Annotated in this window: 44 protein-coding genes and 2 tRNA genes (1 of these 46 running past the window's edge); 30 read left to right on the plus strand and 16 right to left on the minus strand. The window is 72.1% G+C overall.

All coding sequences use genetic code 11. The features are described 5' to 3' along the window. A partial coding sequence (locus ACIQ6R_RS03335) for a DEAD/DEAH box helicase (RefSeq protein ID WP_404218388.1) occupies positions 1–2,185 on the minus strand: 2,185 nt, incomplete at its 3' end. 503 nt (positions 2,186–2,688) lie between these two features. Here ACIQ6R_RS03335 and ACIQ6R_RS03340 point away from each other — a divergent pair. Continuing rightward, on the plus strand, positions 2,689–3,489 hold the full coding sequence (locus ACIQ6R_RS03340; RefSeq protein ID WP_404218390.1) for a ferritin-like domain-containing protein: 801 nt from the start codon (positions 2,689–2,691) through the stop codon (positions 3,487–3,489). A 41-nt stretch (positions 3,490–3,530) separates the two neighbouring features. On the opposite strand, the gene ACIQ6R_RS03345 is transcribed toward ACIQ6R_RS03340, so the two are convergent. From ACIQ6R_RS03345 to ACIQ6R_RS03360, 4 genes are all read right to left on the minus strand, one after another. Then, a complete protein-coding gene (locus tag ACIQ6R_RS03345) occupies positions 3,531–3,800 on the minus strand; it encodes a hypothetical protein (RefSeq protein WP_404170006.1) in 270 nt (89 codons plus the stop codon). 245 nt (positions 3,801–4,045) lie between these two features. Further along, a complete protein-coding gene (locus tag ACIQ6R_RS03350; protein WP_121749090.1) occupies positions 4,046–4,273 on the minus strand; it encodes a DUF3107 domain-containing protein in 228 nt (75 codons plus the stop codon). 167 nt (positions 4,274–4,440) lie between these two features. Continuing rightward, positions 4,441–5,082, minus strand: a complete 642-nt coding sequence (locus ACIQ6R_RS03355) for a TetR/AcrR family transcriptional regulator (protein WP_375923510.1) — start codon at positions 5,080–5,082, stop codon at positions 4,441–4,443. A gap of 228 nt (positions 5,083–5,310) precedes the next feature. After that, entirely contained in the window at positions 5,311–5,532 is a 222-nt protein-coding gene (locus tag ACIQ6R_RS03360) for a hypothetical protein (protein WP_404218392.1), read from the minus strand. Between the two features lie 220 nt (positions 5,533–5,752). On the opposite strand from ACIQ6R_RS03360, the gene ACIQ6R_RS03365 reads away from it, so the two are divergent. The 7 genes from ACIQ6R_RS03365 to moeZ all read left to right on the plus strand — a co-directional run bounded on the left by ACIQ6R_RS03365 (position 5,753) and on the right by moeZ (position 15,356). Then, on the plus strand, positions 5,753–6,775 hold the full coding sequence (locus ACIQ6R_RS03365; RefSeq protein WP_404218394.1) for an alpha/beta fold hydrolase: 1,023 nt from the start codon (positions 5,753–5,755) through the stop codon (positions 6,773–6,775). Positions 6,776–6,783: 8 nt separating this feature from the next. Continuing rightward, positions 6,784–8,610 carry a DUF3152 domain-containing protein gene (locus tag ACIQ6R_RS03370; protein WP_404218397.1) on the plus strand — a complete coding sequence of 609 codons (1,827 nt, stop codon included), beginning with the start codon at positions 6,784–6,786 and terminating at the stop codon, positions 8,608–8,610. Positions 8,611–8,824: 214 nt separating this feature from the next. Then, positions 8,825–10,582 (plus strand): DUF3492 domain-containing protein, encoded by a 1,758-nt coding sequence (locus ACIQ6R_RS03375; protein WP_404218399.1) that lies wholly within the window; start codon positions 8,825–8,827, stop codon positions 10,580–10,582. Positions 10,583–10,803: 221 nt separating this feature from the next. Next, the gene (locus tag ACIQ6R_RS03380) at positions 10,804–12,216 is read left to right on the plus strand and encodes a hypothetical protein (RefSeq protein ID WP_404218672.1); all 1,413 of its coding nucleotides are present in this window, start codon (positions 10,804–10,806) and stop codon (positions 12,214–12,216) included. Positions 12,217–12,318: 102 nt separating this feature from the next. Next, complete coding sequence (locus tag ACIQ6R_RS03385) at positions 12,319–13,377, plus strand: NAD-dependent epimerase/dehydratase family protein (protein WP_404218401.1); 1,059 nt, start codon at positions 12,319–12,321, stop codon at positions 13,375–13,377. Next, the gene (locus ACIQ6R_RS03390) at positions 13,365–14,114 is read left to right on the plus strand and encodes a spherulation-specific family 4 protein (RefSeq protein ID WP_404218403.1); all 750 of its coding nucleotides are present in this window, start codon (positions 13,365–13,367) and stop codon (positions 14,112–14,114) included. The genes ACIQ6R_RS03385 and ACIQ6R_RS03390 overlap by 13 nt, the downstream gene beginning before the upstream one ends. A gap of 63 nt (positions 14,115–14,177) precedes the next feature. Beyond that, positions 14,178–15,356, plus strand: a complete 1,179-nt coding sequence (moeZ, locus tag ACIQ6R_RS03395; protein ID WP_404218405.1) for an adenylyltransferase/sulfurtransferase MoeZ — start codon at positions 14,178–14,180, stop codon at positions 15,354–15,356. Between the two features lie 71 nt (positions 15,357–15,427). Here moeZ and ACIQ6R_RS03400 read toward each other — a convergent pair whose 3' ends face one another. The 3 genes from ACIQ6R_RS03400 to ACIQ6R_RS03410 form a co-directional block, all read right to left on the minus strand. Beyond that, entirely contained in the window at positions 15,428–16,969 is a 1,542-nt protein-coding gene (locus ACIQ6R_RS03400; protein WP_404218407.1) for an alpha/beta hydrolase, read from the minus strand. A gap of 237 nt (positions 16,970–17,206) precedes the next feature. After that, the gene (locus ACIQ6R_RS03405) at positions 17,207–18,769 is read right to left on the minus strand and encodes an alpha/beta hydrolase (RefSeq protein WP_404218409.1); all 1,563 of its coding nucleotides are present in this window, start codon (positions 18,767–18,769) and stop codon (positions 17,207–17,209) included. A 160-nt stretch (positions 18,770–18,929) separates the two neighbouring features. Beyond that, the gene (locus ACIQ6R_RS03410; RefSeq protein WP_404218411.1) at positions 18,930–21,698 is read right to left on the minus strand and encodes a lysylphosphatidylglycerol synthase domain-containing protein; all 2,769 of its coding nucleotides are present in this window, start codon (positions 21,696–21,698) and stop codon (positions 18,930–18,932) included. 184 nt (positions 21,699–21,882) lie between these two features. On the opposite strand from ACIQ6R_RS03410, the gene ACIQ6R_RS03415 reads away from it, so the two are divergent. The 5 genes from ACIQ6R_RS03415 (at position 21,883) to nudC (ending at position 32,573) form a co-directional block, all read left to right on the plus strand. Further along, the gene (locus ACIQ6R_RS03415; RefSeq protein ID WP_404170042.1) at positions 21,883–22,269 is read left to right on the plus strand and encodes an MGMT family protein; all 387 of its coding nucleotides are present in this window, start codon (positions 21,883–21,885) and stop codon (positions 22,267–22,269) included. 362 nt (positions 22,270–22,631) lie between these two features. Beyond that, positions 22,632–26,390 carry an ATP-dependent helicase gene (locus ACIQ6R_RS03420; RefSeq protein WP_404218413.1) on the plus strand — a complete coding sequence of 1,253 codons (3,759 nt, stop codon included), beginning with the start codon at positions 22,632–22,634 and terminating at the stop codon, positions 26,388–26,390. Between the two features lie 122 nt (positions 26,391–26,512). Beyond that, complete coding sequence (locus tag ACIQ6R_RS03425; RefSeq protein ID WP_404218415.1) at positions 26,513–30,055, plus strand: UvrD-helicase domain-containing protein; 3,543 nt, start codon at positions 26,513–26,515, stop codon at positions 30,053–30,055. 10 nt (positions 30,056–30,065) lie between these two features. Continuing rightward, a complete protein-coding gene (locus tag ACIQ6R_RS03430; RefSeq protein WP_404218417.1) occupies positions 30,066–31,469 on the plus strand; it encodes a dipeptidase in 1,404 nt (467 codons plus the stop codon). A 159-nt stretch (positions 31,470–31,628) separates the two neighbouring features. Next, positions 31,629–32,573 carry an NAD(+) diphosphatase gene (gene nudC / locus ACIQ6R_RS03435; protein WP_404218419.1) on the plus strand — a complete coding sequence of 315 codons (945 nt, stop codon included), beginning with the start codon at positions 31,629–31,631 and terminating at the stop codon, positions 32,571–32,573. A gap of 79 nt (positions 32,574–32,652) precedes the next feature. Here the strand turns inward: nudC and ACIQ6R_RS03440 are convergent, their stop codons facing one another. Beyond that, positions 32,653–32,895, minus strand: a complete 243-nt coding sequence (locus ACIQ6R_RS03440) for a mycoredoxin (RefSeq protein ID WP_004983675.1) — start codon at positions 32,893–32,895, stop codon at positions 32,653–32,655. Positions 32,896–33,126: 231 nt separating this feature from the next. Between ACIQ6R_RS03440 and ACIQ6R_RS03445 the strand changes: the two genes are divergently transcribed. From ACIQ6R_RS03445 to ACIQ6R_RS03460, 4 genes are all read left to right on the plus strand, one after another. Then, positions 33,127–35,328 carry an ATP-dependent DNA helicase UvrD2 gene (locus tag ACIQ6R_RS03445; protein WP_404218421.1) on the plus strand — a complete coding sequence of 734 codons (2,202 nt, stop codon included), beginning with the start codon at positions 33,127–33,129 and terminating at the stop codon, positions 35,326–35,328. A gap of 164 nt (positions 35,329–35,492) precedes the next feature. Further along, on the plus strand, positions 35,493–35,825 hold the full coding sequence (locus ACIQ6R_RS03450; RefSeq protein ID WP_375924808.1) for a hypothetical protein: 333 nt from the start codon (positions 35,493–35,495) through the stop codon (positions 35,823–35,825). A gap of 174 nt (positions 35,826–35,999) precedes the next feature. Then, positions 36,000–36,368 carry a WhiB family transcriptional regulator gene (locus ACIQ6R_RS03455; RefSeq protein ID WP_404218424.1) on the plus strand — a complete coding sequence of 123 codons (369 nt, stop codon included), beginning with the start codon at positions 36,000–36,002 and terminating at the stop codon, positions 36,366–36,368. Continuing rightward, complete coding sequence (locus ACIQ6R_RS03460; protein ID WP_404170060.1) at positions 36,365–36,688, plus strand: hypothetical protein; 324 nt, start codon at positions 36,365–36,367, stop codon at positions 36,686–36,688. Before ACIQ6R_RS03455 ends, ACIQ6R_RS03460 begins: the two co-directional genes overlap by 4 nt. Positions 36,689–36,796: 108 nt before the next feature. Here ACIQ6R_RS03460 and ACIQ6R_RS03465 read toward each other — a convergent pair whose 3' ends face one another. Both ACIQ6R_RS03465 and ACIQ6R_RS03470 read right to left on the minus strand, forming a co-directional pair. Continuing rightward, positions 36,797–38,191 carry an ABC1 kinase family protein gene (locus ACIQ6R_RS03465; protein ID WP_404218426.1) on the minus strand — a complete coding sequence of 465 codons (1,395 nt, stop codon included), beginning with the start codon at positions 38,189–38,191 and terminating at the stop codon, positions 36,797–36,799. Then, positions 38,184–39,395 carry a TOMM precursor leader peptide-binding protein gene (locus ACIQ6R_RS03470; RefSeq protein ID WP_404218428.1) on the minus strand — a complete coding sequence of 404 codons (1,212 nt, stop codon included), beginning with the start codon at positions 39,393–39,395 and terminating at the stop codon, positions 38,184–38,186. Before ACIQ6R_RS03470 ends, ACIQ6R_RS03465 begins: the two co-directional genes overlap by 8 nt. Positions 39,396–39,658: 263 nt before the next feature. Between ACIQ6R_RS03470 and ACIQ6R_RS03475 the strand changes: the two genes are divergently transcribed. From ACIQ6R_RS03475 to ACIQ6R_RS03490, 4 genes are all read left to right on the plus strand, one after another. Next, complete coding sequence (locus ACIQ6R_RS03475) at positions 39,659–40,255, plus strand: M48 family metallopeptidase (RefSeq protein WP_404170068.1); 597 nt, start codon at positions 39,659–39,661, stop codon at positions 40,253–40,255. Between the two features lie 148 nt (positions 40,256–40,403). Further along, the gene (locus ACIQ6R_RS03480) at positions 40,404–42,212 is read left to right on the plus strand and encodes a TerD family protein (protein WP_404218430.1); all 1,809 of its coding nucleotides are present in this window, start codon (positions 40,404–40,406) and stop codon (positions 42,210–42,212) included. Positions 42,213–42,225: 13 nt separating this feature from the next. Beyond that, complete coding sequence (locus ACIQ6R_RS03485; RefSeq protein ID WP_217246527.1) at positions 42,226–42,906, plus strand: AIM24 family protein; 681 nt, start codon at positions 42,226–42,228, stop codon at positions 42,904–42,906. 17 nt (positions 42,907–42,923) lie between these two features. Then, on the plus strand, positions 42,924–43,679 hold the full coding sequence (locus tag ACIQ6R_RS03490) for an AIM24 family protein (protein WP_404218432.1): 756 nt from the start codon (positions 42,924–42,926) through the stop codon (positions 43,677–43,679). A 65-nt stretch (positions 43,680–43,744) separates the two neighbouring features. Here ACIQ6R_RS03490 and ACIQ6R_RS03495 read toward each other — a convergent pair whose 3' ends face one another. Together ACIQ6R_RS03495 and ACIQ6R_RS03500 are read right to left on the minus strand one after the other, a co-directional pair. After that, positions 43,745–44,260: an NUDIX hydrolase gene (locus ACIQ6R_RS03495; protein WP_404170077.1), complete on the minus strand. Its 516-nt coding sequence runs from the start codon at positions 44,258–44,260 to the stop codon at positions 43,745–43,747. Next, positions 44,257–45,720: a zinc-dependent metalloprotease gene (locus ACIQ6R_RS03500; protein ID WP_404218434.1), complete on the minus strand. Its 1,464-nt coding sequence runs from the start codon at positions 45,718–45,720 to the stop codon at positions 44,257–44,259. The genes ACIQ6R_RS03495 and ACIQ6R_RS03500 overlap by 4 nt, the downstream gene beginning before the upstream one ends. Before the next feature lie 192 nt (positions 45,721–45,912). Between ACIQ6R_RS03500 and ACIQ6R_RS03505 the strand changes: the two genes are divergently transcribed. The 4 genes from ACIQ6R_RS03505 (at position 45,913) to ACIQ6R_RS03520 (ending at position 49,200) form a co-directional block, all read left to right on the plus strand. Beyond that, entirely contained in the window at positions 45,913–47,034 is a 1,122-nt protein-coding gene (locus tag ACIQ6R_RS03505) for an SDR family oxidoreductase (protein ID WP_404218436.1), read from the plus strand. Between the two features lie 253 nt (positions 47,035–47,287). Continuing rightward, complete coding sequence (locus ACIQ6R_RS03510) at positions 47,288–47,749, plus strand: molybdenum cofactor biosynthesis protein MoaE (RefSeq protein ID WP_404170086.1); 462 nt, start codon at positions 47,288–47,290, stop codon at positions 47,747–47,749. A 136-nt stretch (positions 47,750–47,885) separates the two neighbouring features. Beyond that, a complete protein-coding gene (locus tag ACIQ6R_RS03515) occupies positions 47,886–48,050 on the plus strand; it encodes a hypothetical protein (RefSeq protein ID WP_404170089.1) in 165 nt (54 codons plus the stop codon). A gap of 55 nt (positions 48,051–48,105) precedes the next feature. Continuing rightward, entirely contained in the window at positions 48,106–49,200 is a 1,095-nt protein-coding gene (locus ACIQ6R_RS03520) for a PDZ domain-containing protein (protein ID WP_404218438.1), read from the plus strand. 32 nt (positions 49,201–49,232) lie between these two features. Here ACIQ6R_RS03520 and ACIQ6R_RS03525 read toward each other — a convergent pair whose 3' ends face one another. Then, complete coding sequence (locus tag ACIQ6R_RS03525; RefSeq protein ID WP_404218441.1) at positions 49,233–49,775, minus strand: PPA1309 family protein; 543 nt, start codon at positions 49,773–49,775, stop codon at positions 49,233–49,235. A gap of 164 nt (positions 49,776–49,939) precedes the next feature. Here ACIQ6R_RS03525 and ACIQ6R_RS03530 point away from each other — a divergent pair, with 164 nt between their 5' ends. From ACIQ6R_RS03530 to ACIQ6R_RS03545, 4 genes are all read left to right on the plus strand, one after another. Then, complete coding sequence (locus ACIQ6R_RS03530) at positions 49,940–52,924, plus strand: UPF0182 family protein (RefSeq protein ID WP_404218674.1); 2,985 nt, start codon at positions 49,940–49,942, stop codon at positions 52,922–52,924. Positions 52,925–52,999: 75 nt separating this feature from the next. Beyond that, positions 53,000–53,073: transfer RNA gene (locus tag ACIQ6R_RS03535), tRNA-Met, on the plus strand. Between the two features lie 239 nt (positions 53,074–53,312). Further along, a complete protein-coding gene (locus ACIQ6R_RS03540; protein ID WP_404218443.1) occupies positions 53,313–55,127 on the plus strand; it encodes a tetratricopeptide repeat protein in 1,815 nt (604 codons plus the stop codon). A 225-nt stretch (positions 55,128–55,352) separates the two neighbouring features. After that, positions 55,353–55,426 (plus strand) — tRNA-Met (locus ACIQ6R_RS03545). 105 nt (positions 55,427–55,531) lie between these two features. Here the strand turns inward: ACIQ6R_RS03545 and ACIQ6R_RS03550 are convergent. Next, the gene (locus ACIQ6R_RS03550; RefSeq protein ID WP_310871323.1) at positions 55,532–55,948 is read right to left on the minus strand and encodes a Fur family transcriptional regulator; all 417 of its coding nucleotides are present in this window, start codon (positions 55,946–55,948) and stop codon (positions 55,532–55,534) included. A gap of 141 nt (positions 55,949–56,089) precedes the next feature. On the opposite strand from ACIQ6R_RS03550, the gene ACIQ6R_RS03555 reads away from it, so the two are divergent. Next, on the plus strand, positions 56,090–57,541 hold the full coding sequence (locus ACIQ6R_RS03555; RefSeq protein WP_404218445.1) for a catalase: 1,452 nt from the start codon (positions 56,090–56,092) through the stop codon (positions 57,539–57,541). A gap of 93 nt (positions 57,542–57,634) precedes the next feature. On the opposite strand, the gene ACIQ6R_RS03560 is transcribed toward ACIQ6R_RS03555, so the two are convergent. Then, a protein-coding gene (locus tag ACIQ6R_RS03560; protein WP_404218447.1) for a cyclic nucleotide-binding/CBS domain-containing protein crosses the window boundary here: on the minus strand, positions 57,635–57,671 show its end. 365 nt of this gene lie beyond the right edge of the window; the window shows 37 of its 402 coding nt (coding positions 366–402); its start codon lies beyond the right edge, outside the window; its stop codon occupies positions 57,635–57,637.

Below are 57,671 nucleotides of genomic sequence, written 5' to 3' on the forward strand. Positions count from 1 at the left end.
CGGCGGCCGTCTTCCGGGTGCGCCGGGGCTTGGCCTCTGCGGCTTCCGGCTCCTGTGCCGTCTGGGCCGGGATCTCGGCGGCGGTCTCGGTGGCCGTGACGGTGTCGGCGGCCTTGCGGGTGCGGCGGCGCGGCTTGGTCTCCGTGCCCTCGGCGGTGTCGACGGCGGCCTCGGCCTTGGCGGCGGCCGTCTTCCGGGTACGGCGCGGCTTGGCCTCGGCGGCCTCCAGGGCCTGCGCGGCCTCGGTGACCTCCGTGGGCTCGGCGGCCGTGGCCTTGCGGGTACGGCGGGGCTTGGCAGTCGCGGTGTCCGCAGCGTCCGTGGTGTCCGCCGTGGTCGATGCCGCGGCGGCCGACTTACGGGTGCGGCGCGGCTTCGTCTCCGTCGGTTCGGACGCGGACTCGGTCGCTCCCTCCGCCGTGTCGACCGCCGTCTCGGCGGCCGTGGCCTTACGGGTGCGGCGGCGCGGCTTCTCCACGGGCGCCTCGGCCACCGGGGCCTCGGCGACGGCGGTCTCGGTCACGGCCACCGGGGCGCCGACGACCGTCGCCTCGACCACCGGAGTGGTCTCCGGCGGAGCGGCCGGCGTCTCGGCCGACTTGCGGGTGCGGCGGCGACGCGACTTCGCCGGGGCTTCCACGGCCTCCGCGGCCTCGGGGGTCGCGAGCGCGGTGCCCTCCGCGACCTGCGCCGCAGGGGCGTCGGTCGTCGGTGCCGTCACCGGCCGGCGGGACTCTCCACCGCGCGTACGGCGCCGGCGGCGCAGCGTGCGGGGAGCGGCGTCCGTGTCCACGTCGGCGGCGCTGTCCGCACCGCCGGTCACGGCCTCGGGTGCGGTGGTCGCGGAGGCGTCCGCGTCCACCGGGGCACCGCCGCGCATCCGGCGACGGCGACGCGGCGTCGTACGGGACGAACGCTCGCGGTCGGCGGAACGGGACTCGTCCCGGCCACCTCGGCCGCCGCGACCGCCCCGGTCGCCGCGCGCGCGGCCACCCGGCTCGCCCAGGTCCTCCAGCTCCTCCGCGTCGAGCCCGGCGCGCGTGCGCTCCGAGCGCGGCAGGACACCCTTGGTGCCCTCGGCGATGCCGAGGTCGGTGTACAGGTGCGGGGAGGTGGAGTACGTCTCCGGCGGGTCGCTGAAGCCCAGGTCCAGGGCCTTGTTGATCAGCTGCCAGCGCGGGATGTCGTCCCAGTCGACCAGCGTGATCGCCGTACCCTTGGCGCCCGCGCGGCCGGTGCGGCCGATGCGGTGCAGGTACGTCTTCTCCTCTTCCGGCGACTGGTAGTTGATGACGTGCGTGACGCCTTCGACGTCGATGCCGCGAGCGGCCACGTCGGTGCAGACGAGCACGTCCACCTTGCCGTTGCGGAAGGCGCGCAGGGCCTGCTCGCGGGCGCCCTGGCCGAGGTCGCCGTGGACCGCGCCGGAGGCGAAGCCGCGCTGCTTGAGCTGGTCGGCCAGGTCGGCCGCGGTGCGCTTGGTGCGGCAGAAGACCATGACCAGTCCCCGGCCGTCGGCCTGCAGTATGCGCGCCACCATCTCGGGCTTGTCCATGTTGTGCGCGCGGTAGATGAACTGCTTCGTGTTCGCGACCGTCGCGCCCGCGTCGTCCGGGGAGGTGGCGCTGATGTGCGTGGGCTGCGACATGTAACGGCGGGCCAGTCCGATGACCGCGCCCGGCATGGTGGCCGAGAACAGCATGGTCTGACGCCTGGCCGGCAGCATGTTGATGATCTTCTCGACGTCGGGCAGGAAGCCCAGGTCGAGCATTTCGTCGGCCTCGTCGAGGACCAGGCTCTTGATGTGCTTCAGGCTCAGCTTCTTCTGGCCCGCGAGGTCCAGCAGCCGGCCCGGGGTGCCGACGATCACGTCGACGCCCTTCTTCAGGGCCTCCACCTGCGGCTCGTAGGCCCGGCCGCCGTAGATCGCGAGGACGCGCACGTTGCGCACCTTGCCCGCGGTCAGGAGGTCGTTGGTGACCTGCTGGCACAGCTCGCGCGTCGGTACGACGACGAGGGCCTGCGGGGCGTCGGTCAGGTCCTCGGGCGCGGCGCGGCCCGCCTCCACGTCGGCGGGGACGGTCACGCGCTCGAGGAGCGGAAGGCCGAAGCCCAGCGTCTTGCCGGTGCCGGTCTTGGCCTGGCCGATGACGTCCTTGCCCGAAAGGGCTACGGGGAGCGTCATCTCCTGGATGGGGAAGGGAGTGTTGATGCCGACGGCTTCGAGGGCTTCGGCGGTCTCGGGGAGGATCCCGAGGGATCGGAACGTCGTAGTCAGGGTGCTGCCTCTTCTGTGTACGTGGTGCGAGGCGAGCGCGCGGGTCGTGCCGGATCGTGTCGGGGACGTCGGCTGTCCTTGCGGATGAGCCGTAGGACACGGGACCTCTGTCGACGCTCCAGCGCTCGTACCACTGAGGGTCCCCCTCCGGATTCCGTGCGCAGTGTGGCGTACGGCAGGAGGGCTGTCGGGTCGGAGCCGATCGGGCCACCGACCGGGCATCCTCATGCGTGCGGCCCGGCGACGATGTGACGTACCCGTACGTCACATACTCGGCAGGCGCATTACCACCATACCCCGGATTCGCGCACACGCGATGGCCGATTTGGTCACGTAGTCGTCGTCACACTGATCGAACAGGGCGGACCGGGGGCCTTCCGGCAGGCCACGGGCGGGCTATTGTGCGCTGCATGACGAGCTCTGACAAGCCTGGCAACGCCGCCGACGCCCCTGCCGAAACCACCGGAGCCACCGGAGCCACCGGAGCCACCGGAGCCACCGGACCCACCGGGGCCACCGGAGTCGCCGCCCAGGACTGGGCGACGGCGGCCGCCGACCCGCAGTACCGTGCCGCGGTCGTGGATCTGCTCGGCGCGCTCGCGTACGGCGAGCTGGCGGCGTTCGAGCGGCTCGCGGAGGACGCCAAGCTCGCGCCCACGCTTGCGGACAAGGCGGAGCTGGCGAAGATGGCGTCGGCGGAGTTCCACCACTTCGAGCGGCTGCGGGACCGGCTCGCCGGGATCGGCGAGGAGCCGACGGAGGCGATGGAGCCGTTCGTGGCCGCGTACGACGCCTTCCACAAGCAGACAGCCCCGTCCGACTGGCTGGAGGGGCTCGTCAAGGCCTATGTCGGCGACTCCATCGCCAGTGACTTCTACCGCGAGGTCGCGGCCCGCCTCGACTCCGACACCCGCGAGCTGGTGCTGGCGGTGCTCGACGACACCGGGCACGCGGGTTTCGCGGTGGAGAAGGTGCGCGCGGCGATCGACGCGGACCCGCGGGTGGGCGGGCGGCTCGCGCTGTGGGCGCGGCGGCTGATGGGAGAGGCCCTCTCGCAGTCCCAGCGGGTGGTGGCCGACCGGGACGCGCTGTCGACGATGCTGGTGGGCGGTGTCGCGGACGGCTTCGACCTCGCCGAGGTCGGCAGGATGTTCTCCCGGATCACCGAGGCGCACACCAAGCGGATGGCGGCGCTGGGTCTGGCCGCCTGACCGCTGTCAGCGCGGACGCGACCCGATGCGGCGACGGCCGGTCAGGCGGTCGCCGATCGGCGGCGGAGTCTGCCCGCGGGGCGCAGCAGCAGCGACAGCGCGGCCGCCGAGAGGGTCGCCGAGCCCAGGAGAACCAGCAGGAGACCACCGGCGCCGAGCGCGGTGTGCGTGACGAACGCCCCGAAGAGGGCCCCGGCGATCCCCGTCGGCAGGACCAGGACGCGGGGCGGCAGGCGGTGGGGCAGTCGGTGGACGGCGGCCCATGCCAGGGCGAGGCCGAGGATCGCGGCGCTGAGCGCTTCCAAGAGCATGTCGGGGTCCCTCCCACGCGGCCGGCCCGCCCGAAACGGTCACAGCCGTATTACCCCTGACCTGCGGAATACAACCCTCCTCCTGTGGGTGAACTGTGCTCCGTCCGTGAACGGGACGACGGGAGACGCGGCGGGAGGCGAAGGGAGGCGGCGGGAGACGACGGGAGGGGCCCGGCGGTGTGTCACCGCCGGGCCCCTCCCGTTCTGCGTGCGTCGTTCCGCGTCCGCCGACTGCGGTCCGCCGACTACAGCGCGCCGAAGCCCACCTTGCGGGGGGCCTGCTCGCCGATCTCGACGTAGGCCAGACGGTCGGCCGGCACCAGGACCTTGCGGCCGTGTTCGTCCACGAGGCTCAGCAGCGCCGACTTGCCGGCGAGCGCCTCGGCCACCACACGCTCGACCTCCTCGGCACTCTGACCGCTCTCCAGAACGATCTCGCGAGGCGCGTGCTGCACGCCGATCTTGACCTCCACGGCTATGTCCCTCCGACGGTCAGTGAAGTGCGCGACCTTCCGCGCCGTACCCAGCACACATTAGCCCGGTGAGGGGACGTACACGCTGCGTCGGAGAACGCCAGGAGCGAACAGCCGACGGGAACAGAGTCGCCGTACGCCCGCCGCCGTACGCCACGCCTTGACGGTCAGTGCTGCTCGGTGCCGTGCAGCGGGAAGCCGGCGATGCCCCGCCAGGCCAGCGAGGTCAGCAACTGGACCGCCTGGTCGCGCGGCACACTGCGGTCGCTGTGCAGCCAGGAGCGGGCCACCACCTGGGCGAGACCGCCCAGACCGGAGGCCAGCAGCATCGACTCGGCGCGCGAGAGGCCGGTGTCCTCCGCGATGACGTCGCAGATCGCCTCCGCGCACTCGTTCGTGACCTTGTCGACGCGCTCGCGCACGGCGGGCTCGTTGGTCAGGTCCGACTCGAAGACCAGACGGAAGGCGCCGCCGTCGTCCTCGACGTACGCGAAGTACGCGTCCATCGTCGCCCGGACGCGCTGCTTGTTGTCGGTGGTCGACGCGAGCGCGCTCCGTACGGACTGGATCAGGGACTCGCAGTGCTGGTCCAGCAGGGCGAGGTAGAGGTCGAGCTTGCCCGGGAAGTGCTGGTAGAGCACCGGCTTGCTGACGCCTGCGCGTTCGGCGATGTCGTCCATCGCGGCCGCGTGGTAGCCCTGGGCCACGAACACTTCCTGTGCGGCGCCCAGCAGCTGGTTGCGTCGGGCTCGGCGGGGAAGGCGTGTGCCCCGCGGGCGTACCGCCTCTGTCTGCTCGATGGCTGTCACGCCGCCTCCCATAGTCGTCCTCGTGCGGTGTGCGCCGCGTCGCCATCGTACTTTTCGGTAACCGTGGTGTGTGCGGTGCGAGCGCAGAATTTCACGGACCGGACGGTGGCGATAGCCGCACAACAGGTTTCAAAAGCGTTCAGGCCGGGCAGAGATCGGCTCCCTCCTGCTCGGCGGGCCTCTTCCGCCGCTTCCGGCGCCGCGTCCTCGGTCATCCGCGGCCGCGTCTCAGCGGTAGTCGTCCTCGTCGTGGGAGACGACCCGGGCCTGTTCGGCCAGGTCCGCCTCGTTGGCGCGGTCCGGATCGACGCGGGTCAGCGGGTCGTCGCGCTCCGGCGCGATGTCCGTCTGCTGCTCGGCGGCGTCGGCGTCCGGTGCCTCGACGTCGAATTCCTTCGCTTCCTGCGATTCGTCGTCGAAGGTGTCGGGGTCGGTCGGGTCGACGGTCATGCTGGGCTCCCTTCCTACGAACGTCCCTGGGGTGCAGGGGCCACACGCGGGTGCCCACTCCACGAGCCTAGGAGACACCCGATCCGGACGCCATGCGTCGCCGGCGTCCGCTTCCGTTCCGTGCGCTGTCGGCACCAGTACCCGGCCGCCGCGCCGCCGCACCCGCGCTTGTGATGGCGAACACAAGAACGACTGTGTGATCATCTCGTAATATTGCCGCATGCCTTCGATCGAGCCGCCGTCCGTGCCGCCCGCCAACGTGCTGCCGAAGGTCGCAGCCGTCAAGGTCGCGGCCGGCGAGCGGCTCAGGTCGGTCCACCTGCCCGGTATGACCTTGACGGTGCGCTCGAGACCACCGGTCCGCGAGGGGCTGCCGCCCGCGCTCTACGTCCACGGTCTCGGCGGTTCCTCGCAGAACTGGTCGGCGCTGATGCCGCTGCTGGACGGCGTCGTCGACAGTGAGGCCATCGACCTGCCGGGCTTCGGCGACTCCCCGCCACCGGACGACGGTGACTACTCGATCACGGGCCACGCGCGCGCGGTCGTCCGCCACCTCGACGCCGCCGGGCGCGGCCCCGTGCACCTCTTCGGCAACTCGCTCGGCGGCGCCGTCGTCACCCGCGTCGCCGCGGTGCGGCCCGACCTGGTGCGGACGCTGACCCTCGTGTCGCCCGCGCTGCCGGAGATCCGCGTGCAGCGCAGCGCCGTGCCGACGGGGCTGCTGGCGTTGCCGGGGGTGGTGTCGCTGTTCACCCGGCTCACCCGCGAGTGGACCGCGGAGCAGCGGGTCCGCGGCGTCACGGCGCTCTGCCACGGAGACCCGGGGCGGGTGTCGCCGGAAGGTTTCCGCAACGCGGTGGAGGAGATGGAGCGGCGACTGCAACTGCCGTACTTCTGGGACGCGATGGCGCGTTCCGCCCGCGGGATCGTCAACGCGTACACGGTGGGCGGCCAGCAGGGGCTGTGGCGACAGGCCGAACGGGTTCTCGCACCGACGCTGCTGGTCTACGGTGGACGGGACAAACTCGTCGGCTACCGCATGGCCCAGCGGGCTGCCCGCGCCTTCCGTGACTCCCGGCTGCTCACCCTGCCGGACGCGGGACACGTGGCGATGATGGAATACCCGGAGACCGTGGCCACGGCGTTCCGCGAACTCCTCGCGGACGCCGGGGAGGCGGCGGCCGGTGAGAGGATCGACGGGGCCGTCGACGACGAGCCCGCCAACCAGACCACAGGAGGCTGAGGCGCGAAGTGGGACGCCACAGCCGCCGCGGACCCGCCCCCAGGGCCGACGCCGAGGGCACCGCCGCAGCACGGGAGGGCCGGCCCGGCTTGCTGGGCCGTCGGCGGGCGCCCGGGCCTCCGGCCGGGGAGCAGACGCCACCGACGAGCGGGGCAACACCCGGCGCGGCACCCAACGGGGCACCGGCATCCGCACGACCCCAGGACGGGGGCGGCCAGGGCGGCCCTGCCCCCCAGGGGTACGCACGTCCGGGCCCTAGGCTTCCGGACGGGACGCCGACCCATGGGCTTCCGCCGGGTCCGGGCGGAGCGCCGGTGCGCGGGTTTCCGGTGGGCTCGGATGGGACGCCGGCGCATGGGTTTCCTTCGGTTTCGGATGGGACGCCTGCGCGCGGGTTTCCTTCGGTTTCGGGCGGGACGCCGCCGCGTGAGTTTCGGGTGGGTTCGGACGGCACGCCGGCGCAGGGGTTCCCCAGGGTGGGGGACGGTACGCCGGCGCACGGTTTTCCGCGGGTGGCGGATGGCACGCCCGCGCGCGGTGTCCCAGGAGTCCCCGGCGGCACCCCGGCGCATGGTGTGCCACGGGTCCGTGGTGGTCATCCCGAGCAGCGCGAACCCGGTGGTGGCTGGGGCGCCGTGAACGGGCGGGCCGGTGCCGGACCCGGCACACCGGCGGGACCGCCTCCCGGTGCCCCCTCGCAGACCTCACACCCCTCGCACGCCTCGCGTCCCGGGCACTCCGGCCCGCCCGGACGGTCCGCGAGGCAGCCCGGCCCGCCCTTTCCGCGACAGCGGCAGGGGGCTCCTGGGGGACCGCGGCAGGAGTACCTGGACGCCTTCGGTGGGGACGACGACGTCTTCACACCCCGCCACCCGCGCCCTGCCCCCGCCTCCGCGCAGCCCGCCGACCCGTACGCCTCCGTCACCGACTGGAGTGCGGAGGGCGGGGGCGACGGCGACACGGGCGGGGGCGACGGCGACACGGGCGCCGACGACGCGGCGCCCACGGGTGAACCCGCGCCGGTCAAGGGCGGCAAGGGCAGGGCCTTCACCGGCATCGCCGCGGCCGCCGTCACCACCGTGCTGGCGGTCGTGGTGGCCGGCCAGGTCGCCGACGGGGCGGACGGCGACGACGTGCGCTCGCAGTCCGGCGCCGATCAGGCCCGCGACGTCCGCGACTCCGCGTCTCGTGCGGACGGACGGCCGACACCCTCCGACCCCGAGACCGCGGCACCGCTGACGTACGAGAACAAGATGGAGAAGAGGTACCCGCTCGGCGCCACGCTCGACGGTTCGGGGAAGTTCGACGCGATCCCCGGCATCGACAAGGGGCCGGGCACGGGGCAGAAGTACACCTACCGCGTGGACGTGGAACAGGGGCTCGGCCTCGACGGGAAACTCTTCGCCGAGGCCGTGCACAAGACGCTCAACGATGACCGGAGCTGGGCCCACAACGGCGCCCGCTCCTTCGAACGCATCCACTCCGGGCAGCCCGACTTCGTGATCACGCTGGCCAGTCCCGGCACCACCGCCGACTGGTGCGCCAAGTCGGGCCTGGACACCACGCAGGACAACGTGTCCTGCGACTCGGCCGCCACCGAGCGCGTGATGATCAACGCCTACCGGTGGGCGCAGGGCGCGGAGCCGTTCGGCGACGACATCCACGGGTACCGGCAGATGCTGATCAACCACGAGATCGGCCACCGCATCGGCTTCAACCACGTCACCTGCGACAAGGACGGCGAACTCGCCCCGGTCATGCAGCAGCAGACCAAGTTCGTCGACCACGACGGAATCGACTGCCGTCCCAACGCCTGGGCCTACCCCAACAGTTGATCGCGAGCGATGGCCGCCGCATCACTCATGGTGACGGTTTGATCTCTTAGCGCGACTGAACGCGCTCCGTGTGAGAAAGTCACGACCGTTCACCCCTTTTGGTGGCGCGATGGACAACCGTCCATCGCGCCACCGCCTTGTCCGCATACGTTCGTCCCGCTGCGAGCCGCCGGGCCAACGACGGCTCCCCAAACGGGAGATCGGGGGTGCGCGCGTGCGCATCGGACTGCTTACGGAGGGTGGCTATCCGTATGTGAGCGGTGAAGCGGGGCTCTGGTGCGATCGGCTCGTGCGCGGGCTCGAGCAGCACGAGTTCGGCGTCTACGCGCTCAGCCGCAGCGAGCGCCAGGAGGCCGAGGGGTGGGTTCCGCTGCCGCCGCAGGTCAGCCGGGTACGCACCGCGTCGCTGTGGGACGTCGAGGACGACGGTGTGGTCCACGGGCGGCGCGCGCGTCGGCGCTTCGCGGAGTGCTACGGCGACCTGGCCGCGGCCCTGTGCACGACCACCCCCGGTGACTTCTCCGCGTACTCCGCATACTCCGCGTACTCGGAGACGGCGTCGGAGGCGGCGTCGGCGGGGGAGTCGGCCCTTGAGGCGGACCGTTTCGCCAACGCGCTGTACGGCCTTGCCGAACTCGCCCGCGACGCGGGCGGACTGCCCGCCGCCCTCCGCTCGGAGACCGCCGTACGCGCCCTTGAACGCGCCTGTCGTGCGCCTGGCGCCCACCGCTCCGCACGCGAGGCGCGCGTCCCCGATCTGCTCGCCGTCGCCGCGCGCCTCGAACGCGCTCTGCGCCCCCTGTCGCTGGACTGGTACGAGGACGACGGCCTCGGCGCGGTGGACCTGTGCCACGCGGCCTCCGGCGGCACGGCGGCGCTTCCGGGCCTGCTCGCCCGGCACTTCTGCGACGTGCCCCTGCTGGTGACCGAATACGGGGTGCGGCTGCGGACGCACTACCTCACCGACCCCGACGCCCCGCCCGCGATACGGTCCCTGCTGGCCGCCTTCCACGGCCGGCTGGCCGCCGAGACCTACCGGTGTGCGTCCGTGATCACGCCCGGCAACACGCATGCCCGCCGCTGGCAGGAGCGCTGCGGGGCCGACCGCGCCAAGCTCCGCACGGTCCACCCGGGTATGGACGCGACTCCCTTCGCCGAGGCGGGGGAGTCGCCGTCGGCCGCCGACCCGCACACCCTCGTCTGGGTCGGCCGGGTCGAGCCCGCCAAGGACCTGGTCTCGCTGCTGCACGCCTTCGCGGAGATCCGCAAGGCGGAGCCCGGAGCGCGCCTCAGGATCGTCGGCGTCCCCACCGGCCCCGAGGGCGCGGCCTACCTCGTCCACTGCAAGGGCCTGGCCGCGCAGCTCTTCCCCGACGAGGCCGACGGCCCGCACGCCGTCGGCCGCAACCCGGTGTCCTTCGAGGAGACCGGCGGGCCGGAACTGCCGTCCCGCGCCGACGCGTACGGCGCGGGCGCCCTGGTGGTCCTCTCCAGCGTCGTCGAGGGCTTCCCGTCCGGGCTGGTCGAGGCCATGTTCTGTGGTCGCGCGACCGTGTCCACGGACGTCGGCGCGGTGGTCGAGGCGATCGGCGGTACCGGACTCGTCGTGCCGCCGCGCAATCCGCGGGCGCTCGCCGAGGCGTGCGTCGCCCTGTTGCGCGACCCCGAGCGCCGTGAGCGACTGGGTGCCGCCGCGCGCGCCCGCGCACTGGAACTGTTCACCGTCGAGCAGAACGTCGCGGCATTTCACGGCATTTACCTGGAGATCCTCTCGCGTACCCCGGTCCGCCGCGTCGTCCTCGACGACAGCGGCGAACCTCTGCCGTTCGCCGTACCCGCCGAGGCCCACATGCCCGGCCGCTGGACCGACCCCACGGCTCGTGTCGTGGCCCGGGGCGGACCCGGCTGGGCCACGGACGCCCCCGTCCGGGCCACCTCCCCGGCCTCCGCGACCAAGGGGGCAGCCCGATGAGCGGCCTCGGCGAACTCGACCGCCCCGGCACCCCGGGCAGCCCGGGCGCCTGGGACTCCCGCTCGCGGGAGTTCCTGGCCGACGGGACGCCCGACGATCCCGACACACCTGACGCGGCAGCGCGCGCCGATCGGTGGCCGTGGGCGGATGAGGACCGGCGCTCGGGCGAGCGCGGGTCTCCGGGCACGGGCGGGCGCGCGCGCGAAGGCGCCGGCGGCACCATGCCCGCCGGGGGCAGCGCGGTCGCTCACGGCGGAGCGGTCGTCGGGGGCGTCGTCGGGGGCAACGCGGTCGCCCGTGGCGTAGGAGTCGACGGGGGCAACGCGGTCGCCGGGAGCAGTGTGGTTGCCCGTGACGGAAGGGCCGCTGGGAGCAGTGTGGTTGCCCGTGACGGAAGGGCCGCCGGGAGCAGTGCGGTTGCCCGTGACGGAAGGGCCGCTGGGAGCAGTGTGGTTGCCCGTGACGGAAGGGCCGCCGGGAGCAGTGCGGTTGCCCGTGGCGGAGGAGCCGACGTCGGCGGAGCGGTAGCCGTCGGCAAGGAGTCGCCGTCCGCCGCGCGTCGCGCCGCCGCGGACCCGGTGAAGGCCCTGATGCATCGTCACCGTGTCCTGTGCGAGCGTGCCGTGGACCCGCTGGAGATCGCGGCAGGCCTGGAGGCGCACGGTGTCACCGACCGGACCGCCGCACGCTTCCGCCACCGGGACGTCTTCTCCCTCGCGGAGGAGATGTACGCACGCGTCCCGCGCGACGGCGACACGCCCCCGCGCCCCGCGGACCCGCCGGCGCCCCGGGCGCGCACCGTCTGGATCGTCCTCGCGCTGCTGCCCGGCGCGCTGTGCGGCGCCGCCGTGGCCGGTCTGCGCCTCACCGACGGCCGACCGCGCCTGATCGCGGCCGTCGTCGGCGCCCTCGCGGTCACTCTCGCCCTGCGCGCGGCACTGCGCCGGGGGCCGCTGAGGGCCGCGACGCGTACCACCGGCACCTGGACGTGCTGGCTCGTCGGCTACGCCCTCCTCGGCGACGGACTGCTCCGCGCCGCTCTCACCGGCGGCCCGGACGGCCTGCCCGACGGCACCGCCGAGGGCCCGTGGCCCGTCACCGCCGCCCCCGTACTGGCCCTCGCCCTGGCCTGCGCGCCCGCGGCCGGAAGCGCCCATCTCTTCGCCGTGGGCGCCCGCCGCAAACTGACGGCCAGCCGCGGCCTTGCCGACTTCTCCGCCTCGGTACGCCCCTTGCTGTTCGGCACGGTCGCCCTGTTCATGTGCGCCCTGGCGGCCCTGGTCGCGCTGACCGGCGCGGTCCTCGCGGAGCCCGCCGCCCACCTCCAGGCACTCACCCTGGGCGCCCTGCTCCTGCTCGCTCGCCTGCTCACCGTGCACGGCTGCACACATGCCCCCACGCTCGTCCTCACGGCTGCGGCCACCGCCGAGGCGGCGGCCCTCGCCACGCTCTTCGCCGGTCGCCTCCCCGGCTGCGGCTTCCTCGCCACCCCCGTGGAGGCCCTGGTCGCCGCCTGCGGTCCGGCCGTCGTTCCGACGACGGCCTGCGGCATCGGCGCGCTGATCCTCCTGGTGCACGCGACCCGCCGCCTGACCAGAGCCTCGGCCCACGCGTCGATGGAGCGGCCGCGGTGACCGCGCGCCCCCGGACAGCCCCCCACACGTCCGCATCACCCTCTGAAGGAGCCCCCAGATGACCACCTCCCGACCCGACGCCTCGGCACCGGGAGCAGCCCGATGAGAGTCCTGCTGATCGGAGCCAACGGCTATATCGGCCGCTTCGTCGCCGACCGTCTGCTCGCAGACCCGGCCGTCCAGCTCACCGCCCTCGGCCGCGGTGACGACGCCGACGTCCGCTTCGACCTCGCCACCGGCAGCCCCGGCGCCCTCACCCGCTTCCTCGACGCGGTCCATCCCGGCGTCGTCGTCAACTGCGCCGGCGCCACCCGGGGCGGCGCCCGCGAACTCACCCGGCACAACACCGTGGCCGTCGCCACCGTCTGCGAGGCCCTGCGCCGCAGCGGCTGCGGCGCCCGCCTGGTGCAGGTCGGCTGCAGTGCGGAGTACGGCCCCAGCCAGCCCGGCTCCTCCACCGCGGAGGACGCCGTGCCCCGCCCCGGCGGCCCCTACGGCGTCAGTAAACTCGCCGCGACCGAACTGGTCCTCGGCTCCGGCCTGGACGCCGTCGTCCTGCGCGTCTTCTCGCCCGCCGGGCCCGGCACCCCCGCCGGCTCCCCGCTGGGCCGCCTCGCCGAGGCCATGCGCCGCGCGATGCAGTCCGGCGACGGTGAACTCCGCCTCGGCGGCCTCGGCGCCCAGCGCGACTTCATCGACGTCCGCGACGTCGCCCGTGCCGTCCATGCCGCCTCCTTGTCCGCCGCCCAGGGCGTCATCAACATCGGTTCAGGCCGCGCCGTCCGCCTGCGCGACGCCGCCGCCACCCTCGCCCGCGTGGCCGGATACGGCGGCGCCCTGCACGAACTCGACGGACCGCCCGGCGCACTGCGGCCCACCATCGGCCACCCCCGCACCGAGTCCGTGGGGCACCGCGTCGACTCCCTCGGCCACCACCGCACCGACTCTCTCGGTCACCACCGCCCGGAGCCCCTCGGGATCCGCGGCGACCGTGCCGACGCCGAGCACGCGGCCCCGGTCGCCTACCCCTACCCGGACGGCTGCGGCAGCTGGCAGCAGGCCGATGTGCGCACCGCACGCGACCGGCTCGGCTGGCGGCCCCGGATCGCCCTCGAAGAGTCCCTCGCAGATATCTGGATGGAGGCGGCATGCCGTATCTGACCAGCACCAAAGCGGGCACCGCGAGCACCGGCGTCCGCACCGGTCTCGGTGTCCCGGGTCTGGCCCACCCCCTCGTCGCACCCGGCGAGTGGTCCGGCCTCACCTGCCCGGGCACGCCCCTGCACTGGGTCGTCCTCAACGTCGCCGACGGCCCCGGCGCGCACCCCGACCCACGCTGCCTGGACGCCGTCGGCCGCCTGCGCAACACCGGCGTTCGCGTCCTCGGCCACCTCGACGCCGCGTACGGGGCCCGGAGCTTCGGCGCGCTGATCTCCGACGCGCACCGACACCTCGACTGGTACCAGGTCGACGGCTTCCTCCTCGACCGCTGCCCGTCCGAACGGGCCGCGCTCCCCGAGGTCCGCCGCACGGTCACCACGCTCCGAGTGATCCGTGACGATGCCCACATCGTCCTCGGCCACGGCACCCACCCCTACCCCGGCTATGCCGAGAACGCCGACCAGCTCGTCACCTTCTCGGGCGCCTGGAGCGACTACCGCTGGTCCCAGGCGGCCGAGTGGAGCGCCGACTATCCGCCCGAGCGCTTCTGCCACTTCGTCCACGGCGTCCCCCGCGGGCATCTGGAGGAGGCGCTGCGCATCGCCCGTTGGCAGGGCGCCGCGACGATCTACTTCACCGACCGCACGGACCGGGGCGGCCGAATCGACCCCTGGGAGACGATGCCCGGCTACTGGGACGAAATCGTCTCGCGGGTCGGGACGGGTGTCTCGGAATGAAAAAGGCCGTGGCAGTGTTACGAGCAGAACAACCGTAATCACTGACCGACAGACGGAGTCCCCGTGTCGCTGCCACCCCTGGTCGAGCCGGCCGCCGAGCTCACCGTAGACGAGGTCCGCAGGTACTCCCGCCACCTGATCATCCCCGACGTGGGGATGGACGGGCAGAAGCGGCTGAAGAACGCCAAGGTGCTCGCCGTGGGCGCGGGCGGCCTCGGTTCGCCGACCCTGATGTATCTGGCGGCAGCCGGTGTCGGCACGCTCGGCATCGTGGAGTTCGACGAGGTCGACGAGTCGAACCTGCAGCGGCAGGTCATCCACAGCCAGGCCGACATCGGCCGGTCCAAGGCCGAGTCCGCCCGCGACACCATCAAGGGCATCAACCCGTACGTGGACGTGGTCCTTCACCAGGAGCGGCTCGAGGCCGACAACGTGATGGACATCTTCAGCCAGTACGACCTGATCGTCGACGGTACGGACAACTTCGCGACCCGTTACCTGGTCAACGACGCCTGCGTGCTGCTGAACAAGCCGTACGTCTGGGGCTCGATCTACCGCTTCGACGGCCAGGCCTCCGTCTTCTGGTCCGAGCACGGCCCCTGCTACCGCTGCCTCTACCCGGAGCCCCCGCCCCCCGGCATGGTCCCCTCCTGCGCCGAGGGCGGCGTCCTGGGCGTGCTGTGCGCGTCCATCGGTTCCATCCAGACCAACGAGGCCATCAAGCTCCTCGCGGGCATCGGCGAGCCGCTGGTCGGCCGCCTGATGATCTACGACGCCCTGGAGATGCAGTACCGCCAGGTCAAGGTCCGCAAGGACCCCGACTGCGCGGTCTGCGGTGAGAACCCGACCGTCACCGAGCTCATCGACTACGAGGCCTTCTGCGGCGTCGTGTCCGAGGAGGCCCAGGCGGCGGCCGCCGACTCCACGATCACTCCCAAGCAGCTCAAGGAGTGGATCGACGACGGCGAGAACATCGAGCTCATCGACGTCCGCGAGCCGAACGAGTTCGAGATCGTCTCCATCCCGGGCGCCCGGCTGATCCCCAAGAACGAGTTCCTCATGGGCTCGGCCCTGGAGAGCCTCCCGCAGGACAAGAAGATTGTCTTGAACTGCAAGACGGGCGTCCGTAGTGCGGAAGTTCTGGCGGTCCTCAAGTCGGCCGGCTTCTCCGACGCCGTGCACGTGGGCGGCGGCGTGATCGGCTGGGTCAACCAGATCGAGCCGGCGAAGCCCGTTTACTGACCGGGTCCCGATCCCGTTCTCCGGACGGCGGGGGTTTCGAGCACCGCGGGTGCCCGAAGCCCCCGCCGCCGTCATGAGCAGACCTTGCCGTCCTTCGGCACCGTCCCCTTGAGCAGGTAGCCGTCCACCGCGGAGTCGACACAGTCGCTCCCGCTCCCGTACGCCCCGTGTCCCTCGCCCTTCCACGTGAGCACCACACCGACGTCCTTGCCCAGTTCGTCCGCCATCCTGCGGGCGCCCTCGTAGGGTGTGGCGGGGTCGCCGGTGTTGCCGACCACCAGGATCGGAGCCGCGCCGGGCGCGCTCACCTCCGGGGTCTCGTGCTGACCGGCCACCGGCCAGTCGTGGCACCACCCGGCCGTGTCCCAGCCGAGGAAGGCCCCGAACACGGGCGAGACCTTCTCGAACCTCGGCAGCAGCTTCTTCGTCTCCTCGATGGTCGGCCGCTGCTTGTCGTCCAGGCACGATATGACTCGTTGGGAGTGGGTCGTCGTGCCGTAGCGCCCCGAGGGATCACGCTCGTTGTAGCCGTCGGCGAGCGCCAGCAGTTCGGAGCCGTCGCCCTCCTCGGCCGCGGCCAGCGCGCTGGTCAGGGCAGGCCAGCCGTCCTTGCTGTAGAGCGGCAGCACGATCCCCGTGAGTGCCAGCGTCTGCGTCAGCTTCCGCCCCGGTGACGACGTCGGCAGCGGCCTCGCGTCGAGCCGCTCCAATAGGTCGGCGATCTCCTGCGACCCCTGCTTCGGGTCCCGCCCGGTGGATGTCAGATAGTCGTCCAGCGCGCGCTGGAAGCCCCTGGCCTGGTTCTCGGCGTGGCCCATCGTGTCGGCGCCCGGGTCCACGACCGCGTCGAGGATCACGCGGCCCACGCGCTTGGGGAACAGGTGGGCGTAGACGCCGCCGAGTTCGGTGCCGTAGGAGATGCCGAAGTAGTGCGTCTTCTCGTCGCCCAGCACATGCCGCATCAGGTCCATGTCGCGGGCGGTGTCCGTGGTCGAGACGTGTGCCATCAGCTTGCCGGCGGCCTTCTGGCAGCCTTTGCCGAAGTCGGCGGCGTCCTTCAGATACGCCTGTTCCTCGGTCGCGGTGTCCGGTGTGGAGTCCACCGACTCGGCGTCCTCGATCGCCTCGTCGCCGCGGCAGCGGATCCCCTCGCTGGCGGCCACCCCGCGCGGGTCCCAGCTCACCAGGTCGTACCGCTCGTGCAGGGAGGAGACGGTGTCGGCGTAGGACGGCATCATGGAGACGCCGGAGCCGCCGGGGCCGCCGAAGTTGAACAGCAGGGAGCCGATGCGCTCGTCGCCGGTGGCCTTGGCCCGGATCAGCGCGAGGTCGATCGTCTCGCCGTCCGGCTCGGCCCAGTCCAGCGGCGCCTCGAGCGTGGCGCACTGCCAGTCGCCGCCCGGCGCGGGGGAGCCGGCGGTGCCTTCGCAGCGGCCCCAGTCGAGCGTCTGGGAGGCCAGCGACTCGGGCACTCCGGACGGTGCCGCCGCCGACGGCCGCCCGCTGCTCGCACCCCCGTCGTCCTGGTCGTCACCGGACGAGCCGCCGCTGCAGCCCGCTGTCAGCAGTGCGGCGGCGGCCGTCAGAGCCGTCCACCGTACGAGACGCGTCATGTGCTCTCCCCCCTCGCGAGCCGTCCGCGCCGTGCAGCGGATGGCGGTCATGTCATGGTAGGCGGAGCACGCGACGCCCGCCGTGCCCTGTGGATAACGCTCTGACCTGCGAGTTTGTTCAGTTCTCAGGTGCTGCCGCTTTGCTTCGGCTGCGGGCTGGGCTTCGGTGCCGCGGCTTCGGACGCTGCGGCTTCGGGCGCGGTGGCTTCGGGCGCGGTGGCTCGGGTGCCGAGGATGTCAGGAGCAGACAGTCCCGGCAGCCGGTACCTTCCCGTCCAGCAGATAGCCGTGCACCGCGTCCTGTACGCACTTGTTCTTGCTGTCGTAGGCACCATGTCCCTGGCCCTTGTAGGTCAGCTCCACGCCCACGCCCTTCCCCAGTGCGTCCACCATCTTCCCCGCACCCTCGTAGGGCGTCGCCGGATCACCGGTGTTGCCGATGACCAGGATCGGCGGCGCTCCCGGCGCGCTCACGTCGGGGTGGTAGGCGGCACCGGGCACCGGCCAGTCGGTGCAGCTGAGCATGGACCAGGCGAGATAGTCGCCGAACAGCGCGGAGGCCTTCCGGAACTCGGGAAGCTTGCGTTCCACGTACGCGGGGTCGTACCTCGGCTTGTCGTCGGCGCAGTTGATGGCGACGTTGGCCGCGGTGATGTTGCTGTACTGGCCGTTCTCGTTGCGCCCGTTCAACGCGTCCGACAGCACCATGAGGACCCTGCCGTCACCGTCGTACGCCTGCTCCAGGCCGTCGGTCAGGTACTCCCAGAAGTCCTTCGAGTACAGCGCCTGCGCGATGCCCCCGGTCGCGGCGGTCTGGGTGAGTTCGCGGGGGAAGATGCCGGGGATCGGTTTGCGGTCGAGGTCCTCCAGCAGCCGGGCGATACGGTCCTTGACGTCCTGGGCGCTGTTCCCGACGGGGCAGTCCTCGACCTTCGACACGCAGTCCTCGGCGAAGTTGTCGAGTGCGAGCTGGAAGCCCTTCGCCTGCGCGAGCGAGCCCTGTTCCGGGGTCTGCGTCGGGTCGACGACCGCGTCGAAGACGGCGCGGCCCACCTTCTCGGGGAACAGGTGGGCGTAGACACCGCCGAGTTCGGTGCCGTAGGAGATGCCGAAGTAGTGCAGCTTCTCGTCGCCGAGGACCTGGCGCATCAGGTCCATGTCGCGGGCCGCGTCGGTGGTGCGCACGTGCGGCAGGATCTGCTTCGAGTTCTTGTCGCAGGCCGCGTTGAAGCCCTCGGTGTTGTCCAGCAACTCGGTGCGCTCGGCCACGTCGTCGGGGGTGGCGTCCTGCTGGAAGTAGATGTCGAGCTGCTTGTCGTCCAGGCACTCCACCGGGGCGCTGCGACCGACGCCGCGCGGGTCGAAGCTGACCAGGTCGTAGCGGGTGCGCAGTTCGGCATAGTCCTGGCCGAAGGCGGGCAGCGTGGCGACGCCCGATCCGCCGGGGCCGCCGAAGTTGAAGACGAGCGATCCGATCCGGCGGCCCGCCTCACCGCTGGCCTTCGCCCGGATCAGCGCGAGGTCGATCGTGTCGCCCTTGGGGTCGTCCCAGTCGAGTGGCGCCTTCATGGTGGCGCACTGCCACTCGGCTCCGTCCGGCAGCGGGGAGGGAGCGGCACCGCCGCCCTCGGCCTCGGAGGGGGCCGGGCAGTTCTTCCAGTCGAGCTTCTGGGCCGTCAGCTCCTCGTCGCCCCCGGAGTCGCTTCCTGAGTCGTCGCTGCAGCCGGCCAGCAGAGCGGACAGGGCTGCGGCGGTGGCGGCGGTCAGGGCGGCGGCGCGCAGCCGGAAGGAGTTCGGCATGCGTCCATCGTGCGGGCGCGCGGGTCCGTGCGCTCGGGGCAGGAGCCGTACGAGGTACGGGGCGGCCGGACGTACGCGTGTGCGTGGATGCCTACGGATCACCTCGGTGTCTGAGGCCGTTCCGCGCAGTCTGAGGTCGTCCCGCAGCGTACGAGGGCTGTTACAGCGCCTCTTTCCGTGTCAGGTGGTTGAAGACCAGCCAGCCCGGCAGCACCGGCAGCCACAGCGTGAGCAGCCGGTACAGCAGCACCGCGGGTGCGGCGACCTCCTTGGGCAGGCCGACGGCGATCAGACCGACGGTCAGCGTCGCCTCGACCGCGCCCACACCGCCGGGCGTGGGCGCCGCGGACCCCAGCGCGTTGCCCGCGAGGAAGACGACCGCGACGCTCGCCAGGCTGATCGACGTCGTCTCGTCGCCGAAGGCCCGGACCGAGGCGTCCAGACACATCACGAAGCAGGCGGTGAGCAGCAGCATGCCGCCGATGCCGGTGACCAGCTTCTGCGGCCGCTGCAGGACATCCAGCATGCGCGGCACGACACCGGCGAAAAGCGACCGCACGCGCGTGACGACGAATTTCCGCAGGAACGGCACCGACGTCACCACGAGCACGAGCACCGCCACCGTCAGCAGACCCGCGATGACCGTCCGGGAGGGCGACAGGGACGGCGTCTTCTCGGTGCCGGTCAGGTAGCCGAAGGCCAGCAGCATCAGGATGTGGCAGCCGAGCCCGAACAACTGCGACGCGCCGACACTCGCCACCGCGAGCCCCGGCCGCACGCCCGCGCGCTGGAGGAAGCGGGTGTTCAGGGCGACACCGCCGACCGCCGCGGGGGCGACGATCTTCACGAACGACCCGGCGACCTGCGCCGCCACGGTCCGCAGGAACGGCACCTTCTCGGGTACGAAGCCCAGCAGGGCCATCGCCGCCGCGACATAACTCGCCGCCGAGAACAGCACCGCCGCGATCACCCAGCCCCACTGGGCGTTCGAGATCAGCGGCCCGAATTCGATGTGGGTGAGCTGCGTCAGCAGGAAGTAGGCACCGATCGCACCTGCGATGAAGCTGATCAGCGTGCGCGGCCGCACCCGCTCCAGGCGAGCCGGCTCGACGGGAGCCTGGGGCCTGATCCGCAGCACCGCGTGCCGGATCTGCGTGAGCAGGTCCTCCTCACGCGCCTCCTCCAAGGCCTCGTCGACGGCCCGCTTCTCCGCCCGCTGCTCGGCACGCACGACTTTCTTGTCGGGCTTGTCGGGCTTGTCGGGCTGCTCGGTCGCGGGGATCGTGCCGTCGTCTGCGGCAGCCTCCGAACGGGCCAGCTTGGCCTGCCGGGACGACTCCAGGACCGCCTCCCGCTCGCGCTGGGCCCGTTCCCGGGCCAGTTTGCGCAGGGTCGCGCGCGTGGAGCGGCTGAGCGCGATGGGCTGGAGCATCGGCAGACAGTCCGCCACGGCGTCGGGGCCGAGCACGGCCACCGCCGAGGCGACCGTGCGTTCGGCACCCACCCGCAGGCCGAGCGTCACCAGGAGCTGGGAGATGTCCATCCGCAGCAGCAGGTCCCCGGCGGCGATCTCGCCGATGCGCAGGTCGGTGAGGATCACCGTGCCGGCAGGATCCACCAGGATCGCGTCGCCCACCAGCCTGCGGTGCGCGATGCGCCGGGACTGCAGGGCCCGCACCTGCTCCCAGGTGTCGCGCAGCAGGTCGTCGGTGATCTCCTCGTCCGACAGCGAGTCGAGCGTGCGCCCACCGGTGTGCTCGTAGACGAGCATCACGGCGTCGGGACCCAGCTCGGACGTCGCGATCAGTTTCGGGGCGTTGGCGCCGGCCCCGATCGCCGCGTAGGCGAGCAGTGCCTCCTGCTCCAGGGCCTGCCGCAGTGACGGGAGGCTGCTGCGGGTGGCGAAGCCGCGCAGTGTCAGATTGCGCCACGCGCGGTAGAAGAAGCCTTGGGCCTGCTGCTCCCGGTCCACCACCGTCACGTCCAGCGGCCGGCCGTCCTCCAGCGTGACGAAGTAGCGGCGGCCGCGGTCACCGGTCTCCGCGGTGTCCGACGGTGCTTCCTGGCGGGCGGCGGTCACCGGGCGGAAACCGACGTGCCGCAGCCCCGCCATCAGCGTCCGTCCGGTGGGGCGGACGTTGGGGGAGCCGACGGCGTACAGCGTTCCGTAGGCCACGGTCCAGCCGATGAGGACCGTCAGAATGATCGAGAACGGTGTCGTGTAGCCGGTGACGAGCATCGAGAACGCGTCGAGGAGCAGCACGACCCACAGCACCGCCCGCCAGCGGGGTCTGCGGGACATGCCGACTGCCGTCATGTACGCGATGACCGGCGCCAGGTAGCCGTGCACGGGATCGGTGAGAGCGTGGACGTCGCCCGGCGAGGGCTGGGTGAGCGCCTCCTGGATGGACCCGGGGGCGGCCTTGGCGACCCACAGGTCGGTGGCGAGGGTCACCCCGTGCGCGAGGACTGCCGCCAGCACACCGTCGGCGATCCGCAGCCCGTCCCGTTTGATCAGCCGCTCGATCGCGAACGCGACCGGCACGAGGAGGATCGCGATGCTGGAGGCCAGTCCAGCGATCTTGATCAGCAGGTCGGGCGCCTGTCCGGTGCCCTTGTTGATGTCCTGCTCGAGGCCCGAGGTGGTGCCGTGCGCGAAGGCGGCGACGGCGAGCAGTACGACGACGGCGAGCACGCCCACCAGGAGCCGCATCAGGTCGGACGGACGGTGCACGCGCGCGGGGAGCAGCGGTTCGTCGCCCTCCACCTCGTCGATGTGCGCGACGTCGTCGGGGTCGGCGGCCGTCGCCGTCCTGCCCGCTGCCGCCCGCCGGCCGGTCCTCTCGCCGCTTCCGTCCGCGGTGTCCGGGCGCGACGAAGAGCCGGAGGTGCCCTCGGCGTCCTCGGGGTGCACACCCTGCTGCTTCATCGCCTCTTCTTGCTCTCGTATCACTGGTCACCGCCCGCACGATGGTGGCATGCCGCGTCGGCCTCGGCAGGCATCAGGGTGCCCGTGCGGCCGCACAGTCTGCCCGAAGCGCCGCTCCCGGGCGAGGGACGCGCACCGCCGGGAGCGCGTCGCGTTGTCGGTGGGGTGGGGCAGGATGGGGCGGATGAGCGAGCAGAGCCTTCCGGAGGAGGCCCGCCCGGAGTACGCGGACGCGCTGCCCGAGTACGCCGAGCGGGTCCTCGAGGTGACCGAACTGATTCCGCCGGGCCGCGTCATGACGTACGGGGACGTCGCCGAGTATCTGGAGGAGGGGGGACCCCGTCAGGTCGGACGGGTGATGTCCCTCTATGGGGGAGGCGTGCCGTGGTGGCGCGTCGTCCGCGCGGACGGGGTCCTGCTCGCGGGGCAGGAATTGGAGGCGCTCGACCGCTACCGGGAGGAGGGCACGCCCCTGAGGGAGGCGAGCAGGGCCGTGGAGGGCCATCTGCCTCGCCTCGACCTGAAGCGGGCGCGGTGGGACGGCGGCGAACGCGCACAGGGGCACACCTGACAGCTTCCGCCATCGGGCGGACCGACGTGTGACCTGTGATCCGTATGAGGGAAAAGGGGCACTTCGGGCACGACCGTGGCATGACGTACGTTCGTGGGGCGGGGGACACAGGCGCCCCGAGTGACCCGAGGGAAGAAGAGGAAGCCCTGCTTCCGCCTCATTCGTCGGCGTAGCGTCGGCCGCACGCGTCCCTCTCATCCCGCGGCCACCGCCGTGCCCGCGGCGCGGACGGCCCACCAGCACACCCACCAGGACCGGCGAACCACGTGAGCTCCTCCTCCTCCACCCGACACCCGTCGCACCCCCAGGCGCGACGGGGGAGCCGTGGCGCTTACCGACTGGTGCGTACCCCGCCGGCGCGCATGGACCCCCCTCGTCTGGACGCCGCACAGCGCGCCGTGGTTGACCACGGGAGCGGCCCGCTGCTCGTCCTCGCCGGCCCGGGCACCGGCAAGACCACCACGCTGGTCGAGTCCGTGGCGGACCGGATCGCCCGGGGCGGCGACCCCGAGCGGATCCTGGTGCTGACCTTCAGCCGCAAGGCGGCCGTCGAGCTGCGCGACCGAATGGCCCTGCGCATGGGCGCCGCGCGTGCTCCCCGGGCGACGACCTTCCACTCCTTCGGTTACGCGTTGGTCCGCGCCCATCAGGACAGCGACCTGTTCGTGGAGCCGCTGCGGCTCCTGTCCGGCCCGGAACAGGACGTGGCGGTACGCGAGCTGCTCGCCGGGCAGGTCGACCTGGAGCGGCGCGGCCTCGCCCACGTGCGCTGGCCCGACGAGTTGCGCGCCTGCCTGACCACCCGTGGCTTCGCCGACGAGGTCCGCGCGGTCCTCGCTCGCAGCCGCGAACTGGGCCTCGGCCCGGACGCCCTCGGCGCCTTCGCCCGGCGCACCGGCCGCCCCGACTGGCGGGCCGCCGCCGTCTTCCTCGCCGAGTACCTCGACGTGCTGGACCTTCAGGGTGTGCTCGACTACGCGGAACTCGTCCACCGCGCGGTGCTTCTCGCCCGCCGCCCCGAGGTCGCCGCGCAGCTGGCCGCGCGGTACGACGCGGTCTACGTCGACGAGTACCAGGACACCGACCCCGCCCAGGTACGGCTGCTGCACGCCCTGGCCGGCGGCGGGCGCACCCTCGTCGCCTTCGGCGATCCCGACCAGTCGATCTACACCTTCCGTGGTGCGGACGTGAACGGCATCCTCGACTTCCCGACCGCCTTCCCCCGCGCGGACGGCCGCCCGGCACCGGTCGTGGTGCTGAGGACCTCGCGACGGTCCGGGGCCGCGTTGCTCGCCGCCACCCGGCTGTTGACCCAGCGCATGCCGATGACCCGGCTCCCCGCCGACAAGGTGCGCGCCCACCGCGAACTCGCCCCGGAGCGGGACGGGGGGCGCGTCGAGGTGTACACGTACCCGACGTCCGGCACCGAGCTGGACAACATCGCCGACATCCTGCGCCGCGCCCACCTGGAGGACGGCGTTCCCTGGGGCGACATGGCCGTCCTGGTACGCGCCGGCTCACGCACCATCCCCACGGTCCGCCGCGCCCTCACCGCGGCCGGCGTGCCCCTGGACATCGACGGCGACGACCTTCCGCTGCGCCACGAGCCGGCGGTGGCGCCGTTGCTGACGGCACTGCGGGCGGTGGCGGAGGCGGAGGCGGGGGAGCGGCCCACGTCGGCGGACGCCGGGCGCGGGACGGCCGGTGATGAGGCGGAGGAGGCCGGGCACGGTGCGGGGGCCGGCGTGTGGTCCGGCGCACCTGACGCCGACGCCGACGCCGATGCCGATGCCGATGCCGAGGCCGAGTCGGCTGAGCCCGAAGCGGGCCCCGACGGCGCGGGGAATGTCAGGCCCGGCGCGGGTGCCGGTGTCGCGGGGGAGCCCGCGCGCGAGGCGGCGGCCGACGGCGTGGGGGGAACCGGGCGTGGGGTCGGCACCGGTGTCACGGGGCAGGCCGCGGCCATCGGCGAGGGCGGGACCGAGCGTGGAGCCGGCGCCGACGAGCAGGGGGACGACGAGCGCGGAGCCCGCGCCGGTGAGGCGGGAGAGGCCGCTCCCGATGCCCATGCCGATGGGGCTGCCGCCCCCGCCCTCGATGGCGCCGCCCCCGACGTCGTCGCCACCACAGCGGTCAAGGCCGTACCCGGGGCGGCGGCGAGGCCCGTGCACGCGGTCGACGCCGATACGGCGGCGGAGCCCGTGCCCGGAGAAGGCACCGACCGCGCGGAGGATGCGTGCTGGCTCCCCACGGAGACCGCCCTCACCCTGCTCACCTCCCCCCTCGCCGGCATGGACGCCGCCGATCTGCGCCGCCTCGGCCGAGCCCTGCGCGAGGAGGAGCGTGCCGCGGGCAACCCGCTGCCGCCGCCCTCGGACGAGCTGCTGGCGCGGGCGCTGGCCGAGCCGGAGCGGCTCGCCGTGCACGACCCCGCGTACGCGCGTGGCGCCCAGCGACTCGGCGCGCTGCTCCGCAAGGCACGCGAGCGCCTGGCGGGCGGCGGCAGCGCCGAGGAGGCGCTGTGGGACCTGTGGGCGGGCACGCCGTGGCCCACCCGCCTGGAACGCTCCGCCCGGCGCGGCGGCGCGGCCGGACGCAACGCCGACCGCGATCTCGACGCCGTGTGCGCCCTCTTCGCGACGGCGGCCCGCGCGGAGGAGCGCACCGGCGGCCGGGGCGCCCTGAACTTCCTGGAGGAGATCGACGCCGAGGACATCGCCGCCGACACCCTCACGCGGCGTGCCGTACGCCCCGACGCCGTCCGCCTGATGACCGCGCACCGCGCGAAGGGGCTGGAGTGGCGCCTGGTCGTCGTCGCGGGCGTCCAGGAGGGCCTGTGGCCGGACCTGCGCCGCCGCGGCTCCCTGCTGGAGGCCGACCGGATCGGCCGCGACGGACTCGCCGAACCGCTCACGCCCGGCGCGCTGCTCGCCGAGGAACGCCGCTTGTTCTACGTGGCCGCCACGCGCGCGCGTGAACGGCTCGTGGTGACCGCCGTGAAGGCCCCGGCCGACGACGGCGACCAGCCCTCCCGGTTCCTGACCGAACTCGGCGTCGAACCCGCCGACGTCACGGGCCGCCCGCGTCGGCCCCTCGCCGTCGGGGCGCTCGTCGCCGAGCTGCGCGCCACCACGGTCGATCCCCGCGTCTCCGAACCCCTGAGGGAGGCAGCCGCCCGCCGACTGGCCCGCCTCGCCGCCCTCGCCGACGAGGACGGCCGCCCCTTGGTGCCGTCCGCCCACCCCTACCGCTGGTGGGGCATGTGGGACTCGACCGAGAGCAAGGTGCCGCTGCGCGACCGTGACCAGCCCGTCACGCTCTCCGGGAGCGCCCTCGACCAGCTGGCCAATACCTGCGCCCTCCAGTGGTTCCTCGGCCGCGAGGTGAAGGCCGACGCGCCCGCCACCGCCGCCCAGGGCTTCGGCAACGTGGTGCACGTCCTCGCCGACGAGGTGGCCTCCGGGCACACCCCGGCCGACCTCGCCGTGCTCATGGAACGCCTGGACTCCGTGTGGAACGCGCTCGCCTTCGACGCGCCGTGGAAGTCGGCGCAGGAGAAGGCCAACGCGCGCGTGGCGCTCGAACGCTTCCTCAAGTGGCATGTCATGGACCGTGCCGGACGCACGCCGGTGGCGAGCGAGCACGACTTCGACGTGACATTGGAGGCGGGCGACTACGAGGTGCGCATCCGCGGCCAGATGGACCGCGTCGAAGCCGACGGTGACGGCCGCGCCTACGTCGTCGACTTCAAGACCGGCAAACAGGCGCCCACCTCCGCCGAGGTGGCCCACCACCCCCAGCTCGCCGTCTACCAGCTCGCCGTCCGCGAGGGCGCCGTCGACGAGGCCTTCGGCGGTGCCCGCCCCGAACCGGGCGGCGCCGAGCTCGTCCAACTGCGCCAGGGCGCGCCCAAGCGCGACGGTGGCGAGACCCTCCCCAAGGTGCAGGCGCAGGACTCTCTGGAGGGGCAGGCGGGCGAGTGGGTCGGGGACCTGCTCGCCACGGCCGCGGGCAAGGTCCTCGACGAACGGTTCACCCCGACCGCGGGCCAGCACTGCACCCACTGCGCCTTCCGCGCGTCGTGCAGCGCACGGCCCGAGGGGCGGCACGTCGTGGAGTGAGCGACCGCAGGGAGCGGACCGCCCGGTGTGATGAGACGCACCACAGGGGTTGACCTGCGCTTCTCCTCACTCGGAAGGTGATCCCGCACCCGCTGTCAGTGCTCGCCGCTAGCCTCTGTGACGTGCCCGCCCATCTCACCGATCCCGATCAGCTCAAGGAGCTCCTCGGTATCCCCTTCACCCCGGAGCAGACGGCCTGCATCGTCGCGCCGCCCGCCCCGCAGGTGATCGTGGCCGGAGCCGGGTCGGGCAAGACGACGGTGATGGCCGCGCGCGTGGTGTGGCTGGTCGGCACCGGCCAGGTCGCCCCGGAACAGGTCCTCGGTCTCACCTTCACCAACAAGGCGGCCGGCGAACTCGCCGAACGCGTCCGCAAGGCGCTGATCAGGGCCGGCGTCACCGACCCGGACGTGATCGACCCGGACAACCCGCCGGGCGAACCGGTGATCTCGACGTACCACGCCTTCGCGGGCCGCCTCCTGACCGACCACGGCCTGCGCCTCGGCCTGGAACCGACCTCCCGTCTGCTCGCCGATGCCACCCGCTACCAGCTCGCCGCGCGGGTGCTGCGCGAGGCTCCCGGCCCCTATCCGGCACTCACCCGCTCCTTCGCCGACCTGGTCAGCGACCTCCTCGCCCTGGACGCCGAACTCTCCGAACACCTCGTACGCCCGGAGGAACTGCGCACCTGGGACGCCGGCCTCCTGGACTCCCTGGAGTCGGTCAGGCTCAGCAACGCCGATCTGCGCAAGGTCCCGGAGGCCGCCGCCGCGCGCCGTGAACTGGCCGACCTGGTGATCCGCTACCGGGCCGCCAAGCGCGAACGGGACCTGCTCGACTTCGGTGACCAGATCGCCCTGTCCGCACAGCTCGCCGGGCTTCCTGAGGTGGGCCGCGTCCTGCGCGACGAGTTCCGGGTCGTGCTGCTCGACGAGTACCAGGACACCTCGGTGGCCCAGCGCATCCTCCTGGCGGGCCTGTTCGGCGGCGGCACCGGCCACCCCGTGACCGCCGTGGGCGATCCCTGCCAGGCGATCTACGGCTGGCGCGGCGCCTCCGTCGCCAACCTCGACGACTTCCCGGAGCACTTCGCGCACGCCGACGGGCGCCCTGCCGCCCGCCAGGCGCTCAGCGAGAACCGCCGCAGCGGCGGCCGCCTCCTCGACCTCGCCAACGGCCTCGCCGAGCCCCTGCGCGCCATGCACGCGGGCGTGGAGGCGCTGCGCCCCGCCCCGGGCGCCGAACGCGACGGCATGGTCCGCTGCGCCCTGCTGCGCACCCACGCCGAGGAGATCGCCTGGATCGCCGACTCCGTCGCCCACCTCGTCCGCACCGGCAAGGCGCCCGGCGAGATCGCCGTCCTGTGCCGCACGGCGACCGACTTCGCCGAGATCCAGGGCGCGCTGGTGGCCCGTGACGTCCCCGTCGAGGTCGTGGGCCTCTCCGGACTGCTGCACCTGCCGGAGGTGGCCGACCTGGTCGCCGTCTGCGAAGTCCTCCAGGACCCCGGCGCCAACGCCTCCCTGGTCCGCCTGCTCACCGGCCCGCGCTGGCGCATCGGCCCGCGCGACCTCGCCCTCCTGGGCCGCCGCGCCCGGCTGCTGGTGAGCCACGCGCGTGTGGAGGGCGACGACGACCCCGACCGGCGGCTCGCCGAGGCCGTCGAGGGCGTCGACCCGTCCGAGGTGATATCGCTCGCGGACGCCCTCGACACCTTCCTGGAGACGCCGCTGGACGGCACCGGCGACGACGACGGACTGCCCTTCTCGCACGACGCGCGGGTGCGGTTCGCACGGCTGGCCACCGAACTGCGCGACCTGCGCCGAGCCCTGGCCGACCCGCTCATGGACGTCCTGCACCGGGTCCTCGCCGTCACCGGTCTGGAGGTCGAACTGTCGGCGTCCCCGCACGCCCTGGCCGCGCGCCGCCGCGAGACCCTGTCGAACTTCCTGGACGTCGCCGCGTCCTTCGCCGCGAGTGACGGCGAGGCCACCCTGCTCGCCTTCCTCGGCTTCCTGCGCACGGCCGCCCAGTACGAGAAGGGCCTGGACAACGCCCTGCCCGGGGGCGAGAACACCGTCAAGGTGCTCACCGCGCACAAGTCCAAGGGCCTGGAGTGGGACGTCGTCGCCGTACCCGGCCTGGTCACCGGCACCTTCCCCAGCGGCCAGGGCCGCGAGAAGTGGACCGCCCAGGGCAAGGTGCTGCCGCACGACCTGCGCGGTGACGCCGACACCCTGCCCGAAGTCGGATCCTGGGACTCCCGGGGCCTCAAGGCATTCCAGGAGGCCATGAAGGACCACCAGCACACCGAGGAACTCCGCCTCGGCTACGTCACCTTCACCCGTCCCCGCTCCCTGCTGCTGGGCTCCGGCCACTGGTGGGGCCCGAGCCAGAAGAAGCCCCGCGGACCGTCCGACTTCCTCACGGCCCTGTACGAGCACTGCGCCGCCGGGTACGGCGAGATCGAGGCCTGGGCGGACGAACCCGCCGAGGACGAGGAGAACCCGGCCCTGCACCGGCCGACCGCCGACCAGGCCTGGCCCCTGCCACTGGACGAAGCGGCCCTCGCCCGCCGCCGGGCCGCCGCCGAGACGGTCCTCGCCCACCTGGCCTCCCACGAGGAGGACCGTCCCGCTGCCGCGCACGACCCGGACCACTACGACGACCCGGACTGGCCGCCGCCGCCCGGGGACGACGAGGTGCTCCAGGAGGAAGAGATCACCGGCGACCCCGGCGGGCCGGAAGATCCCGCCGACTGGGACTCCTGGACCACGGACCGGCCCACCGCCCCGTCGGCCCCCGCCGCGACGGCGCCGGACGGCAGCCCCGCCATCCCGCACCAGGCGGCTCCTCCGGGACAGCCCGGCGGAACCGACCTGCCCCGTCCCCACTCCGAGGAACCGCGAACCGGACGAACCGCCCCCGCCCGCCTCACCCCGGAGGAGGCTCGGACCGTCGCCTCCTGGGACCGCGACCTCGACGCGCTCACCGGCGAGCTCCTGCGCGCCCGCGAGAGCGTCACCGAGGTACGTCTGCCGGCGTCGCTGACCGCCTCCCAGCTGCTCAGCCTGGCCGCCGACCCGGACGGCTTCGCGCAGGAACTGGCGCGCCCCATGCCTCGCCCGCCCCAGCCCGCCGCCCGCCGCGGCACCCGTTTCCACGCCTGGGTCGAGGCCCGCTTCGAACCGCTCACACTCCCCCTGCTGGAACCGGAGGAGCTGCCCGGCGGCGACGCCGAGATCGCCGACGAACGCGACCTGGAGTTCCTCAAGGACGCCTTCGAGCGCACCGAGTACGCCCGGCGCACGCCCTACCGCGTCGAGGCGCCGTTCCAGTTCTCGCTCGCCGGCCGAGTCGTACGCGGCCGCATCGACGCCGTCTACAAGGAGGGCGACGGCGAGACGGCGACGTACGAGATCGTCGACTGGAAGACGAGCCGTGCCGGCACCGCGGACCCGCTCCAGCTCGCGCTCTACCGCCTCGCCTGGGCCGAGCAGCAGCACGTACCCCTGGAGTCGGTGACGGCCGCCTTCCTGTACGTACGCACCGGCGAGGTCGTACGGCCCGACGGGCTGCCGGGCCGCGCCGCGCTGGAGAACCTGCTGTTGACCGACCCGGTCGGTGACGAACCGCACGATCAGGGTGTCGGCGCGGGCCGATAGGCTCGTGAGCATGAGCGAGACCCCGGACAGCGCTGTCCGTACGTACATCGAGCACCACCGCGCCGCCTTCCTCGACGACCTCGGCGAGTGGCTGCGCATACCGTCCGTGTCGGCCCAGCCCGACCACGCGACCGATGTGCGCCGCAGCGCCGACTGGCTCGCCGCCAAGCTGAAGGAGACCGGCTTCCCGACCGCCGAGATCTGGCCGACGCCGGGCGCCCCGGCCGTCTTCGCCGAATGGCCCGCCGGCGACCCGCAGGCACCGACGATCCTCGTCTACGGCCACCACGACGTACAGCCCGCCGCCCGCGAGGACGGCTGGAACAGCGAACCCTTCGAGCCCGTCGTCCGCGGAAACCGCCTCTACGCGCGCGGGGCGGCCGACGACAAGGGGCAGGTGTTCTTCCACACGCTCGGCGTCCGTGCCCACCTCGCCGCCACCGGCCGCACCGCCCCCGCGGTGAACCTCAAGCTGCTGATCGAGGGCGAGGAGGAGTCCGGTTCCCCGCACTTCCGAGCCCTGGTCGAGGAGCGCGCCGAGCGGCTCACCGCCGACGCGGTGATCGTCTCCGACACCGGCATGTGGTCCGAGGACACCCCTACGGTCTGCACCGGCATGCGCGGCCTCGCCGAGTGCGAGATCCGGCTGCACGGACCCGACCAGGACATCCACTCGGGATCCTTCGGCGGCGCGGTCCCCAACCCGGCCACCGCCGTCGCCCGACTCGTCGCCGCCCTGCACGACGAGGACGCGCGCGTGGCGATCCCGGGCTTCTACGACGGCGTGATCGAACTCACCGACAAGGAACGCGACCTCTTCGCCGAGCTGCCCTTCGACGAGCCGCGGTGGCTGCGCACGGCCAAGTCGTACGCCGTCCACGGCGAGGCCGGGCACACCACCCTGGAGCGCATCTGGGCCCGCCCCACCGCCGAGGTCAACGGCATCGGCGGCGGCTACCAGGGCCCCGGCAGCAAGACGATCATCCCGTCGTCCGCCATGGTGAAGCTCTCCTTCCGGCTGGTCGCGGGCCAGGACCCCGACCATGTCGAGAAGGCCGTCCGCGCCTGGGCCGCCGAGCAGGTGCCCGCCGGGATCCGCAGCGAGATCACCTTCAGCGGGGCCACGCGCCCGTGCCTGACGCCGCTGGACCATCCGGCGCTGCAGTCGGTGGTCCGCGCCATGGGCCGGGCCTTCGAGAAACCGGTCCGTTTCACCCGCGAGGGCGGCTCGGGACCGGCCGCCGACCTCCAGGAGGTCCTCGGCGCACCCGTTCTCTTCCTGGGCATCTCCGTCCCGTCCGACGGCTGGCACGCTCCCGACGAGAAGGTCGAGATCGACCTGCTGCTCAAGGGCGTCGAAACCTCCGCCCACCTGTGGGGCGACCTGGCGGAGTACTGGCGCCACTCGCCTTGAGCGCCCGCACGGTCCGGGTCCGGACCGGCATCACGCGCGCGGCACACTGGAAAGGCCGCCCCGCACCGCCGAGCCCTCCGGACCCGGTCGCCACCCGCCCCAAGACCCGCTGAACCGTCTGCCGAACCGAACCGCTCACCGGGGGAGTTGGAAGCACCCGTGACCACCTGGACCCACCACACCGCCGACCGTCCCATCTCGCTCACCGCCCCGAGCGGCGTCGACCGCGCCGCCCATCACCGTCTCGACGAGGCCTGGCTCGCGGCGGCGTGGAGCCACCCGTCGACGCGCTGCTTCGTGGTCTCCGGCGGCCAGGTCCTCATCGACGAGACGCCCGACGGGCGTACCGAAGTCGTCATGACCCCCTCCTTCGAGGCCCCGCTCACCGAGGCACACCGCTACTTCCTGGGCACCGACGAGGACGGTGTCAGCTACTTCGCCCTCCAGAAGGACTCCCTGCCCGGCCGCATGGACCAGTCCGCGCGCGCGGCGGGCCTGCGCGAGGCCGGTCTGCTCCTGTCCCCCCGCGACGCGGGCCTGATGGCCCACGCGGTCGCCCTGGAGAACTGGCAGCGACTGCACCGGTTCTGCTCCCGCTGCGGCGAGCGCACCGTCATCGCCGCCGCCGGCCACATCCGCCGCTGCCCCGCCTGTGGTGCCGAGCACTACCCGCGCACCGACCCCGCGGTGATCATGGCGGTCACGGACGGGGAGGACCGCATCCTGCTCGGCCGCCAGGTTCACTGGCCCGAGGGCCGTTTCTCGACGCTCGCCGGCTTCGTGGAGCCCGGCGAGTCCATCGAGCAGTCGGTCCGCCGCGAGGTGTACGAGGAGGCCGGCGTCATCGTCGGCCCCGTCGAGTACGTCGCCAGCCAGCCCTGGCCGTTCCCGTCCAGCCTGATGCTGGGCTTCATGGCCCGCGCCACCTCGACCGAGATCAACGTCGACGGTGACGAGATCCACGAGGCCCGCTGGTTCTCCCGCGACGAGCTGGGCGCCGCCTTCGAGTCCGGCGAGGTGCTCCCGCCCTACGGCATCTCGATCGCGGCCCGTCTCATCGAGCTCTGGTACGGCAAGCCGCTGCCGACGCGCGGCGCTTTCTGAGGCAGGAACACGTGTAGAGGGGTGGCCCTCCCCCAGGCGGGGAGGGCCACCCCTCTACACGTCGTGCGCGTCTTGCCGCTTACGCGCCGATCTTCTGCTTCACCTGCGCCAGCGACGGGTTCGTCAGCGTCGAGCCGTCCGGGAAGAGCACGGTCGGCACCGTCTGGTTTCCGCCATTCGCCTTCTCCACGAACGCGGCGGACTCCGGGTCCTGCTCGATGTTGATCTCGGTGTACGCGATGCCCTCGCGGTCCATCTGGCTCTTCAGCCGGCGGCAGTAGCCGCACCACGTGGTGCTGTACATCGTCACAGTGCCCGGCATGTCTATCGCGCTCCTTCGGCGGCTCGGGGATGAGGTCGCACGGAGGGAACGTCTGTGGAGGCGCCACCATTCCCGGGGCGACTCCAGGCGACTCCAGGCGGCTCCGGGGCGCCTCCGGGTGCCGTTCCGGGGACATCGCGGCGCGTGACGCCTGTCGCATCAGTACGACTATCGGTGCGTGCCTGTGGACAACCGGCTCACCCGTCTCCCGCGACCTGGCAGCATGGCGGTGTGACAGCAGCAACGCACTCCACCCTCTTCCCGCAGGTACCGGACTCGGCCGACGCGGTGCTCGAAGGGCTCGACCCCGAGCAACGCGAGGTGGCGACCGCCCTGCGTGGGCCGGTGTGCGTGCTGGCGGGTGCCGGTACCGGCAAGACCCGGGCGATCACCCACCGCATCGCCTACGGGGTACGCGCCGGGATCCTCCAGCCTTCCAGCGTCCTCGCGGTCACCTTCACCAACCGTGCCGCCGGGGAGATGCGCGGCCGGCTGCGCCAGCTCGGTGCCGCAGGTGTCCAGGCCCGCACGTTCCACTCGGCGGCGCTGCGCCAGCTCCAGTACTTCTGGCCGAAAGCGATCGGTGGCTCCCTGCCCCGGCTCGTCGACCGCAAGATCCAGCTCGTCGCCGACGCGGCCGCCGCCTGCCGCATCCGCCTCGACCGGGGCGAGCTGCGCGACGCCACCGCCGAGATCGAGTGGTCCAAGGTGACCCAGACCGTCCCCGCCGACTACGCCCTCGCGGCGGCCAAGGCCGGCCGCGAGGCGCCCCGCGACCCGGCCGAGATCGCCCAGCTCTACTCCGCGTACGAGGACCTCAAGCGCGGGCGTGGCGTCATCGACTTCGAGGACGTGCTGCTGCTGACGGTGGCCGTCCTCCAGGACCGTCACGACGTCGCCGAACAGGTCCGCGCCCAGTACCAGCACTTCGTGGTCGACGAGTACCAGGACGTGAGCCCCCTTCAGCAGCGCCTGCTGGAGCTGTGGCTCGGCGACCGCGACGACGTGTGCGTGGTCGGCGACGCCAGCCAGACGATCTATTCGTTCACGGGAGCAACCCCCGACCATCTGCTCGACTTCCGCGGCCGCCACCCCGGCGCCACCGTCGTCAAGCTGGTCCGTGACTACCGCTCCACCCCCCAGGTGGTCCACCTCGCCAATGGCCTGCTCGCCCAGGCCCGGGGCCGGGCCGCCGACCACCGTCTGGAGCTGGTCTCCCAGCGTCCCGCGGGCCCCGAGCCCGTCTACACCGAGTACACCGACGAACCGGCGGAGGCCGAGGGCGCCGCACGGCGCATCCGCGAACTCATCGACTCGGGCGTTCCGGCCGCCGAGATCGCGGTCCTGTTCCGCACCAACGCACAGTCGGAGACCTACGAGCAGGCCCTCGCCGACGCCGGGGTCCCGTACCAGCTGCGCGGCGCCGAGCGCTTCTTCGACCGCCCTGAGGTGCGCAAGGCCGGCAGCTCCCTGCGGGCCGCGGCGCGCTTCGGCGGCAACGACTCCCTCCTCGACGACGCCGTCGACCTGCCCTCCCAGGTCCGTGCGGTTCTCTCCGGCGAGGGATGGACGCCGCAGCCCCCGGCCGGGTCGGGTGCCGTCCGCGAGCGCTGGGAGTCACTGGCCGCCCTCGTCAACCTCGCCCAGGACTTCGCCGCCGCGAGAGCGGGCGCCACGCTGAGCGACCTGGTGACCGAACTCGACGAGCGGGCGGGCGCCCAGCACGCCCCGACGGTGCAGGGCGTCACCCTCGCCTCCCTGCACTCGGCCAAGGGCCTGGAGTGGGACGTCGTCTTCCTGGTGGGCGTCGCCGAGGGCATGATGCCGATCACCTACGCAAAGACCGACGAGCAGATCGAGGAGGAGCGCCGTCTCCTCTACGTCGGCGTCACCCGTGCGCGCGAACACCTGTACCTGTCCTGGGCGCTCGCCCGCTCACCCGGCGGCCGGCCCAGCCGTCGTCCCAGCCGCTTCCTGAAGGGGCTGCGGCCCGGCTCGGGGACGGCAGGCGGGCGTACGGCCGCGGGCGGGCCCGGAGGCGTGGAGCGTGGCTTCGGGCGCGGCGGCGCGGCGGCCGCCGTCCCGAGACGGACGCAGCGGACCCCGGCCCGCTGCCGGGTCTGCGGGCGCACGCTCACCGACGCGGGTGAGATGAAGCTGATGCGTTGCGAGGACTGCCCGTCCGACATGGACGAGGGTGTCTACGAGCGGCTGCGCGAGTGGCGTGCGATCCAGGCGGGGCGCAGCGGGCAGCCCGCGTTCTGCGTCTTCACCGACAAGACGCTGATGGCGATCGCCGAGTCCGTCCCGGAGGACGAGCGCGAGCTGGCACGCATCCCGGGAGTCGGAGCACGCAAGCTCAACCGCTACGGAGCCGACGTCCTGGCCATCTGCGCAGGCCAGAGCGGGGTGGGAAGGGACGAGGACGGCTGATACAAACTCGTCGAGAAAATAGTTTGCGCATGCCCCGGGAATCCCCATAGGTTCTTGGTCACGGGAACAGCGGCCTTCCCGGAGGCCCTGAATCCGTGTTGTACTTGCATATCCGCGGACTGGTTCATGCCAGTCCCCCGAGACGCCGAGAGGAGGCGAGCCCAGTGATCAGCATCAACACCAGCTCCATCGTCAGCTCCACCGCCAAACTGACCGATCGCTCGGCCGTCTCCCTGTGCATGCTCGGCGTTTCCAACCCGGGCACCGGTCTGTCCGGCATTCGTGCCGTGCGTCCGGCCTCCGCCTCCGTTGCCCCCGCGGGCCTTCCCGTCCGTGAGCGCAATGAGCGACCGACGAAGGCACTGGAAGCAGCAGTAGCGGCACAGGCGCAGGCCTATGCCTTTACCGCGACCGGTGCCGGATTCCGGAAGCAGACGACGCAGCACCACCTGATGTGGGCCTTCCGTGGGCCAGAACCCTGGAGCGATCCAGCCTGATCGACGATCAGGCCGGCGCCTTCAGGGCCGCGGAACCCCACCCGGGATCCGCGGCCCTTCTGTTTGTCCCCGAACGGGGACGGCAGCACGAAGGAGCCTCGGGACAAGAAAAGAACCCGGTACCAAGCCGCACCCGGCCGACCGGCCGGAACGACCAGACGAGGAAGACCACCCGTGCAACTCGAAGCGCACGCCCCGTCCGTACCGCCTTCCGACACGATCCCCAAGCCCGTCCCCACGGAGGACTCCACCTTGACCCCGCTCACCGCGCTCACCGCGCTCGACGACGCCATCGAGAACCTCGGCGTGCCCGTCCCCTGCCGCTCCTACGACCCGGAGGTCTTCTTCGCCGAGTCGCCTGCGGACATCGAGTACGCCAAGTCCCTCTGCCGCACCTGCCCGCTGATCGAGGCCTGCCTCGCCGGCGCCAAGGAGCGGCGTGAGCCCTGGGGCGTCTGGGGTGGCGAGCTGTTCGTGCAGGGAGTCGTCGTTGCCCGGAAGCGGCCCCGTGGCCGCCCGCGCAAGAACCCGGTCTCGGCATGAACACCGCAGGAACGATCGATCGCCCCCTCACGTACGACCCCAAGAAGCAGGCCCCGATGAAGCCGTCCACCCACGACATCGCAGGCTCCGCGCCTGAAGACTTCACCACCAGCGACGCGAGGGACTCGCGTCAGAACAGGACCCGTGAGATGCAACTCATCCCAGAAGCCCTGGCTCGTGCGCATATGCACGACCGCCTGCATGAGGCAGAGCGGGAACGCCGGGCCCTGCGCCTGGCGACCGCTCGCCGGATGCAGCGCCGAGCCGAGCGCGCCTCTAGGCGTGCCCGGCGGGCGCTCGCCATGGCCGTCATGCAGTAACCGAGCACACCTGAAGCGGTAGCCTCCCGGCCCGGGAGGCGAAGCTCTTCCCGTGGGGGCCGGTCCGTCCAACGGATCGGCCCCCACGGCCCGTTCAGCTCCGGCGGCTCACGCCTCGGCCGCCGTTTCCTCCGCTTCGTACTCGTCCCCCGCCTCGTACTCGCCGTCTTCCTCGGGGACGAATCCCACCAGCCACTCCTCCAACTCGTCACGCAGCCGCACCGTCGCTCCCAGCTGGCACAGCACGCCGATGGTGCTCAAGGTCACGCGGTGGATCAGCAGGTAGGCCGGCGGCAGGTTGAGCTGCTTGGCCAGCTGGTACGCGGGGGAGCGGGGGTCGCCGATCCGAGCCGCCTGGCTCCGCATCCAGCCACGGGTGAAGGTGAACTCGTCGACCCGGGCCGGCTCGATGATCGGCAGGAGGTAGTCGAGGACGGCGTCGGGGTCCAGCTCTATCGACTCCTTGACGAAGCCCTCCGCGCAGAGCATCTCGTAGACGGCGTCCGCCTCGCCGTCCAGCGTCATGCGCAGGGCCGCCCCGATGGGCTCGGGCAGGCCGCCCGGCAGGCGGTCGACCGTGCCGAAGTCCAGAACGCCCAGGCGCCAGTCGTCCTCGCCGTCCGGCCCGCCGGGCAGCAGGCGGAAGTTGCCGGGGTGCGGGTCGGCGTGCAGGAGGCCGGTGCGCGCAGGGCCCGAGAAGAGGAAGTGGGCCAGGAGCTGGCCGGCCCGGTCGCGCTGCTCCGGTGTTCCGTCCGCGATGATCTCCGACAGCGGTAGGCCGTCGATCCACTCGGTGACCAGCACCTGCTCGCACTGGTGGACGACGTCCGGCACCACGATGTCCGGGTCGTCCGCGAACTCCTCGGCGTGAGTCCGCTGGGCCTGGGCCTCCAGGTCGTAGTCCAGTTCCTCGGAGACCCGGTCCTTCAGCTCCGTGATCAGCGGCTTGATGTCCATGCCGGGAACCAGCGGGCCGAGCAGGCGGGCGAAGCGGCTGAGCTGGTTCAGGTCGGACAGCAGTGCTTCGCCGGCGCCCGGGTACTGCACCTTGACCGCCACCTCGCGGCCGTCGTGCCACACCGCCCGGTGCACCTGGCCGATCGAGGCGGCCGCGGCGGGCTTGTCCTCGAACTCCAGGAACAGGTCGTGCCAGTCCTCGCCGAGCCGCTCCGCGAGCACGGAGTGCACCGTGCGGGTCGGCATCGGCGGTGCGGCCTCCTGCAACTTGGTCAGTGCCGCCCGATAGGGACCGGCGACCTCCTCGGGCAGCGCGGACTCGAAGACGGACAGGGCCTGTCCGAACTTCATCGCCCCGCCCTTGAGCTCGCCCAGCACCTTGAACAACTGCTCCGCGGTGCGCTGCTGCAGCTGCTGGCCGACGATCTCCGCGGACTCGCCCACGATTCGCTTGCCGAGCCCCCAGGTAGCCCGCCCGGCGAAGCCGAGCGGAAGCGCGGCGAGCTTGGCGGTCCGGGTGACCGCCTTGCGCGGAAGATCAGACATGCGCCCTCCAAGTCCCAGCCGGCCGCGCCGGTTCTGCCTCATGGCGTGCTTCCGCCGACGGCCCTTGCCCAGCCATTGTCGCGCGCCGCCCCCCGTCCCCGGGGGTGTGTTCCTGCTTACCTTTCTCCGCGGCTCCGCACGGGCACGCGGGATGGGCCGGGACCGGCCGCGTGTGCCACCGCAGACCAGGCAGTGAAACCTCCCAGCGGGCACCGGCGCTCGAAGGCGTCCGGCCGTCCAGGAAGGCGAGCGCGTGGGCCGCCGCGAGCCCGGCGACGGTCGTGGCGAGGGTGAGGTCGCAGGGCCGTACCCGGTGCTGTCGGCCCGAGCGCCACTGCGCCACCAGGCGGGGCCAGGCCGGATCCCGGTCGGTGCGGTCCGCGTGCAGACAGCCCGCGCACCCCGTCTCGCCAGGCAGGACGAGAGGGCCGACGACGCCGGTACCCTCCACGACGCCGGCGTACAGGTGGGGCGTACCGGAGGCCATGAGGGGCTCGGCGGCGGCAGGGTCGGGTGTGTGCACCGCCACGTCGTCGCGCGGCGCGACGACCACCAGGGAGAAGCCCGGGGCGCTCCCCTCGGGCGTCGTGGGACCGCGGCGCGGCGGCCGGCCGGGAGCGGCCCGGCGGACCGCGCGGCGGGCCGTCTCGTCGCGGCGATCGCCGACAGACTCGGCGGGCAGCCCGCCCGGGGCGACGTCCCACGGCTCGACGCGTCCGCCGTCGAGCACGTCGATCTCCCCGACGCCCGCGCCCGACAACAGGCCGGCGAGCACCGCGCCCACCCGGCCCGCACCTCTCACCCGCACCCGCAGCGCGCGCCGGGCGGCCAGGTGCCTCATGGCGTCCCCCGGTTCGGAGGTGGTCAGAGACAGTGAGGCGAGATCGGGACGGAGCCGGTCGAGGACGTCCTTCTTCTCCCGCAGGGCGTCGGCGTCCGGCCCGCCGCCCCGCGCGTCGTCGAGGAGCCCGGCCCGGGCCAGCCCCTCCACCACCCGGTCGACGTGTCCGTCCGGCAGGTCCATGCGTCGTCCCTCCTCGCGCAGGAGAGCCGTACCGCGGGTGCCGTTGAGCAGCTCGAGGAAGCTTCCCGTCGCCGTGTCCACCGGGCCGAGTGTCAGCGCGTGCGCCGGCGTCATCCCGAACTGCACGGTGTTCAGATCGCGCCAGCCGCGCCTCAGCGCGGGCTTCACCATCGGATGCATGCCAGGTCCCCCGTAGGTCTTCGACGGTCTTCGAACGTCCCCGTGTGTCCGGCGGTGGTCGTCGCGTACCGGTTCGTGCGGTCGGTCGCGAATCCGCCGGCGAGTGCCAGCATGCCCGGATGGGCGGCAGGGCGTCGAAAGTTATCCACAGGTGGTGGGTGTTCGTCGTACAAATCAGTCGTCCACCTCAAGGAGGGTGGCGGATCGGCACCGAAGCATCGCGGAGCCGGGACTTCCCCGTGTGCAGCGGGTAACGTCGTGGCGTGTCCGCCGACCCACTGCACCGCGCCGGGGCGCCCCAGCGCACACCGACGAATCCGCCGCCGAACGGCTCGGGGGCGAGCGCGATCGAGGTCCGCAGGAGCACCCGGCGACGCCGGACGGTCTCCGCGTACCGCGAGGGCGACCGCACCGTCGTGCTGATCCCCGCCCGGATGTCCGAGGCGGAGGAGCAACGCTGGGTGAGCGTCATGCTGGACAAGCTGGCCGCCCAGGAGAGCAAGCGGGTCCTCGGCGACGCCGAACTGGCCGAGCGGGCGGAGCGCCTGTCGGGCCAGTACTTCGACGGCCGGGCCCGGCCCACCTCGGTCCGCTGGGTCACCAACCAGAACACGCGGTGGGGCTCGTGCACCCCGTCCGAGGGAAGCATCCGGCTGTCGCACCGTCTCCAGGGCATGCCCGAGTACGTCGTCGACTACGTCCTTCTCCACGAACTGGCGCATCTGCTCGTCCCGGGGCACGGGCCCCGGTTCTGGCGGTTGCTGGAGGCGTATCCGAGGACCGAGCGGGCCCGCGGCTACCTCGAGGGCGTGGTCGCCGCCGACCGGTTGCCGCACGTACCCGGCGCTCGCGGCGAATAGCGCGCGCCCCCGAGCGTGCCCCGGCGGGGCGTCCGGCACGGCGGCGCACGGGTTCTGTACCGGCTCTGTACCGACTGCCTCCGGTGTCCGGGGTTGCCGTTAGCCTGGCGCGACGCACTCACATTCGGATGGGGGACGGTCGGAACGTATGGCCAGGGAATTCCAACGCGGCCACAAGGCCAGGATCAGTGACCTCACCGCGGGCACGGATCTGTACGTAGGCGTGCAGATCTCCGGCCCCGGACTGAGCTTCGACATCAGCTGCTTCGGTCTCGACGCCGACGAGCGGTTGTCGGACGACCGGTACTTCGTGTTCTTCAATCAACCGAAGTCCCCCGAGGAGTCCATCCAGCTCCTGGGTGCGCAGGCGGGTGACACGGAGTCCTTCCGGGTCACCCTCGACAGGATCCCGCCGCAGGTGCGGAAGCTGTCCTTCACGGCGACTATCGACGGCGCCGGACAGATGTCGCAGGTCGGCCCCGGATACATCCGCATCGTCGCGGGCGGCGAGGAGGTGGCCCGGTATCCGTTCAGCGGCTCCGAGTTCACCACCGAGCGCGCCGTGATGCTGGGTGACTTCTACCTGAAGGACGTGTGGCGTTTCGCCGCCGTCGGGCAGGGCTTCGACGGCGGATTGGACGCGCTGCTGAAGAACTTCGGCGGCGAGGTGGCCGAGGAGGAGCCGCCCGCGCCGCAGCAGGCGCAGCAGCCGCAGGCCGGCGCCGCCCCGGGCTTCGCCCCGCCCGCCCAGGCCTCGGTGCCGCCGGCGTTCGGCGCGCCCGCCGCCGCTCCTGAGCCCGCCGCGGCCCCCGCCCCCGCGCAGCCCGCCCCGCAGGGCTTCGCCCCTCCGCCGGCCGCCACGCCCCCCGCCCCGGCGCCCGGGCCCGACGTGCACGCCGCGCAGACCATCGTCGCGCCCATGAACACGCCGCCCGGCGGCTCCCCGGTGCCGCCCCCGGCCCCGGCGCCCGCCCCGCACGGCCAGCCGGGCCAGCCGGGCCAGCCCGGTCAGCAGCAGCCGCCGTACGGCCAGATCCCCGGCCAGGGTGCCCCGCCGCCTCCCGGCTACGGCCAGCCGCAAGCTCCCCAGCCGCCGACCCCGCCGCCCGGCTACGGCCAGCCGACCCCGCCTCCCGATTACGGGCAGCCCACCCCGCCGCCCGGCTACGGCCAGCCGACCCCGCCTCCCGGCTACGGCCAGCCCACCCCGCCGCCCGGCTACGGCCAGCCGGCCCCGCCCGCCGCCTATGGTCAGCAGGCCGCCCCGCAGGGCATGCCCCAGGGCGCGCCGCAGGGCGCCGGGGTGATGGCCGCGCTCCAGCAGTTCAAGGAGACGGCGACCGGTCAGCGCTGGACCCAGCAGAACAAGAAGCTGGTCCGCGTCGACCTCGGCGCGGAAGGCCTGCCCGTGCTGGCCCGGCAGGGCAGCATGGTGCTCTACCAGGGCAAGGTCGACTTCAGCTACAAGGGCGCCGGATTCGCCGGCCGGGTCGTGGGCAACGCCACCGGCCAGGAGATGCAGCTGATGCGCTGCACCGGCAAGGGACAGGTGTTCCTCGCCGACAACTCCGCGATGCTGCACCCCATCGAGCTCCAGGGCGACGCCATCTGCGTCTCCGCGGAGAACGTCCTCGCCTTCGACGAGAGCCTCCAGCACGAGGTCCGCCGTATCGAGGGGCACGGCATTCCCGGCGGCGCGCTGTTCACGATGCAGTTCCAGGGCACCGGCACGATCATCGTCAAGACGCACGGCGTGCCCGTGGTGCTGCCGGTCACGCCCACCACGTTCGCCGACTGCAACGCCGTCGTCGCCTGGTCGGCAGCCGCCCAGGTGGTCGTCTCCAGCCAGGTGCGGATGCGCCGGAACTCCTACGCGGGCGACACGGGCGAGAGTGTCAACCTGCAGTTCCGGGCGGCACCCGGCAACTTCGTCATCGTCCAGCCGTACGAGATCTGAGGGAGAGCCCGACATGAACCAGCCGCTCGCGGGCTACGCTCCCGCACCGGTCACCGCACGCATGGAGAACCACGGCAACCACATGCTGAAGGTCGCCATGCAGACCGGAAACGACCTCCTCGCGCGCGTGGGCTCGATGACCGCCTACGAGGGCTTCGTCCAGTACGAGCCCAATCCGCCCGCCGTCCGCCAGATCGCGAAGGACTGGATGACCGGCGAGGGCGCGCCCCTGATGAAGTGCTCCGGCGACGGTCTGCTCTACCTCGCCGACTACGGTGCCAACGTCGTCGTCATCAACCTCAACGGTGACGGGATCTCCGTCAACGCCACCAACCTGCTCGCCTTCGACGCCCACCTGACGTGGGGCGTGGAGCGGGTCAAGGGCCTGGCGAAGTTCGCCGGCCAGGGCCTGTGGAACACCAAGATCTCCGGGCAGGGGTGGGTCGCGCTCACCTCCCGGGGCAAGCCGATCGTGGTCGACTGCGGCGGTGGTGAGGACGAGACGTACGTCGACCCGGACGCGCTCGTCGCCTGGTCCCCGAACCTCAAGGTGAAGGGCAAGCGCAGCTTCAAGGCGCAGTCGCTGATCGGCCGCGGCAGCGGCGAGGCCTACCAGATGGCCTTCTCCGGTCAGGGCATCGTCGTCGTCCAGCCCAGTGAGGACAGCACCGACCGCCTCCGGGTCCGGGGCTGAGGGGGAGCCAGAACATCATGCAGAGCCCGCTTTTCGCCCACAACGACCAGCAGACCCAGGAAGCCTGGAGCCTGCAGAACAAGCACATGCTCCGCGTCGCCCTGGAAGGCCACGACGACGTGCTCGCCCGCAAGGGCACGATGGTCGCCTACCAGGGGCTCGTCGAGTTCGACGCCGAGTACCAGAGCAACAACCAGTCACGCGCGCGTGCGCACACCGGTGAGGGCCTGGACCTGATGCGCTGCCACGGGCAGGGCACGGTCTTCTTCGCCAACCTCGCCCAGTGCGTCCAGGTGATGGAGGTCGACCAGGAGGGTCTCACCGTCGACAGCAGCTATGTGCTGGCGATGGACTCGTCCCTGCACCACGAGGTCATCGCGGTCGACAGCCTGTACGGCATCTCCGGCTCGGGGAAGTACCAGCTCAACATCACCGGCCGGGGCAAGGTCGCCCTGATGACCTCGGGCTCCCCGCTGCTGATGCAGGTGACGCCCGACAAGTACGTCAACTGCGACGCGGACGCGATCGTCGCCTGGTCCACCGGTCTGCGCGTGCAGATGCAGGCCCAGACGCACTCCTCCGGGGTGTGGCGGCGCCGCGGCAACACCGGTGAGGGCTGGGAGCTCAGCTTCATGGGCAGCGGCTTCGCCCTCGTCCAGCCCAGCGAGCTGCTGCCGCCGCAGAACGCCCAGCTCGGGCAGGGGCTCGCCGCGCAGTACGGCATGGGGCAGCAGAGCGCCCGCGGTCAGAACCAGGGCAACGTCTGGAGCTGAGCGCGCGGCGCGCTGTCGCCAGGGTCGTAAGGGGTGATCGCAAGGGCGGTCACCCCTTACCCGATTCAGAGCCGGGCGCGGGCCGCCTCCAGCAGGCGTACGACCGACTCGTCGGCCACCTCCGCGACCTCGGCGTACGGGAACCAGCGCAGGTCGAGGGACTCGTCGCTGATCGCCTCCACGGCCCCCTCCGGAGCCACCGCCGCGTACTGGACGTCCAGGTGCCAGGCGCAGGGCGTGTGGTGGCGGTCCAGCCGCACCGGGCCGCCGGGGACCAGAGCCAGGCCGGCGATGCCGGACTCCTCGGTCCCCTCGCGCAGGGCGGCCCTCGCCAGCGTCTCGTCGACCGGCTCGCAGTGGCCGCCCATCTGCAGCCACATGCGCAGCTTCTTGTGGAGGGTCAGCAGGACCCGCCCGCGCGAGGGGTCGATCACCAGGGCGCTCGCCGTGATGTGCCCGTCCCCGCAGGCCTTCCACATGCCGTCCGGGTGCGTGGCGAGGTGATCCAGATAGACGTGCCGCAGTTCGTCCTGGCCCGCGTAGTCCTTCAGGACCAGGACCGCGTCGTCGTGGAGGCTCACTCGGCGCCGTCGCCCTTGCCGTCGGCCTCGTCCCGGCCCTTCTCGTCCTTCTCGTTCTTCTCGTCCTTCTTCTTCAGGTCGGGCTTGCCGGCCGCCTCGCCGAGCATCTTGTCCAGCTCGGAGAAGTCGAGCTGCTCACGGTGGACAAAACCGTCCGGGTCGTCCAGGTCGGTCGCGGTCGGCAGCATGTCCGGGTGGGCCCACAGACCGTCCCGGCCGTCGACACCGCGCGCGTCCGTCAGGGAGGCCCACAGACGGGAGGCGTCGCGCAGGCGGCGCGGGCGCAGCTCCAGGCCGATCAGCGTGGCGAAGGTCTGCTCCGCCGGTCCGCCCGAGGCGCGACGGCGGCGCAGCGTCTCGCGCAGCGCGTCGGCGGAGGACAGGCGCGGCTTGGCGGCGGCGTGCACCACCGCGTCCACCCAGCCTTCGACAAGGGCCAGAGCCGTCTCCAGACGGGCCAGCGCCGCCTTCTGCTCGGGGGTGTCCTCCGGCTGGAACATGCCCTGCTGGAGAGCCTCCTGCAGCTGCTCGGGGTTCTGCGGGTCGAACTGGCCGACCACGTCCTCCAGCTTGGCCGTGTCGACCTTGATCCCGCGGGCGTAGCCGTCGACCGCGCCGAACAGGTGTGAGCGCAGCCACGGCACATGCGCGAAAAGTCGCTGGTGGGCGGCCTCACGCAGGGCGAGATAGAGCCGCACCTCCTCCTGCGGCACGCCGAGGTCCTTGCCGAACGCCTCGACGTTCACCGGCAGCAGCGCGGCCTTACCGGCCGGGCCGAGCGGCAGGCCGACGTCGGTCGAGCCGACGACCTCACCGGCGAGCACGCCGACGGCCTGCCCGATCTGCGTGCCGAACATGGCGCCGCCCATGGAACGCATCATGCCGATCAGCGGGCCGGCCATGGCCTGCATCTCCTCGGGCAGCACGTCGCCCATGGCGGTGCCGACGCGCTCGGCGACCGGATCGACGAGCTCCCGCCACGCCGGCAGGGTCGCCTCGACCCACTCCGCGCGGCTCCAGGCCACCGCGGTACCCGCGCCGGAGGGCAGGGCGGTCGCGTCGTCCAGCCACAGGTCGGCCAGGCGGACGGCCTCCTGGACGGCATTGCGCTCGGCGGGGCCGACGCTGGCGTCCTTCGTGCCGTCCGGCGTCCCCTGGGAGACCGTCTGGCGGGCGATCTGCTTGGCCATGTCCCAGTTCACCGGGCCGCCCTCGTAGGAGAGCATCTGGCCCAGCTGCTGGAAGGCGGCGCCCAGGTCGTTGGGGTTCATGGAACCGAACATGGCGGCGAACGGGTTGTCCGCACCGGGGCCGCCGAAGCCTCCGGCTCCGGGCGTCCCGAATCCGAACGGGTTGGCCGGTCCCTGACCACCGCCGCCCTGCTGGTCCTTCTTCTTGCCCTCGTCGCCGTCGTCCGGCTCCTCCGGCGGAAGGCCGAATCCGAATGGGGTGTCACTCACGGGGTTCCTCGGCTGGTAGGGCCGCCGGTTCTTTCCGGCGGCACGGCTGCCCGACTTCACCACCCAGCGTAGACACCCGGGGCGGTTCGGGCCTCGGTGCTTCGCCGACTGACGGCCTGCGGCAGGATGGATGCCACCTGGTACGTACGCGTCGCTCGCGCCCGTACTGAAGACAACCGCTGGAGACGCCCGGTGAGTTCCCCAGATCCGCAGGTTCGCGCAGCGCGAAACCAGTCAACCAGTTCCGCCCGCCCCGGCGCGCGCGGACCCGTCGTCGCGGTCACCGGTGCCGCGTCCGGCGTCGGGGCGCTGCTCACGGCGCGGCTCGCCGCGTCCGACGAGGTCAGACAGGTCGTGGCCATCGACGAACGGCGCGGTGAGTGCGCGGCGGCACAGTGGCAGATCCTGGACGTGCGGGACCCGGCCATCGCCGAGAAACTGCGCGGTGCGGACGTCGTCGTGCACCTGGCGCTCGACCTCGACCTGGAGACCGACGCGGCCGCCCGGACGGCTTACAACGTCCGGGGGACGCAGACCGTCCTGACCGCCGCCGCGGCGGCAGGCGTGCACCGGGTCGTGCTCTGCACCTCCGCGATGGTCTACGGCGCCCTCCCGGAGAACGAGCTGCCGCTGTCCGAGGACGCCGAGCTGCGCGCCACGGCCGAGGCCACGGGGGTCGGGGACCTGCTGGAGATCGAACGGCTCGCCCGGCGCGCGCCCCGCGCGCACCCCGGGCTCAACGTGACCGTCGTCCGGCCCGCGGTGCTGGTCGGAGGCATGGACACCGCACTGACCCGGTACTTCGAGTCACCCCGGCTGCTGGTCGTGGCCGGCTCGCGGCCGGCCTGGCAGTTCTGCCATGTCGACGATCTGTGCAGTGCCCTGGAGTACGCCGTTCTGGAGAAGGCCGACGGGGAGCTGGCCGTCGGCTGCGACGGGTGGCTGGAGCAGGAGGAGGTCGAGGAGCTCAGCGGGATCCGGCGGATGGAGCTGCCGTCGGCGGTCGCGCTCGGCGCGGCGGCCCGGCTGCACCGGATCGGGCTGACGCCCTCCCCGGCCGGCGACCTGGCGTACACGATGTACCCCTGGGTGGTGAGCGGCAGCCGGCTGCACGACGCCGGATGGCGGCCGAAGTACACCAACGAGGAGGTGCTCGCGGAGCTGCTGGAGGAGGTCTCCGGGCGGCACACGGTCGCCGGGCGGCGCCTCGGACGCAAGGACGCGACGGCGGCGGGTGCCGCGGGCGCGACGGTGGCGCTGCTGGGCGCGGCCGCGGTGGTGCGCCGGGCCCGGAAGGCGCGACGCAGGATCTGACACGGGCGCCGGGCCGTCACCCGGGCGCTCCTGCCCCGTACCGACCGGCAGGGGCCCTGCACGGCCCGCCCCGTGCCCTGACCGACCTGGCCGCGGGAGCCCGAGCGACCTGGCCGCAGGAGCCCGAGCGACCGGCCGCGGGGACCCGACCGACCCGTCACGGGAACCCTGTAGGAGGCTCCAAGGCGGTACGCGCGCGTGCCGGGTGATAGCGCTATTCCGCGCCGTCCGTGCCGTGGGGCACGATGGGCGTATGGCAACCACGAACGACCACCCCGGCGAGCTGGCCGCGCCGGACCCCGTCAAGCTGATCGGCATCCGGGAGACGCCCCTCTCCCTGGACGAGGTCTTCCGGGCCGTCGGGGACGACGCGGCCGGCGGGACCGCGCTGTTCGTGGGGACGGTGCGCAACCACGACGGCGGGACCGACGTCGACCGGCTCGGATACTCCTGCCACCCCAGCGCCGAGGCCGAGATGCGGCGGATCGCCGAGAAGGTCGCCGCGGAGTACCCCGTACGGGCGCTCGCGGCGCTGCACCGTGTGGGTGACCTGGAGGTCGGGGATCTCGCCGTGGTCGTCGCCGTCTCCTGCCCGCACCGGGGTGAGGCCTTCGACGCCTGCCGGAAGCTGATCGACGACCTGAAGCACGAGGTGCCCATCTGGAAGCACCAGACCTTCTCCGACGGGACCGAAGAATGGGTGGGCGCCTGCTGAAGGCGTTCTGGGCGCCCGCGCGTCACCACGCGTAGCTCCGGTTGCGTAACCGACCCCCCGGCGTGAGCGTTGTCACTGCGGATGGTTAATCTGCTGATCAGTCAGTCGCGGACGCTCGTGGGGTTGGGAGGTCGGCATGGCAGCGCTTGCCTGGTTGCTGATTCCGCTTGTGGCGGCTGTCGGCGCGGGTCTGTGGGGCAGTTGGGCCAACCGGACCCGCAAGGCACGGAGTGACGGGCCCGAGCTGGACGGGTACGCCCGCTTCCGCGAGGCGATGGAGAAGGCCCGGACCGGAGCCTGACCGGACGGCGCAGCCCTGACGGTGTTCTGACAGCCCTGTCCCGTACTGTCGTGCCATGCCACGCCGCACCGCGACGATGCTCGCCTCCACCCTGATGCTGATCGCGCTCCTGTGCGCGGGTGTGTTCATCCCCGTGCCGTACTCGGAGATGTCCCCGGGGCCGACGGTGAACACCCTTGGCGATCACGACGGCGAGCCGGTGCTGCAGATCGACGGGCACAAGACCTATGAGGCGAGCGGCCATCTGAACATGACCACCGTCCGGGTCACCAGCGCCGAGTACAAGATGAACCTCGTGGAGGCGGTCTACGGCTGGCTGGCGCACGACAACCGCGTGGTGCCGCACGAGACCCTCTACCCGGACGGCAAGACCGAGGAAGAGGCGACGCAGGAGAACGCCGAGGAGTTCAGCCAGTCCCAGGAGAGCGCCAAGGTCGCCGCCCTCAAGGCACTCGACATCCCGGTGAAGTCCTGGGTGGTCGTCTCCACGGTCGTCAAGGACTCCCCGGCCGAGGGCCGGCTGCACGCCGGAGACGTGATCAAGGCGGTCGACGGTACGGCCGTCAAGAAGCCCGCCGATGTCGCCGAGCTGGTGACCGAGCGCGAACCCGGACAGGACGTCGTCTTCACGATCGTGCCCGCCGAGGAGCAGGCCGCCGCGGAGAAGGAGGGCCGGACGCCCACCAAGACGCGGAAAGTCACGATCACCACCGCGACCTCCGACGACGCCGGCGAGAAGCGCGCCATCGTCGGGATCTCCGCGGGGACCGATCACACGTTCCCGTTCTCCATCGACATCAAGCTGGCCGACGTCGGCGGTCCGAGCGCCGGTCTGATGTTCGCCCTCGGCATCTACGACAAGCTCACCCCGGGCGACCTGACCGGCGGCAAGTTCGTCGCCGGCACCGGGACGATCGACGACAACGGCAAGGTCGGCCCGATCGGCGGCATCGGGATGAAGACCATCGGCGCCCGCGACAAGGGCGCCCAGTACTTCCTGACGCCCGCCGACAACTGCGCGGCCGCCGCCGAGGACACCCCCGACGGGCTCACCCTCGTGAAGGTGGGCACCATCGACGACGCCCTCGGCGCACTGAAGGACATCCGCTCCGGGAAGACCGCCGACCTGCCGAAGTGCCCGGCCGGATGACGGACCGGGCGGCCGCGTAGAGCCCCGCGGGGCTACTCCTCGAAGGTCGCCGTCAGGGCCTGCGCCAGCCCCGGAACCAGGTCGGAGCCCGTGAGCACCTCCGTGGCGGCGTCCTTCTCCCGCAGCCGCAGGGCCGAGTCGCGGGCACCGTCGCGCAGGACCGCGACCGTCATGCGGACCTCCTGGCGGTCGGGGTGCTCCGCCACCCACTGCGTCAGCTTGGTCTCGTTCAGGCCCTCCGGGACCTGGGCCTCGGCGGACGGCGGCAGCATCAGGCGTTCCACGGCGAGCGCGCAGCCGACGACCGCGTCGGGCCAGGCAATGGTGCCCAGGAACTCGTCGAGCGCCTGATCCGTTGGAATTTCGTCCTGCTCGATCGGGGTCAGGCCGGAGCTCTCCGGCTCGTCCCGCAGACCGAGCCGGTCCGCGAGCGAGGGCTGATCGGCCCTCAGCCGTGCCGTGTCGACAAGTGCAAAGAGGCGTGCGGGCTGGTCCCAGCCGAGGCCGGAGACATACTCGTCGATCTCGAGTACGGCCCGGGTGAGGGGGCTCGCTGCCATGGGGGTGTTGGACATAGTCACAATCCTGCCTCGTTACTGGCCCGAATCGGGAACCGAGTAAACGATGAGTAAGTTGCATAGGTGTGGGCCCACGATCACGGGGGCGCACGGGGGGCCCACGAACCCGAGGGCCTGACGGATCAACAGCGAACTTCGAGGTGCGCACCTTGGCTTTCCAGATGCCGGACCGCGGCGGAGGCCCCCCGACGGGGCCGCGGATCAGAGTGGGCCGCCCGTCCCGGCGTGTCCGAACCCTGCTGATGACACTTGGCGTTCTCGCCGTACTCGCCATGGCGTTCACCATGTTCGCGGGGTTCTGGACGGACTGGCTCTGGTATCGGTCGGTCCACTACTCGTCGGTGTTCACGACGACCCTGTGGACCAAGATCGGGCTTTTCTTCGTCTTCGGTCTGCTGATGGCGCTCGCCGTCGGATTCAACATCTGGCTGGCCCACCGCCTGCGGCCACCGCTGAGCGCCATGTCGATGGAGCAGCAGAACCTCGACCGGTACCGGATGGGCATCGCCCCGTACAAGAAGTGGCTGCTGCTCGGCATCACGGCCCTGGTCGGTCTGATCGCCGGCGCCTCGGCGTCCGGCCAGTGGCGGACCTGGCTGATGTGGGTCAACGGCGTGCCCTTCGGGCAGAAGGACCCCCAGTTCAAGCTGGACGTCTCCTTCTACGCCTTCGACCTGCCCTGGTACCGGTTCCTGCTCGGCTTCGGCTTCGCCGCCGTGATCATCTCAGTGATCGCCGCCGCGCTCACCCACTACCTGTACGGCGGGCTCCGCGTCACCAGCCCCGGCGCGCGCGCCACGGCCGCGGCCACCGGGCACCTGTCGGTGCTCATCGGCGTCTTCGTCGCCCTCAAGGCGGTCGCCTACTGGCTCGACCGGTACGGGCTGGCGGTGAAGTCCAGCGACTTCAAGGCGACCGACAGCTGGACCGGTCTGAGGTACGTCGACGCCAACGCCTACCTGCCGGCCAAGACGATCCTGTTCTGCATCGCCGTCATCTGCGCGCTGCTGTTCTTCGCCACCATCTGGCGGCGGACCTGGCAGCTGCCCGTGATCGGCTTCGGTCTGATGGTGCTCTCCGCGATCCTCATCGGCGGCCTGTACCCGGCCCTGGTCCAGAAGTTCCAGGTCCAGCCGAACGAGCAGGCCAAGGAGGCGCCGTACGTCGAGAAGAACCTCAAGGCGACGCGCGACGCCTACGGCATCGAGGGCACCCAGGTCGCCGAGTACCCGGGCGTGAGCCAGACCAAGGACAAGACCAAGCTCCGTGACGACGTGGACGCCGCCGCGTCCATCCGGATCATGGACCCCAACGTCATCTCGCCGACGTTCCAGCAGCTCCAGCAGATGCGGAACTACTACGCGTTCCCGAACAACCTGGACGTCGACCGGTACGCCAAGGACGGCAAGGACCAGGACACGGTCATCGGTCTGCGCGAGCTGAACCTGGCCGGCATCCCGAAGAAGAACTGGATCAACAACCACTTCCGCTACACCCACGGCTACGGAGTGGTCGCGGCCAAGGGCACCGAGGTCGACTCCGAGGGCCGCCCGGTCTTCATCGAGTCCGACCTGCCGTCCAAGGGCGACCTCGGGACGTACGAGCAGCGGATCTACTACGGCGAGAAGACCACCACGTACTCGATCGTCGGCGGTCCCCAGAAGGAGATCGACTACTCCGACGACAACGGCGAGAAGACGTTCAGCTACAAGGGCGACGGCGGGGTGGACCTGTCCAGCCCGATCAACCGGGCGGCGTACGCGGCCGCGTTCAGCGAGCCGCAGATCCTCTACTCCGGCGCGATCGGGGAGGGCTCGCGGGTCCTGTACAACCGCACGCCCAAGGAGCGCGTCGAGGCGGTCGCCCCGTGGCTGACCATCGACGGCGACGCCTATCCGGCGGTGGTGGACGGCCGTATCCAGTGGATCGTCGACGCGTACACGACGACGAACGGCTATCCGTACGCCTCGCGTACGACGCTGGGTGACACGACCGCGGACTCGCTGACCGCGGCCAACGACCAGCGCGCGGTGGTGGCCCAGCAGAACCAGGTCAACTACATCCGCAACTCCGTGAAGGCGACCGTCGACGCGTACAGCGGTGACGTCAAGCTCTACCAGTGGGACACCAAGGACCCGGTCCTCAAGACCTGGATGAAGGCGTTCCCGAACACGGTGCAGGACAAGAGCGAGATCTCCGACACGCTGATGGCGCATCTGCGCTACCCGCAGGACCTGTTCAAGGTCCAGCGCGAGCTGCTCACGCGTTACCACGTGAAGGACGCCAACACGTTCCTCAGCGGCAGTGAGGTGTGGCAGGTGCCGGACGACCCGACCAACAAGTCGGGCGACGCGGTGCCTCCGTACTACCTGAGCATGAAGATGCCGGACCAGGACCAGCAGGCGTTCTCGCTGACGACGACGTTCACCCCCAACGGACGCGACAACATCAGCGCGTTCATGGCGGTCGACGCCGAGGCCGGGACCGAGGGCTACGGCAAGATCAGAATTCTGAAACTGCCGACCAGTACGACCGTCAACGGACCGAAACAGGTCCAGAGCCAGTTGAACTCCGAGCAGGACATCGCCGAGACCATCAGGTTGCTGAGAGGCGGCGACTCCGAGGTCGAGTACGGCAACCTGCTGACGGTGCCGCTCGACGGAGGCCTGTTGTACGTCGAGCCGGTCTATGTGCGCGGTGGCGACCTCAAGTACCCGCTGCTGCGCAAGGTCCTGGTGAGCTACGGGGGCAACACCGCCTTCGAGAACACGCTCGACGAGGCCCTCGCCAAGGTCTTCGGCGAGGCGGAGGAAGGCTCGACCCAGCCACCACCGGACGAGGGCGAGGACACCACCGAGCCACCGCCGACGTCCACCAACCCGACGGTCCGGGAAGCGCTCAGCGACGCGCAGAAGGCCTTCGACGCCGGCCAGAAGGCCCTGGAACAGAAGGACCTCGCCGCGTACGCGGAGGCGCAGAAGGATCTGGAGGAGGCCCTGCAACGCGCCGAGGAGGCGCAGGCCCAGGCCGACAAGGGCGGCGGCAAGAACGGGGACGACAAGAACGGGGACAAGGGCGAGGACGGCAAGGCCAGTCCGAGTCCGGACCCCACCGGGGACCCCGGCTCGGGCCAGGACAGCGGCTGACCCCGTTGCTTCGGGCTGAGCGTCAGAGCTGGTCAAAGCCCATCCCGCGCCGTGCTAGGGTTGTGAACACAACGGCGCGGGGTGGAGCAGCTCGGTAGCTCGCTGGGCTCATAACCCAGAGGTCGCAGGTTCAAATCCTGTCCCCGCTACTGAAGTCGTGAGCTACGTGCGAACGACCATGAAGGCCCGGATTCCGAAAGGGATCCGGGCCTTTGTGATGTGCGAACGCATGTGCCGGTGAGGGCTACGGCCGCGCCGCCAGGGGGAGTTGGGGGGATCTGTGTTTGACTTGTCTCCCTGTGGGCATGTCGACAAAACGCTGAAGTGACCTCACTGGCTGCGGTATACCGGATGTACCCAGGTTGCAGGTGGTGCGACGATGGACGTTATGGGGGACATGGCAAATCTGTTCGGGACAGGGCGTTTTGCGCAGCCGTCCGGTCAGGAGGAAGCCGCGGACGAGGCTCATGAGGCCGCCGACGAGGCTGCCGAGGAAGTGCGCCTGCGGCTCGCCGTCGATGCCGGCGAGGTGGAGGCGATGAGCGTCCTCGGTGCGATGCTGCTGCGCCGCGGCGACTTCGACGGGGCCGAATCCCACCTGCGTGCCGCCACCGCGGCGGGTGACCGAGCCGCCGCCAACAACCTGGGCGTCCTGCTGCACCAGCGCGGATACGCCGACGAGGCCGCCGGATGGTGGCGGATCGCCGCCGTCGCCGGGTCCGCCGCGGCCGCCCACGCACTGGGCCGGCACTTCCGCGAGCGCGGGGACGAGCCCGCCGCCGAGTACTGGTTGTGCCAGTCCGCCGAGCAGGGGCACGTGCTGGGCGCCTACGCGCTCGCCGATCTGCTGGAGCACCGCGGCGACGACGCCGGCGCCGAGCGCTGGACGCGGGCCGCGGCCGACCGCGGCCACCGGGAGGCCGCGTACCGGCTGGCCCGGACGCTGGACCGGCGTGCCGGGCGGAGCCGCGCCGACGACGGGGCAGCGGCCTCCGCTGCCGAGGAGACCGAGCAGTGGTACCGGCAGGCCGCCGCGCGCGGCCACCGGCGGGCGGCGCTGCACCTCGGGACGATCCTGGAGAAGCGGGGCGACCTCAAGGAGGCCGGCCACTGGTACCTGACGTCCGCCAAGGACGGCGAGGCCCGCGCCGCCTGCGCGCTCGGCTTCCTCCTGCGGGACGCCGGGGACAGCGAGAGCGCCGCCGTGTGGTGGCTGCGGGCCGCGCAGGACGGTGACGGCAACGCCGCCAACGCACTGGGCGCGCTGCACGCCGAGCGCGGCGAGACCCAGACCGCCGAGCGCTGGTACCGGGCGGCCATGGACGCCGGGGACGACAACGGGGCGTACAACCTCGGGCTGCTCTGCGCCGAACAGGGGCGCACCACCCAGGCCGAGCAGTGGTACCGGCGGGCCGCGTACGCCGGGCACCGGGAGGCCTCCAACGCGCTGGCCATCCTGCTGCTGCGCGGCGGGGACGAGACCGGCGCCGAGCCGTGGTTCTCCAAGGCCGCCGAGGCGGGCAGCGTGGACGCCGCCTTCAACCTCGGGATCCTGCATGCCGGACGGGGCGAGGACCGGACGGCGCTGCGCTGGTACGAGCGGGCTGCCGCCGCCGGGCACACCGAGGCGGCGCTGCAGGTCGGGATGGCGCGCCTGCGCGACGGCGACGAGCGCGAGGCCGAGCGGTTCCTGCGCTGCGCGGCGGGGGGCGGCAGCGCGGAGGCCGCGTACCGTCTGGCGACGGTGCTCGACGCGCGCAGGCCGCCCGCGCCCGCGCACGAACTCGGGGAGATCGCACAGGAGAAGTCCGAGTGCGAGGAGTGGTACGAGCGGGCGGCCTCCCAGGGGCACCGGCGGGCCCAGGTGCGGGTTGGGATGCTGGCCGCGGCTCGCGGCGACGTGGTGGAGGCGGCGCGGTGGTACCGGGAGGCGGCCGAGGCCGGGTCCCGCAACGGCGCGTTCAATCTCGGGCTGCTGCTGGCCCGGGAGGGGAGCGAGCCGGAGGCCGTCGTGTGGTGGCGCCGGGCCGCGGACGCCGGGCACGGACGGGCGGCGCTGCGGCTGGCGCTGGTCTGCGCGCGGCGCGGGGAGCTGGCCGAGGGGCAGCGGTGGGCGGACCGGGCGGTGTCGCTGGGGCCGCGGGAGGTGGCGGAGCGGGCGGCGCGGTTGCGGGACGCGTTGCGGCAGGAGCTGTCGGCGTGACGCCGCGCTGGGCTCGGGGTGCGTTCGAGGGCGCCGGGGTGGTTGCCGGCCGGGGCGCGGTGGGTCGCGTGGTCCGGCGCTGCCCGGGTGCCGCTGCGCCCACCCGTGCCGCCCCTGGCGGTATCTCCCAGGCCGTTGAGGCACCGGGGAGGCGCGGCCGCCCGCAGCGGCGCGGCTACGGATTTGCTTCCCGTCGTGGGGTTGACGTAATGTTCCATTCATCGACGCGGGGTGGAGCAGCTCGGTAGCTCGCTGGGCTCATAACCCAGAGGTCGCAGGTTCAAATCCTGTCCCCGCTACTGAAGGCCGAGGGCCGGAATCCGAAAGGGTTCCGGCCCTCGGTGCGTTGATGCCCACGCGAAAAGCCCCGGCGCCCATCGGTGCCGGGGCTTTCGTGCGAGGGCTTACGCCGCCGCGCAGTTCGGGCAGGTGCCGCGGTACGTCACCTCGACGTCCGAGACGGTGAAGCCGAAGCGCTCCGAGTCGGGGAGGTCGGCCAGCGGGTTGCCGATCGGATGGACGTCGCGGATCGCGCCGCACTGGGCGCAGACCAGGTGGTGGTGCGGCTGGTGCGCGTTGGGGTCGTAGCGCTTGGCGCGCTTGTCCGTCGCGACTTCCAGGACCTCACCCAGCGATACGAGCTCGCCCAGGGTGTTGTAGACGGTCGCCCGGGAGATCTCGGGGAGCTTGCCCACAGCCCTGGCGTGCACCTCGTCGGCCGTCAGGTGGACGTGTTCGCCGTCGAGGACCTCGGCCACGACGCGCCGTTGCGCGGTCATGCGCCAGCCGCGTCCACGCAGCCGTTCCAGTAGGTCACTCATGCAGACCAGCCTAACAGCAAGGGGGACCAGGTCCCGAACGTGTGTGACTTTGGAGTCTCACTTGACTTAGACATTGTCCATTGTAGGATCGGGAACGGCATTAGCCAAGGGACAGGTTTTGCAGGATTGCAGGAGGCGTACGTGACTCAGGGACCGCTCACTACCGAGGCCGGGGCTCCGGTAGCCGACAACCAGAACAGTGAGACCGCGGGAATCGGCGGCCCCGTGCTCGTCCAGGACCAGCTTCTTCTGGAGAAGCTGGCGCACTTCAACCGTGAGCGCATCCCGGAGCGGGTCGTGCACGCCCGTGGCGCCGGCGCCTACGGCACCTTCACGGTCACGGCCGACGTCACCAAGTACACCCGGGCCAAGTTCCTCTCCGAGGTCGGCAAGGAGACGGAGACCTTCCTCCGCTTCTCGACCGTGGCCGGCAACCTGGGCGCGGCGGACGCCGTCCGTGACCCGCGCGGTTTCGCGCTGAAGTTCTACACCGAAGAGGGCAACTACGACCTCGTCGGCAACAACACCCCGGTGTTCTTCATCCGGGACGCCATCAAGTTCCCGGACTTCATCCACACCCAGAAGCGCGACCCGTACACGGGCTCGACGGAGATGGACAACGTCTGGGACTTCTGGAGCCTGTCGCCCGAGTCGACGCACCAGGTGACCTGGCTGTTCGGCGACCGCGGCATCCCCGCGTCGTACCGCCACATGGACGGCTTCGGTTCCCACACCTTCCAGTGGAACAACGAGGCCGGCGAGGCCTTCTGGGTCAAGTACCACTTCAAGACCGACCAGGGCATCAAGTGCCTCACGCAGGCCGAGGCCGACAAACTCGCCGGTGAGGACCCCGACTCCCACCAGCGCGACCTGCGTCAGGCCATCGAGCGCGGCGACTTCCCGTCCTGGACCGTCGGCGTGCAGATCATGCCCGTCGCCGACGCCGCGACGTACCGCTTCAACCCGTTCGACCTGACCAAGGTGTGGCCGCACGCGGACTACCCGATCGTCTGGTTCGGCAAGCTGGAGCTCAACCGCAACCCGGAGAACATCTTCGCCGAGGTCGAGCAGTCGATCTTCTCCCCGGCGCACTTCGTGCCCGGCATCGGCCCGTCCCCGGACAAGATGCTCCAGGGCCGCCTGTTCGGCTACGGCGACGCCCACCGCTACCGCGTCGGCATCAACGCCGACCACCTGCCGGTGAACCGTCCGCACGCCACCGAGGCGCGCACCAACTCCCGTGACGGCTACCTGTACGACGGCCGCCACAAGGGTGCGAAGAACTACGAGCCGAACAGCTTCGGAGGCCCGTTCCAGACGGACAAGCCCCTGTGGCAGCCGGTCGCCGTCTCCGGTGTCACCGGCGAGACCGCCACTCCGTCGCACGCCGAGGACAACGACTTCGTCCAGGCGGGCAACCTCTACCGGTTGATGACGGACGAGGAGAAGGAGCGGCTGATCGGCAACCTGGCCGGCGCCCTCTCCGACGTCTCGCGCGACGACATCATCGAGCGCGCGATCAACAACTTCCGTCAGGCCGACGGAGACTTCGGCAAGCGGCTGGAGGCCGCGGTCCAGGCCCTGCGCGGCTGACGTCCAGCACTGGACCGCTTGTCGTGGCGGCGGGCCGGATCCCCGGGGACGGGGGCCCGGCCCGTTTCGCGTTTCCCGTACCGGCTTCAGGAGTCAGGCCGGTACCTGCTGCGCCCTCTCCCGGGCCGGG

Origin of the sequence: Streptomyces sp. NPDC096048 (assembly GCF_044763415.1) — a bacterium.
In the GTDB taxonomy this organism is placed as follows: Bacteria; Actinomycetota; Actinomycetes; order Streptomycetales; family Streptomycetaceae; genus Streptomyces.

Bases quoted from the DNA above. Each gene is read 5' to 3' on its own strand.
- ACIQ6R_RS03520 (WP_404218438.1), top strand. From the start codon at position 48,106: ATGCCACGCCGCACCGCGACGATGCTCGCCTCCACCCTGATGCTGATC.
- ACIQ6R_RS03485 (WP_217246527.1), top strand. From the start codon at position 42,226: ATGAACCAGCCGCTCGCGGGCTACGCTCCCGCACCGGTCACCGCACGC.
- ACIQ6R_RS03480 (WP_404218430.1), top strand. From the start codon at position 40,404: ATGGCCAGGGAATTCCAACGCGGCCACAAGGCCAGGATCAGTGACCTC.
- ACIQ6R_RS03360 (WP_404218392.1), bottom strand. From the start codon at position 5,532: ATGACCGTCGACCCGACCGACCCCGACACCTTCGACGACGAATCGCAG.
- ACIQ6R_RS03510 (WP_404170086.1), top strand. From the start codon at position 47,288: ATGGCAACCACGAACGACCACCCCGGCGAGCTGGCCGCGCCGGACCCC.
- ACIQ6R_RS03405 (WP_404218409.1), bottom strand. From the start codon at position 18,769: ATGCCGAACTCCTTCCGGCTGCGCGCCGCCGCCCTGACCGCCGCCACC.
- ACIQ6R_RS03410 (WP_404218411.1), bottom strand. From the start codon at position 21,698: ATGAAGCAGCAGGGTGTGCACCCCGAGGACGCCGAGGGCACCTCCGGC.
- ACIQ6R_RS03550 (WP_310871323.1), bottom strand. From the start codon at position 55,948: ATGAGTGACCTACTGGAACGGCTGCGTGGACGCGGCTGGCGCATGACC.
- ACIQ6R_RS03415 (WP_404170042.1), top strand. From the start codon at position 21,883: ATGAGCGAGCAGAGCCTTCCGGAGGAGGCCCGCCCGGAGTACGCGGAC.
- ACIQ6R_RS03400 (WP_404218407.1), bottom strand. From the start codon at position 16,969: ATGACGCGTCTCGTACGGTGGACGGCTCTGACGGCCGCCGCCGCACTG.
- ACIQ6R_RS03440 (WP_004983675.1), bottom strand. From the start codon at position 32,895: ATGCCGGGCACTGTGACGATGTACAGCACCACGTGGTGCGGCTACTGC.
- ACIQ6R_RS03515 (WP_404170089.1), top strand. From the start codon at position 47,886: ATGGCAGCGCTTGCCTGGTTGCTGATTCCGCTTGTGGCGGCTGTCGGC.
- ACIQ6R_RS03460 (WP_404170060.1), top strand. From the start codon at position 36,365: ATGAACACCGCAGGAACGATCGATCGCCCCCTCACGTACGACCCCAAG.
- ACIQ6R_RS03345 (WP_404170006.1), bottom strand. From the start codon at position 3,800: ATGCTCTTGGAAGCGCTCAGCGCCGCGATCCTCGGCCTCGCCCTGGCA.
- ACIQ6R_RS03540 (WP_404218443.1), top strand. From the start codon at position 53,313: ATGGGGGACATGGCAAATCTGTTCGGGACAGGGCGTTTTGCGCAGCCG.
- ACIQ6R_RS03390 (WP_404218403.1), top strand. From the start codon at position 13,365: ATGCCGTATCTGACCAGCACCAAAGCGGGCACCGCGAGCACCGGCGTC.
- ACIQ6R_RS03530 (WP_404218674.1), top strand. From the start codon at position 49,940: ATGCCGGACCGCGGCGGAGGCCCCCCGACGGGGCCGCGGATCAGAGTG.
- ACIQ6R_RS03420 (WP_404218413.1), top strand. From the start codon at position 22,632: ATGGACCCCCCTCGTCTGGACGCCGCACAGCGCGCCGTGGTTGACCAC.
- ACIQ6R_RS03465 (WP_404218426.1), bottom strand. From the start codon at position 38,191: ATGTCTGATCTTCCGCGCAAGGCGGTCACCCGGACCGCCAAGCTCGCC.
- ACIQ6R_RS03340 (WP_404218390.1), top strand. From the start codon at position 2,689: ATGACGAGCTCTGACAAGCCTGGCAACGCCGCCGACGCCCCTGCCGAA.
- ACIQ6R_RS03470 (WP_404218428.1), bottom strand. From the start codon at position 39,395: ATGCATCCGATGGTGAAGCCCGCGCTGAGGCGCGGCTGGCGCGATCTG.
- ACIQ6R_RS03380 (WP_404218672.1), top strand. From the start codon at position 10,804: ATGCCCGCCGGGGGCAGCGCGGTCGCTCACGGCGGAGCGGTCGTCGGG.
- ACIQ6R_RS03525 (WP_404218441.1), bottom strand. From the start codon at position 49,775: ATGTCCAACACCCCCATGGCAGCGAGCCCCCTCACCCGGGCCGTACTC.
- ACIQ6R_RS03365 (WP_404218394.1), top strand. From the start codon at position 5,753: ATGCCTTCGATCGAGCCGCCGTCCGTGCCGCCCGCCAACGTGCTGCCG.
- ACIQ6R_RS03430 (WP_404218417.1), top strand. From the start codon at position 30,066: ATGAGCGAGACCCCGGACAGCGCTGTCCGTACGTACATCGAGCACCAC.
- ACIQ6R_RS03490 (WP_404218432.1), top strand. From the start codon at position 42,924: ATGCAGAGCCCGCTTTTCGCCCACAACGACCAGCAGACCCAGGAAGCC.
- ACIQ6R_RS03385 (WP_404218401.1), top strand. From the start codon at position 12,319: ATGAGAGTCCTGCTGATCGGAGCCAACGGCTATATCGGCCGCTTCGTC.